40 protein-coding genes, 2 tRNA genes, 2 rRNA genes and 1 pseudogene (1 of these 45 cut by a window edge) are annotated in these 40,789 nt (G+C 43.5%); 13 read left to right on the plus strand and 32 right to left on the minus strand.

The features are described 5' to 3' along the window. The 3 genes from cotA to ACWJJX_RS17820 form a co-directional block, all read left to right on the plus strand. Positions 1-552, plus strand: partial view of an outer spore coat copper-dependent laccase CotA gene (gene cotA, locus ACWJJX_RS17810; RefSeq protein ID WP_182069622.1) — the 3' end only. It extends 987 nt beyond the left edge of the window; only the last 552 of its 1,539 coding nucleotides appear in the window; its start codon lies off the left edge, out of view; the stop codon is at positions 550-552. Between the two features lie 207 nt (positions 553-759). After that, entirely contained in the window at positions 760-969 is a 210-nt protein-coding gene (locus tag ACWJJX_RS17815; protein WP_007408879.1) for a cold-shock protein, read from the plus strand. A 98-nt stretch (positions 970-1,067) separates the two neighbouring features. Further along, positions 1,068-1,226 carry a hypothetical protein gene (locus tag ACWJJX_RS17820; protein WP_003155794.1) on the plus strand — a complete coding sequence of 53 codons (159 nt, stop codon included), beginning with the start codon at positions 1,068-1,070 and terminating at the stop codon, positions 1,224-1,226. A 30-nt stretch (positions 1,227-1,256) separates the two neighbouring features. Here the strand turns inward: ACWJJX_RS17820 and ACWJJX_RS17825 are convergent, their stop codons facing one another. Continuing rightward, a complete protein-coding gene (locus ACWJJX_RS17825) occupies positions 1,257-2,303 on the minus strand; it encodes a TolB family protein (RefSeq protein ID WP_101562784.1) in 1,047 nt (348 codons plus the stop codon). Positions 2,304-2,368: 65 nt separating this feature from the next. After that, positions 2,369-2,737: a septal ring lytic transglycosylase RlpA family protein gene (locus tag ACWJJX_RS17830; RefSeq protein WP_003155798.1), complete on the minus strand. Its 369-nt coding sequence runs from the start codon at positions 2,735-2,737 to the stop codon at positions 2,369-2,371. A 359-nt stretch (positions 2,738-3,096) separates the two neighbouring features. On the opposite strand from ACWJJX_RS17830, the gene ACWJJX_RS17835 reads away from it, so the two are divergent. From ACWJJX_RS17835 to ACWJJX_RS17850, 4 genes are all read left to right on the plus strand, one after another. Beyond that, complete coding sequence (locus tag ACWJJX_RS17835) at positions 3,097-4,137, plus strand: 2,3-butanediol dehydrogenase (protein WP_007408876.1); 1,041 nt, start codon at positions 3,097-3,099, stop codon at positions 4,135-4,137. A gap of 188 nt (positions 4,138-4,325) precedes the next feature. Further along, positions 4,326-4,823 carry an RNA polymerase sigma factor gene (locus tag ACWJJX_RS17840; RefSeq protein WP_003155802.1) on the plus strand — a complete coding sequence of 166 codons (498 nt, stop codon included), beginning with the start codon at positions 4,326-4,328 and terminating at the stop codon, positions 4,821-4,823. After that, a complete protein-coding gene (gene rsiV, locus ACWJJX_RS17845; protein ID WP_003155804.1) occupies positions 4,823-5,683 on the plus strand; it encodes an anti-sigma-V factor RsiV in 861 nt (286 codons plus the stop codon). The genes ACWJJX_RS17840 and rsiV overlap by 1 nt, the downstream gene beginning before the upstream one ends. 271 nt (positions 5,684-5,954) lie before the next feature. After that, on the plus strand, positions 5,955-7,886 hold the full coding sequence (locus ACWJJX_RS17850; RefSeq protein WP_454023168.1) for an acyltransferase family protein: 1,932 nt from the start codon (positions 5,955-5,957) through the stop codon (positions 7,884-7,886). Between the two features lie 41 nt (positions 7,887-7,927). On the opposite strand, the gene ACWJJX_RS17855 is transcribed toward ACWJJX_RS17850, so the two are convergent. The 8 genes from ACWJJX_RS17855 to gutB form a co-directional block, all read right to left on the minus strand. Further along, positions 7,928-8,932 (minus strand): SPFH domain-containing protein, encoded by a 1,005-nt coding sequence (locus ACWJJX_RS17855; protein ID WP_095318556.1) that lies wholly within the window; start codon positions 8,930-8,932, stop codon positions 7,928-7,930. Between the two features lie 26 nt (positions 8,933-8,958). Further along, positions 8,959-9,720, minus strand: coding sequence for a TPM domain-containing protein (locus tag ACWJJX_RS17860; RefSeq protein WP_319465362.1), 762 nt, complete (start codon positions 9,718-9,720; stop codon positions 8,959-8,961). Continuing rightward, entirely contained in the window at positions 9,720-10,745 is a 1,026-nt protein-coding gene (locus tag ACWJJX_RS17865; protein WP_003155811.1) for a TFIIB-type zinc ribbon-containing protein, read from the minus strand. Before ACWJJX_RS17865 ends, ACWJJX_RS17860 begins: the two co-directional genes overlap by 1 nt. 50 nt (positions 10,746-10,795) lie before the next feature. Beyond that, positions 10,796-11,482: a PspA/IM30 family protein gene (locus ACWJJX_RS17870; protein WP_007609806.1), complete on the minus strand. Its 687-nt coding sequence runs from the start codon at positions 11,480-11,482 to the stop codon at positions 10,796-10,798. 113 nt (positions 11,483-11,595) lie between these two features. Further along, positions 11,596-11,913 carry a YjdJ family protein gene (locus ACWJJX_RS17875; RefSeq protein ID WP_038463695.1) on the minus strand — a complete coding sequence of 106 codons (318 nt, stop codon included), beginning with the start codon at positions 11,911-11,913 and terminating at the stop codon, positions 11,596-11,598. 233 nt (positions 11,914-12,146) lie between these two features. Beyond that, complete coding sequence (locus tag ACWJJX_RS17880; protein ID WP_454023169.1) at positions 12,147-13,109, minus strand: carbohydrate kinase family protein; 963 nt, start codon at positions 13,107-13,109, stop codon at positions 12,147-12,149. A gap of 101 nt (positions 13,110-13,210) precedes the next feature. Further along, on the minus strand, positions 13,211-14,587 hold the full coding sequence (locus tag ACWJJX_RS17885) for an MFS transporter (RefSeq protein ID WP_046560190.1): 1,377 nt from the start codon (positions 14,585-14,587) through the stop codon (positions 13,211-13,213). A 73-nt stretch (positions 14,588-14,660) separates the two neighbouring features. Beyond that, entirely contained in the window at positions 14,661-15,722 is a 1,062-nt protein-coding gene (gene gutB / locus ACWJJX_RS17890) for a sorbitol dehydrogenase (RefSeq protein ID WP_003155821.1), read from the minus strand. 200 nt (positions 15,723-15,922) lie between these two features. On the opposite strand from gutB, the gene ACWJJX_RS17895 reads away from it, so the two are divergent. Beyond that, positions 15,923-18,412 carry an NB-ARC domain-containing protein gene (locus tag ACWJJX_RS17895; RefSeq protein ID WP_454023170.1) on the plus strand — a complete coding sequence of 830 codons (2,490 nt, stop codon included), beginning with the start codon at positions 15,923-15,925 and terminating at the stop codon, positions 18,410-18,412. A gap of 99 nt (positions 18,413-18,511) precedes the next feature. On the opposite strand, the gene ACWJJX_RS17900 is transcribed toward ACWJJX_RS17895, so the two are convergent. Together ACWJJX_RS17900 and ACWJJX_RS17905 are read right to left on the minus strand one after the other, a co-directional pair. Then, the gene (locus ACWJJX_RS17900) at positions 18,512-19,201 is read right to left on the minus strand and encodes an alpha/beta hydrolase family protein (RefSeq protein WP_161631120.1); all 690 of its coding nucleotides are present in this window, start codon (positions 19,199-19,201) and stop codon (positions 18,512-18,514) included. A gap of 144 nt (positions 19,202-19,345) precedes the next feature. Then, positions 19,346-19,642, minus strand: a pseudogene (locus tag ACWJJX_RS17905) (abhydrolase domain-containing 18); the annotation flags it as partial. Between the two features lie 196 nt (positions 19,643-19,838). Between ACWJJX_RS17905 and ACWJJX_RS17910 the strand changes: the two are divergent. After that, positions 19,839-20,180 (plus strand): tRNA-Val4, encoded by a 342-nt coding sequence (locus ACWJJX_RS17910; RefSeq protein WP_454023171.1) that lies wholly within the window; start codon positions 19,839-19,841, stop codon positions 20,178-20,180. Positions 20,181-20,626: 446 nt separating this feature from the next. On the opposite strand, the gene ACWJJX_RS17915 is transcribed toward ACWJJX_RS17910, so the two are convergent. The 5 genes from ACWJJX_RS17915 to ACWJJX_RS17935 all read right to left on the minus strand — a co-directional run bounded on the left by ACWJJX_RS17915 (position 20,627) and on the right by ACWJJX_RS17935 (position 28,249). Then, positions 20,627-22,123, minus strand: a complete 1,497-nt coding sequence (locus ACWJJX_RS17915) for an N-6 DNA methylase (RefSeq protein ID WP_454023172.1) — start codon at positions 22,121-22,123, stop codon at positions 20,627-20,629. A gap of 2 nt (positions 22,124-22,125) precedes the next feature. Beyond that, positions 22,126-23,625 (minus strand): restriction endonuclease subunit S, encoded by a 1,500-nt coding sequence (locus ACWJJX_RS17920; RefSeq protein WP_454023173.1) that lies wholly within the window; start codon positions 23,623-23,625, stop codon positions 22,126-22,128. Next, positions 23,622-26,417 (minus strand): type I restriction endonuclease subunit R, encoded by a 2,796-nt coding sequence (locus ACWJJX_RS17925; protein ID WP_454023174.1) that lies wholly within the window; start codon positions 26,415-26,417, stop codon positions 23,622-23,624. Before ACWJJX_RS17925 ends, ACWJJX_RS17920 begins: the two co-directional genes overlap by 4 nt. A gap of 38 nt (positions 26,418-26,455) precedes the next feature. After that, the gene (locus ACWJJX_RS17930) at positions 26,456-26,740 is read right to left on the minus strand and encodes a hypothetical protein (RefSeq protein ID WP_454023175.1); all 285 of its coding nucleotides are present in this window, start codon (positions 26,738-26,740) and stop codon (positions 26,456-26,458) included. A gap of 1,182 nt (positions 26,741-27,922) precedes the next feature. Further along, a complete protein-coding gene (locus tag ACWJJX_RS17935) occupies positions 27,923-28,249 on the minus strand; it encodes a hypothetical protein (protein ID WP_454023176.1) in 327 nt (108 codons plus the stop codon). A 61-nt stretch (positions 28,250-28,310) separates the two neighbouring features. Here ACWJJX_RS17935 and ACWJJX_RS17940 point away from each other — a divergent pair, with 61 nt between their 5' ends. After that, positions 28,311-28,817 (plus strand): tyrosine-type recombinase/integrase, encoded by a 507-nt coding sequence (locus tag ACWJJX_RS17940; protein WP_454023177.1) that lies wholly within the window; start codon positions 28,311-28,313, stop codon positions 28,815-28,817. 107 nt (positions 28,818-28,924) lie between these two features. Here the strand turns inward: ACWJJX_RS17940 and groL are convergent, their stop codons facing one another. Beyond that, on the minus strand, positions 28,925-30,559 hold the full coding sequence (groL, locus tag ACWJJX_RS17945; RefSeq protein ID WP_003155941.1) for a chaperonin GroEL: 1,635 nt from the start codon (positions 30,557-30,559) through the stop codon (positions 28,925-28,927). Between the two features lie 41 nt (positions 30,560-30,600). Then, the gene (gene groES / locus ACWJJX_RS17950; RefSeq protein ID WP_003155970.1) at positions 30,601-30,885 is read right to left on the minus strand and encodes a co-chaperone GroES; all 285 of its coding nucleotides are present in this window, start codon (positions 30,883-30,885) and stop codon (positions 30,601-30,603) included. Between the two features lie 236 nt (positions 30,886-31,121). Between groES and ACWJJX_RS17955 the strand changes: the two genes are divergently transcribed. Together ACWJJX_RS17955 and ACWJJX_RS17960 are read left to right on the plus strand one after the other, a co-directional pair. Then, entirely contained in the window at positions 31,122-31,856 is a 735-nt protein-coding gene (locus tag ACWJJX_RS17955; protein WP_015416945.1) for a CPBP family intramembrane glutamic endopeptidase, read from the plus strand. After that, entirely contained in the window at positions 31,853-32,044 is a 192-nt protein-coding gene (locus ACWJJX_RS17960; protein ID WP_003155975.1) for a YdiK family protein, read from the plus strand. The genes ACWJJX_RS17955 and ACWJJX_RS17960 overlap by 4 nt, the downstream gene beginning before the upstream one ends. Positions 32,045-32,084: 40 nt before the next feature. Here the strand turns inward: ACWJJX_RS17960 and tatC are convergent, their stop codons facing one another. The 4 genes from tatC to moaC are packed head-to-tail and all read right to left on the minus strand — an operon-like array spanning position 32,085 to position 34,195. Next, entirely contained in the window at positions 32,085-32,843 is a 759-nt protein-coding gene (tatC, locus tag ACWJJX_RS17965; protein WP_088005343.1) for a twin-arginine translocase subunit TatC, read from the minus strand. A 6-nt stretch (positions 32,844-32,849) separates the two neighbouring features. Beyond that, entirely contained in the window at positions 32,850-33,020 is a 171-nt protein-coding gene (locus ACWJJX_RS17970; RefSeq protein ID WP_003155981.1) for a twin-arginine translocase TatA/TatE family subunit, read from the minus strand. Between the two features lie 18 nt (positions 33,021-33,038). After that, on the minus strand, positions 33,039-33,686 hold the full coding sequence (locus ACWJJX_RS17975) for a redox-sensing transcriptional repressor Rex (RefSeq protein ID WP_013351182.1): 648 nt from the start codon (positions 33,684-33,686) through the stop codon (positions 33,039-33,041). Then, positions 33,683-34,195, minus strand: a complete 513-nt coding sequence (gene moaC, locus ACWJJX_RS17980) for a cyclic pyranopterin monophosphate synthase MoaC (RefSeq protein WP_003155986.1) — start codon at positions 34,193-34,195, stop codon at positions 33,683-33,685. Before moaC ends, ACWJJX_RS17975 begins: the two co-directional genes overlap by 4 nt. A gap of 139 nt (positions 34,196-34,334) precedes the next feature. On the opposite strand from moaC, the gene abc-f reads away from it, so the two are divergent. Next, entirely contained in the window at positions 34,335-36,263 is a 1,929-nt protein-coding gene (abc-f, locus tag ACWJJX_RS17985) for a ribosomal protection-like ABC-F family protein (protein ID WP_454023178.1), read from the plus strand. A gap of 224 nt (positions 36,264-36,487) precedes the next feature. Here abc-f and tsaD read toward each other — a convergent pair whose 3' ends face one another. The 9 genes from tsaD to ACWJJX_RS18030 form a co-directional block, all read right to left on the minus strand. Then, complete coding sequence (gene tsaD / locus ACWJJX_RS17990) at positions 36,488-37,528, minus strand: tRNA (adenosine(37)-N6)-threonylcarbamoyltransferase complex transferase subunit TsaD (RefSeq protein ID WP_014304467.1); 1,041 nt, start codon at positions 37,526-37,528, stop codon at positions 36,488-36,490. Then, positions 37,521-37,976: a ribosomal protein S18-alanine N-acetyltransferase gene (gene rimI, locus ACWJJX_RS17995; RefSeq protein WP_003155993.1), complete on the minus strand. Its 456-nt coding sequence runs from the start codon at positions 37,974-37,976 to the stop codon at positions 37,521-37,523. Before rimI ends, tsaD begins: the two co-directional genes overlap by 8 nt. Positions 37,977-37,986: 10 nt before the next feature. After that, positions 37,987-38,676: a tRNA (adenosine(37)-N6)-threonylcarbamoyltransferase complex dimerization subunit type 1 TsaB gene (gene tsaB, locus ACWJJX_RS18000; protein WP_070081451.1), complete on the minus strand. Its 690-nt coding sequence runs from the start codon at positions 38,674-38,676 to the stop codon at positions 37,987-37,989. Further along, positions 38,657-39,133, minus strand: coding sequence for a tRNA (adenosine(37)-N6)-threonylcarbamoyltransferase complex ATPase subunit type 1 TsaE (tsaE, locus tag ACWJJX_RS18005; protein ID WP_070081450.1), 477 nt, complete (start codon positions 39,131-39,133; stop codon positions 38,657-38,659). Before tsaE ends, tsaB begins: the two co-directional genes overlap by 20 nt. Positions 39,134-39,148: 15 nt before the next feature. After that, positions 39,149-40,126, minus strand: coding sequence for a thiamine-phosphate kinase (gene thiL, locus ACWJJX_RS18010; protein ID WP_077721878.1), 978 nt, complete (start codon positions 40,124-40,126; stop codon positions 39,149-39,151). Positions 40,127-40,308: 182 nt separating this feature from the next. Next, a tRNA-Asp gene (locus ACWJJX_RS18015) sits at positions 40,309-40,385 on the minus strand. Positions 40,386-40,395: 10 nt separating this feature from the next. Beyond that, positions 40,396-40,472 (minus strand) — tRNA-Met (locus ACWJJX_RS18020). Between the two features lie 19 nt (positions 40,473-40,491). Beyond that, positions 40,492-40,607: ribosomal RNA gene (gene rrf, locus ACWJJX_RS18025) — 5S ribosomal RNA — on the minus strand. A gap of 50 nt (positions 40,608-40,657) precedes the next feature. After that, positions 40,658-40,789 (minus strand): 23S ribosomal RNA (locus tag ACWJJX_RS18030); the annotation flags it as partial.

The following is a 40,789-nucleotide window of genomic DNA, read 5'->3' on the forward strand; positions in this document are numbered from 1 at the left end:
ACAGACGCCAATGTGATGCAATTCCGCGTCACAAAACCGCTGAAGGGAGAAGACACAAGCCGGAAGCCTAAATATCTTTCAACAATGCCTAATGTGACATCAAAGAGAATACACAATATCAGGACGCTGAAACTCACAAATACGCAAGACAAATACGGCCGGCCCGTTTTGACGCTGAATAACAAGCGATGGCATGATCCTGTGACAGAAGCGCCGAAGCTTGGCACAACGGAAATCTGGTCGATTATCAATCCGATGGGGGGAACCCATCCGATACACCTGCACCTTGTTTCCTTCCAAATCCTTGACCGGCGTCCCTTTGACTTAGAGCGTTATAACAAATTCGGCGACATTGTGTATACAGGCCCCGCCGTCCCGCCTCCTCCAAGTGAAAAAGGCTGGAAAGACACCGTGCAGGCGCACTCGGGGGAAGTCATCAGAATCGCGGCGACTTTCGCTCCTTACAGCGGACGCTACGTATGGCACTGTCATATTTTAGAGCACGAAGATTACGACATGATGAGACCGATGGACGTCACGGATAAGCAGTAAACAAACATCCCCCCCTTTTTCCAGAAGGGGCTTTTTTTATTTATCCAAAAAGAAAAAATAAGAAGGCGCTTTTTTGCATATACTGTAATAACAGGAAGACGATGCACCCTCATTGGAAATCTGGATAGAAAAAGGAATTAGGAGATTAGGGAAAAGTATGAGACAATGAAGGAGTGCACGAAAATTCATAAGGGAAGAAGTGACTTTATGTCTTACTACAACAAACGTAATCAGGAACCGCTGCCTAAAGAAGATGTCAGTACGTGGGAATGCACAAAAGAGGACTGTATCGGCTGGAGCAGAAAGAATTTTGCCGGCAGTGATACCCCGACTTGCCCCCTTTGCGGCAGTAAAATGATCGACGGCGTCCGTTCGTTGGTAAATCTCCAAAACAATAATCAAACGGCATCAAGTTAGACCTCCCTTTTACGAGTCTCAACATAGAGAAGGCCTCCATGTCTCATGAGAGGCCTTTGCGTTATCATGTCCTTTTACGATGCAAAGGAGCAATGAACATGAAAAACGATCGGCAGCAGAAAGATCTGAAGGAAATGGCAAAACGGCGGAAAATGAACCTTGCCGCACAGTCATTCATCGAAACGCTTCATTTTGCCGTTCCGATTCTCCGTTTTTTCAAATGGCTCGCCTCAGCCGCAGCCAGCTTTGTTCATTAAAAAACACCCAGCGGGCGCTGAGTGTTTTTTTCATGATTGGATGACGGAAAAACTATTGATAATGCCGTTGTCATTTTCCCAGACTTTTTCGCATTTTTTCGTATCCAAATGATAAGCATAAATGGTCCGGACCTTCGCATTCCGCCCCGTTTCATCCTTCAGACGCTTAGCGCCTTTTGCTTCCGCCATGAAATAAATGATGCTGCCGTCTTTAGAAAACTGAGGCTGGGCATCAATCAGCGGAGCGAAATCCTTCCCGTTTGAGATAATCGTTTCATCTTTTTTCGTTTTGACATTCATCAGACGGATGGACGCTTTTTGTTCCGTCCCTTTTTGTGTATAAGATGTAAAGACAAGGTTCTTACCGTCCGGTGACACCGCCACGCCGCTGATAAACTGTTCAAGGTTTGTCAGGTCCTGAAGGTGTTCGCCCGCTCCTGCTGCAAACCGGATATTCGTCGGTTCAGGGTCAATCCCCTTCTCATTTGCCTCATCCGTTTTTTGATAATCCTCTTTTACGGAATAATGCAGAAGCGCAAAATCGTTTTGGCTGCGGTTATAAAAGAAGCTGCTTACACTGTCGTCTTTCTCATCGGCGGCAGGATACAGATTTTCATAACGTTTCGTTTTCAAATCAAAAGATGCGAGACGGAAAATATCTTCATCCGCTTTTCCGAGACGGAAATAAATGTGCGTCAGATCCTTTGATAAAAACAGACTGTCAGCGCTTGCCGTTCCTTTATAAAGCACCGTCTTCTTTTTCGTCTTCAGATCAAGCTTATACAGACGCATCTCATTTTGGTCATTATTCCCGACAAAATAGAGCACCTGATGGGCGTCATCGAGTGCAAACGCCGGATATGCCGAAAGCTTTTCCTCGTACAGCACGCGGCCGTCCTCGTAATATTTCGTCATCAGATCTTTGTCTGTAATGGAAACTAGCAGCTTGTCATGGCCGCCGGAGACAACAGCTTTTCCGCCGCCGTCGCTTTTTCCTTTAATCAGTAAAACGGACGCGATGACCGCCGCCGCCAAAACGGCGGCCAGCAACATCCAGATCCATCGTTTCTTCTTCATTATCAATCTCTCCGTCAATCAGAAAAAGCAAGAATCAGAGTCCTTGCTTTTTAAGATGGTCTATTTTAATAGCTGTAGTGTCCGGATACTCTTCCTTTGCTTAACGGATATCCGAGCGCTTTGAACGCTTTCGGGCTGACATCCAATACGGCATTCGGCAGACGGCCTACATCATTTTTGTATACTGTGATAACCTTTTTCGGTTTTGCTTTCGCATAAGCTCTGATTTTCGTTCCGTTTCTCGGAACGTCAAATCCTAATTTTGTCGCGCAATCCCAGTGTCCCAGTTTTTTACCGGAAGATCCTTTTTTACCGACTCCATTATACCATGTAATATTTCCGTTCACTTTTTTAGCACTTGCATCAGAAGAGAAACTGATCGCTCCCAGCGTGCTTCCTGCTAAAATCAATAAGGCTAAGAATAACTTCTTCAAGCTTTCGTCCTCCTGATTCTTTATTCTAGGCAAAATTATACACCAAGAAGACGATTATAATATTTCAATCACTTTACATGTTCATTACAACGTGATGAGACATGCACATAACGACGGCACAATTACCTGTTCTATATAATTCCATGGTAAATTATACTACAAAATTTAATTCATTAGCGTTATAATATTCATAGAGTATTTCTGCATTCAATATGGACTTTTTATAAGGCCTATTGATAGTTGCATAATATGATATATTTTGAGAAATCAGGCTTTAGGAAGCACTTTATTCCTTTTAACCGTGGTTCATATTGATCATGTACCTATACTCGTTTCAATCAGACTAGGAGTGATAATCAATGAAAGCGGCAAGATGGCACAATCAAAAAGACATTCGAATCGAAAACATTGATGAACCTAAAGCAGAACCGGGTAAAGTCAAAATTAAAGTCAAATGGTGCGGGATTTGCGGAAGCGACCTTCATGAATATTTGGGAGGCCCGATCTTTATTCCGGTCGGCAAACCTCATCCGTTAACAAACGAAATGGCGCCCGTCACGATGGGTCACGAATTCTCAGGAGAAGTCGTTGAAGTGGGCGAAGGCGTCAAAAATTACAGCGTCGGCGACCGTGTCGTCGTGGAACCGATTTTTGCCACACACGGACATCAGGGAGCCTATAACCTTGATGAACAAATGGGATTCTTAGGCTTAGCCGGAGGCGGCGGCGGATTTTCTGAATATGTATCCGTTGACGAAGAATTGCTGTTTAAGCTTCCTGAAGAGCTTTCTTACGAACAAGGCGCGCTTGTTGAGCCGTCAGCGGTAGCACTTTACGCGGTCCGCCAAAGCAAATTAAAAGCGGGCGACAAGGCGGCAGTTTTTGGCTGCGGACCGATCGGGCTGCTTGTGATTGAAGCCCTGAAAGCGGCCGGCGCCACAGATATTTACGCGGTTGAACTTTCACCGGAACGTCAGGAAAAAGCGAAAGAACTCGGCGCTATCATCATTGATCCGTCAAAAACGGACGATGTCGTTGAAGAAATCGCTAAACGCACAAACGGCGGCGTTGATGTTTCTTATGAAGTAACAGGCGTTCCTGTCGTTCTCCGCCAGGCGATCCAGTCAACAAACATTGCCGGTGAAACGGTTATCGTCAGCATCTGGGAAAAAGGAGCGGAAATTCATCCGAACGATATCGTCATCAAAGAACGGACCGTAAAAGGCATTATCGGATACCGTGACATCTTCCCTTCCGTTCTTGCACTGATGAAAGAGGGCTACTTCTCAGCAGATAAGCTCGTCACGAAAAAAATCGTGCTCGACGATCTGATTGAAGAAGGCTTCGGCGCTTTAATCAAAGAGAAAAACCAAGTAAAAATCTTAGTCAAACCGAACTAAACCGTTCAGCTGAATATCAGACACATCCAAAAAAGAGCCGTTCCGGCTCTTTTTTTCATCTCATCGTCTTTCCTTCCTTTTCCTTTTAAAAATGATCCCCTCTGCGCAAACTATTTTTCACCCTGTCCCGTCTATCCTTAGGCAGCAGCCTATGATACGTATTTTTTAAAAAGGAGCCCTTTGAAGCAATGAAGAACGAAACAGCCAAAGCGTCGCTTGTGACGTGCATAACTGAGCGCAAGGAAGACTTTTACCGGCTTGCGTACAGTTACGTAAAGAACAAGGATGACGCGTTAGATATTGTTCAGGAATCAATTCAAAAAGCGCTGACATCGGTCGAATCCGTCAAAAACCCCGATGTGATCAAAAGCTGGTTTTATAAAATTTTAGTGCGCACGGCCATTGATTTTCTCCGCAAACAGAAAAAACTGAAAGTGATGGACGATGAAACGATCGAGTTTTTAAGCCGCGGAAAGGAAGATCACTACAAAGACACAGACCTTCACGAAGCGCTTGATGACCTGCCGCATCAATATAAAACCATTATCATTCTGCGTTTCTTTGAAGACCTGAAATTAGAAGAAATCGCGGACATCACGGGGGAAAACATCAACACCGTCAAAACACGCCTTTACAGGGGGCTGAAGCTCATGCGCATTCAGCTGACGAAGGAGGATCTTTCTTAATGGAAAAGAGATTAGAACAATTAAGAGAAGAGTATAAAAGTGTGCCCATTCCTAAGGAACTGGACAGCATTGTCGAAAAAGCCCTTCAGCAAAAACCGAAGAAAAAACGAATCGTGATGTGGCCGACATCCGCGGCAGTCGCTGCGGCCGTCTTATTTACCGCCGTTGTCAATATCAACCCGGATGCCGCACAAGCCATGTCTAAAATCCCCGTCATCGGCAAAGTCGTCCAAGCCATCACATTCGTGGAGATGAAGGAAGAAAAGAACCAATCAAGCATTGATGTGAAAACGCCCGCTCTGTCCGGACTTTCCGATCATAAACTCGAAGACAGCATCAACCGGCATTATATGAAAGAAAGCAAAGAGCTGTATCAGGAATTTATGAAGGCGACCTCAAAAAGCAAAAAAGGCCACCTCAGTATTTACAGCGATTATGAAACCGTTACTGACACAGCGGATCTGATCTCAATCCGCCGTGATATCGAAAAAACGCAAGCTTCATCTTATACGCAAAGCCGTTACATCACGATTGATAAAAAGAATGAGGCCGTGCTTACGTTAAAGAGTTTATTTAAAGATGACCGTTATATTAAAGTCATCAGCGAAAATATTAAAGAACAAATGAAAAAACAGATGAAAGAAGATCCGAATAAAATATACTGGGTCGAAGAAGATGATATGACGGAGCCTTTTAAAGCCATCCGCGCCGACCAAAATTTTTATATTACAGATAAGCACAAACTTGTTATTTCATTTGATGAATACGAAGCGGCACCCGGATATATGGGCGTTACAGAGTTTACAATACCGACCTCCGTCATCTCCAAGCTGCTTGTCGGAGACCGCTACATCAGATAAAGAAAGAAAAAAATCCATGATATCCGCAGATCATGGATTTTTTCTTTCGTCCCGCAACAGCCAAGATGCATAAGGGACCCTTTTCATATAACAGACGCCGGACGGGGACTGAAAAGTTTAAGAAAATCACAGCATTTCATTCATTTTTTCTGAAACAAAATCCCCTTCCGAATGCGTCTAATTAACGGAACAAATGGAAGACTGTACAGAAATCAGCTATAGCTATCCGCAAAACAGCGAGAATTTCCGCACACTTTATTGGAGGAATACCATGTCAGACAAGTCACTGCATCACCGCTATATTCCCGGACTGGATGGACTTCGCGCCTTTGCCGTCCTCGCAGTTATCGCATATCATCTGAATTTTAACTGGGCCGACGGCGGTTTCATTGGTGTTGATATCTTTTTTGTTTTATCGGGGTATTTAATTACATCTATTATATTGCCTGCCCAGGGCAATGACATCACCCTTGATTTGCGTAATTTTTGGGTGCGCCGGATCAGACGGCTTCTGCCGGCGGCTTATCTCATGATTATCACGACGGTCATTTGGGTCGTATTGTTTAACAGCGAGCTCCTGCATACCGTACGCGGAGATGCGGTCTCCTCACTTTTTTACATAAGCAATTGGTGGTTTATCTTTCATCAACTTTCTTATTTCGACAGCTTCGGCTCCCCTTCGCCATTAAAAAACCTTTGGTCGCTGGCGATTGAAGAACAGTTTTATATCATATGGCCCTTCCTGCTGCTTGCGGGAATGTACATATGTAAAACACGGGCCCGGCTTGCGGCCGCGGTCATGTTTATCGCGTTATGTTCGGCAGTCGTAATGAGTATGATGTATGTGCCCGGCGGAGATCCGAGCCGCGTCTATTACGGGACGGATACCCGGTCATTTGAATTGCTGATCGGCTGCGCTTTAGCTTTAGTGTGGCCGATGAAACGATTATCTTCCAAACGGCTGCCGAGCAGCATGAAACACCTGCTTCACGGGACGGAGCTTGCCGCTTTTGCCGCGCTGCTGCTTTGCGTCTTTTACACGGATGAATATGAACCCTTCCTGTACAAGGGCGGCATGCTTTTGATCAGCATCACCGCAGCGGTTCTTGTCGCATGTTTATGCCATCCGAGCAGCTTTTTGGGACATGTTCTTTCATGGAAGCCGCTTCGCTGGATCGGAACGAGATCATACGGAATCTACCTTTGGCATTACCCGGTTTTCGTACTGAGCACACCCGTGCAGGAAATCGGAAATCCGGTTTATTGGCACTGCGCCGTCAGAATCGGCGCCACTTTCATTCTTGCCGAGCTATCTTACCATTTCATTGAACAGCCGATCCGTACTGCGGGCTTCCGGCCATTTTTACGCCGCGTGTTTCTGAACCGCTTTCTGGAATGGAAGTCGTCCTCTGTCATCAGCAGAATGTCGCTCGGCCTCATTCTTGCCGCCATTCTCGTATTTGCGGGCGGGCTGTCAGGGATAGCCGAAGAGAAAAAACAGCCGCAATGGACGTACGCGCAGAATGATCAGCAAGAAACCGCCGCCTCTTCGCACAAAACGGCCGATCACGATCAGCCTGCAAAAGAAGAAGACAGCAAGAAAAAACACGGCGGCGAAAAAACGGATACCGCGTCAGACAAAAACAAGAAAGAACCAGCAGACAAATCAGAAACGAAGAAAACCGACGAGAAAAAGGAACGGTCATCTCAAAAAAAGGCTGATTCAAAACAAACACAGCCTCAGCAAGACGTGCTGGCCATCGGTGACTCGGTGATGCTGGACATTGCGTCATACCTGCGGCAGTCCCTCCCTCATGTCACCATCGACGGAAAGGTAGGAAGACAAGTCTCTCAAGCACTCCAGCTCACTTCGGAATATGCGTCATTTAATCAGCCGAACAAAGCGGTCATCATCGAGTTAGGGACGAATGGCTATTTCACAAACAGCCAAATTGAATCACTGATCAGCTCCTTTTCAAAAGCCGATATCTATCTTGTCAACACGCGTGTACCGCGGCAGTGGGAAAGCAAAGTAAACGAATCATTGCGCCGGCAGGCCGAGTCACGCAAAAATGTGACCCTTGTCGATTGGCACGCAAAAGCATTGCAGCACCCTGAATACTTCACACCGGACGGCGTCCATCTCATACCTGAGGGATCAAAAGCGCTGACATCCCTTATCGTTCAAACAATGAAATCATGACAAAAAAAGAGGCCCAAACAAGGCCTCTTTTTCGTATATCGTCAGGCAAGCTTCTGTCCGCAATTCGGGCAAAAATTCGCGCCTTCCGTTTTCGTTCCGCAGTTCGGACAGAATTTCGGCTTAGCCGCTCCTTCCGATTCGTTTGCCGGTGCCGTCCCCTGATCCTGCTGACTTTGATTTTGCTGCGGCTGGTTCTGCTGATTTTGATTCATTTGGTTCATCATTTGATTTGCCACATTCATTCCCATCATCATGCCCGCCATGTCTGAGGCGGCGCCGCTTCCGCTCATTTTGCCGGATGACATGCCGTCCGTCATGGAAATCTGCTGATAGCGGTTCACATCCCCCACCATGCCGTAAGAAGCGTTTTTCGTAATCATATCCTGAACTTCCTGCGGATAGTTAAAGCTCATAATATTGAATCCCGTAATCGACATGCCGTCTCCGATCAGCTGCATATCAAGATCTTCTTGAATCCCTTTTCCGATTTCAAATGAATTCGACTGCAGATTGAACATGTCTTTTCCTTCTCTGGTGATCCATTTCATCAAAAGCTGATCGAGAATAGACGTAATCCGGATTTTAATGTCCTCCACTAAATAGCTGTCTTTGACACCCGCAATCTTATCAATCAATCCGATGTAGTCAATGACCTTGAAGTTAAATGTGCCGTTTGCGCGGATCGGCATACCGCCCGGCATACCTGCCGCCGGAATGTTGATAGCGTTTTTTGTGCCCCACTTCACGGTGAACTCCTTCGTATTCACAAACAGCACTTCAGCCCGCATGCCGCTGTTAAAGCCAAACTTAAACCCTTTTAGTGTCGATAGAAACGGAATGATTTCTGATTCGATATCATAATCGCCGTCATCACGGAAAATCCCTTCAATTTTCCCGTTGTATAAAAAGATGGCATCCTGTCCCGGCCGGATGATCAGACGGCTGCCTTTTTTAATTTCACGGTTGTTCCATTTATAGAAAACCATGTCGTCTCTGAATTCTTCCCATTCCACCACATTTGCTAACTGATTTCTGAAAAAACCCATGTATGCTCAAATCCTTTACATATAATTTAAAAACTTCCCTTGCTTCCGCTGTAACTCGTGCCGCCCCTCGTGACTCCGCCGTCATTGTCATTATCTTTATCAGGCTTTTTTTCTCTTGTAACGTCGGTTCGGATATATGTGTCGTGCTGGCTCAGCACTTCAGACGTATCGTGATCCATATACGTGCTGCCGGTGACGGTGACCTTGCCGCCGGAATTGTACACCATCACAGTGACGGCGATTCCGGCCGCGGCTGCGGCAATAATGAGCTGAAACCACCATGTAAGCAGCAAATTGTCAGACTTGTCGTCCGGGCTTTTCCCCATATCTTTATAAGCCATCTTGATGTAGGTCTGAAATGCCTTTTCATAATGGCCTGCGGAAATATCTGACGAGATCGTATTTCTGATCGTATTCAGCCGGCTGTTATTCAAATACGTCTCCGCCTTTTTATATCCGGAGATAAATACTTCCCGATTTTTCATATCAATGGTCAAAATCGCCGTGCTTCCGCTAAAATGACTGTCATAAAAATCACCGGCGTACTGCTCGATGTCCTTACCGCCCGTTCCGTTTGCGGTCAGAATGATAAAATCGGTATGGCGCTTTGCCCCGAGCTTCCCGGCCAATTCCTCAAGTTTCTTCGTTTCATCCTTCGTTAATAAATGAGCATTGTCATAAACATATTGCTTCTGTTCCGCGGCAGACGCCGATGTATGTAAACCAAAAGACAGCATCAGAAAAAGGACGAAGCAGAAGAGACACGCTTTTTTTATCGATACTTTCATCAAAAACCGCCTCCTATCATAAGTGAGACGAGTCTTAATGCTAAAAACGCACCGGCGGTTATGCCGCCGAACCACGCGGCCACTTTTCCGGCACTGATGGGCGGTTTGCCGACAACCTTGCCCGTCTGCCCGTTCATCGCAAAAATGTGTTCAGCCCGCTCATAGTCGTAGCTGACCATCCAGACCGGAAGCAGTACGTAAAAGCTGCTGATTTTATCGGTCTGAATCTGCTCATCCGTAATGTCAGCCGTCGTATATCCGGAGAAGGTGGATCTGATATAAGAATCAATATAATGGCTGATTTTATCCTTCGCCCGCGGAAAGAGATCGTCATCGGTATAATTGTACTTTTCCGCTATATATCCCGCTAAATAGGCCGTATTAAACTCCTTCAGCTCACTGTATGAGTAAGGCTCCAATTTGTCCATTAATTCATCATTCATTTTTTCTGAAGCGTCGACCGGAATTTTGAGATAATCAAGATTGATATCGCGGTACGCGTTGTAATACTCGGTCTCCGTCACCCGGTATTCTCCATCATCATAGTGATGCACTCTCGTACAAACGGCATTGACCTGAACCTTGCTGTTTAAGTCAAACATCCAAAACGGCACGTACATGCCCGTTATGCTCTTCACCCGATCGGCAGACATAAATCCTTTCGGTGTCAGACGGCCGTTTCGGCACCACTTTTTAAAAGCGCTCATGGCCTCTTCTTTACTGATCGTAAAAGGAATCACCATCGAAGGCGCGAGATTTCCCGATAATCGGTCGGCGAGAACGGCGGCTCCTCCGCAAAACCCGCACGTCGTGGCCGTCGTTTCCGCCTCAGTCATTAATACTGCGCCGCAATTCTCACACCGGTACTCGTTCGCCTCATTTTCAGAAAATCTCGTCGTTATATACTCTTTTGGCAGGCTCTCAATCTGATCCTGCCGCCCGCAGCTGTGACATGTCAGCATGCCGGATGAACTGTCAAAGACCATATCATCGCCGCAGTTCGGGCATTTATAAGAAATGATCATTCTGTTTCTCTCACTTTCTCTTTATATCGGACAAAACTGCAGCCCGCTGTCTATTGATCTTTACTGAAAAGCATTTTCTGCTTAAGCGCCGCCAATTCATCATCGACACTGCTTTGATTGCTGTCATATTTAGCCGTCAGATCGTCAATATCGTCTTTCGGAGACGCGTTCAGCTCAGCCATCGCATTGGCATGATCAAGCGCTTGGTTGACCTTGTCTTCCATTCTGCCGAAAGCTGTCATCGATTGGCCCGCATTTGACACAGAGGACCCCAATTTGTTCATTCTCTCCTGCGTTTTTGCCACAGACCACTTCGCTTTGATGGCATTTCGGCGCGACTCAAGCTCTCCGATATCAGCGACAAGCTTGTCATGCATTTTGCGCATTTGAGACGCGTTGGAAGAAGCGAGCTGATAAGCCGTCTGCAGCTCAGTCAGTCTTGATTCAACAGCCGCTTTCCTTTCCAAAAATGTCCGCGCATCGGCTTCATTGCCGGCCTGCAACGCTTTCATCGCATAACTTTCCATCTTTTCGGCATCAGCCTGGCATTCTGTTAACGCTCTTTTCGCCCGCTGTTCCTCAGCCATGACAGAAGCCGTCTCCGCTTTCACTTTTCCTAAATCATTGTTCAGATTCCGCAAATATTGATCAACCATTTTTTCAGGGTTTTCAGCTTTATCCAGCAGCGCATTGATATTGCTTGACATGATGTCTTTAAATCTTCCTAAAATACTCATTTTTCATTTTCCTCCCAAAATTAAATAGTAACAAGTTCATAGTTATATATACTGTTTTTTTCAAAAAAAGTTTCATTTTCTCATGAATTTATGTATTTTATATGAAAATAGTCTCATTCAGCCCATTTGTGCCGGCGGAAATTCTTTATGACCAGATACAGTGAGAACAAAAAATAAATAAAAAGCCCGATCATCAACCCGCTCACTAACGGGTAATGCTTCGCCGCATACACAAAGAAATCCAGCTGCGAAATCTGTTCCGGACTTGTAATCGTATCCGTCCCATTCAAAAGCTTTGAGAATTTAGCCGTATAATTCCAATCAAACGAATCAGAAACAAGCTCACTCCCCTGATACCAATTGACAGCGGCGAGACAAAGAAAACAAAAAACAGAAAACGCGCATTGCACAATAAGAAAAACATGTTTCATGAAAAACATTCCTCCGCGGTTCAATATCACAGGCCGTCACACTATACATGACGGCAGCAGCAGAAACTTGGTTTTACTCAGAACTGATAAAAAAGTTATTGTATGTACTTCACAGCGGTTCAATTTACTGGATGCCTTTCTAAAGTATACCGTATATCGAAAAGGGTTTCAGACCTAAATAAAAGAGGATGCTTCCCGAAGTCCGATGACTTTCAAGAAGCATCCTCGATATTTTACAGTGATACTTCAACCTCTTTTAAACTCGGCAAAGCATCGATCGCACCGATTTTGGTGCACACGAGCGCCCCCGCTTTATTGGCAAATGAGACAATATCACGCAGCTTCGCAAAATCATCGGCTGCCGTCTGAATCTCATCAGTGCGCGCCAACTGATACAACGCCGCGCCGACAAACGCATCGCCCGCTCCCGTTGAGTCTATTGATGTCACCGGAATGCTCGGAATGATGTCAATATCCTTCCCATTTGAAAGAAGGGTCCCGCTTTTCCCGAGTGTCACCGCCACAATACCGGCCCCGAGCTCATGAAGAACCGCAACACCTTCTTTATGATCCTTCGCACCGCTGATGATCTCAAGCTCTTCGTCACTGACTTTCACAAAATCACTTATGGCAACGGCTTTTTTTGCGGTGTTTATAAACTCTGAAACTCTTCCTTTCCATAAATCCTCACGGTAGTTAGGATCGAAGGAAATAAACTGTCCATTGTCTTTCGCAATCGACATCAGCCGTAAATAGGCTGAGCAAAACGGATCAGATAACAATGCCGTCGCTGATCCGAAATGAAGGATTTTGGCATCGTTTACCTTTTCCAGATCAATATCATCCAGCGTAAACAAAGCGTCCGCTCCTCTGTTAAACACAAAATCGCGCTCCCCGTTTTGTTTTAATGAAACAAACGCAAGCGTTGTAGGCGCTTTCTCATCCATGACGAGCATAGAGGTATCGACATGTACGGCGTCCAATGTCTGCTTCAGAAAATACCCGAACGGATCTTTGCCTGTTTTTCCGCTGAAAGCCGCGTCTCCGCCCAGCTTAGCAATCGCTGCCGACACATTCGCCGGTGCGCCGCCGGCACTTTTTAAGAAATTACGCCCTTCCGTCAAATCAACATCCACATCGGTACAAAAGAAATCAATTAACAATTCTCCAATACAAATAACAGATTGGCTTCCCACATTATCACACTCATTTATCAATTCTCGATTATAGTTTCAGTATAGTGCTTTCTGTCATAAATACAACCGTTTACATATAATATTTTAAATTTTACGTATACTTATCTGGCAGCCCTTTGCTCCAGATCAGACATCATCTGCTGATATTTTTTTTCAGTTAAAGGATAAAAAGAAATAAGAATAATAGACAGCAGAATGAACAATCCCGGAATGAGCGCATTCATATTTTTAATCGCATTCAATGACGAGGCCGTCTGATCGGTATTCGCGGCATATCCGGCGATTCCGAGATAAACCGCCGAAAATGACCCCGCTAACGCAACACCGAGCTTATTGATGAAACTCATGCTCGAAATCACCACGCCATCAGCCCGGACTCCGGTTTTCCATTCCGCATAATCGACACAATCGGCAACCATTCCCCAAGCAAGCGTATTTAAAGGCGTCGTGAAAAATCCCGAAACGAAAAGCCAAAAGAAAATAAGGGGAATCGAGGAATACGATGTAAACTGAAGGCCCGCATAAGAAATCAGCGATAACGCCGCCGTGATGATCATGACCTGCTTCCGGCCCCGCTTCTTAGAAAAGAAAGGAATAAACAGATTGCTGATCAGCGCTGCGCCGAAAAACAGCACGGTTCCTAAAAACACAAATTCCTTATGGCTGACGTTATACGTAAAATAGTACACCATCGTGCTGAGCTTAATGTTAAACCCGATCGCAAAAGCTAAAAATGAAGAAACCAAAATGAGCAAAGGCTTGTTTCGGAACAAAACAGACAACGTCTTTTTCATTCCTTGTTTTTTTCTTTTTTCAGGCTGAATCCGTTCCCGCACGGTAAAGAAGCTGAACAGATTCAATGCGATGCTCACCGCCGCATAGATAAGCGCCGTCATCTGGAATCCGAACGCCTGATCTTTCCCGCCGATGGCGTCCGCAAGCGGTGTCGCACAGGAAATCGACAACAGAATTCCGATATAAACCAAAATCATCCGGGTCGTCGTCAGAACCGTCCGTTCCTCCACGGAATTCGTCATTCGCCCCGTTAAGCTGTTGACCGGAATCGTCTGCATGCTGAAGGACATCCCAAGCAGAATATAAGTGATGTACGCATAAACCATGTTCCCCGTCTCGCCGAAATGAGGAGTCGTAAAGCATAAGAACGTAAATAACGCAAAAGGAAACGCCACCCACAAAAGATACGGCCTTGCCTTTCCCCATCTTGTATTCGTCTTGTCTAGAATCACGCCCATAATCGGATCAAAAATAGCGTCCAGCACCCTTACGATAAGAAACAAAGCTGCGATGACCGCAGGCTTAATGCCGCCGACATCTGTATAGTAGAATAATAAGTATGCGTTTACAAACTGAAAGATAATATTGTACGACATATCGCCGAATCCGTAGCCGATCCGTTCCATCCAGGATAGGCCGCGATGTTTCGTCTTTACTGCCGCTGCTTTTTCTGTTTCAATCATCATTTCCCACCCCAAGAATCCGTTTTCATTTTCGATAAGCAAGAGGGAGAATGCAAAGATCCTCCCCGTTCACTCAGCGATTTGGATACACCATCACTTTTAAGCATTCATTTTTGTATTGAAAGGCGCGTTCCATCGCCTCTTGCGTCTTCTCCAGCGGATATTGGTCCGTTACAAGATGCTTCGTGTCCACTATGCCGGAAGCGAGAAATTCAATTCCCTTCGGATACGTATTCGCATAACGGAAGATTCCGTATATATCAATCTCGTTATCTGCAATAAACGGCACATTGAGCGGAATCTCGTTCTGAGAAGGCAAACCGACAATCGCCAGTTTTCCGCCCCGGCGCACGGAAGCCAGTGCGGATTGCAATGCTGCCGGATTCCCCGCTGTTTCCCAGGCAGCATCAACGCCTCTGCCATTCGTGATCGTTTTGATTTCTTCACCGGCATCCTGTTCCCGGACATTGATGACATGCGTCGCGCCCATTTTTTTCGCGGCATCTAACCGCAGCGGCTCCAAGTCGGTCACAATGATTGTGCCTGCCCCGTATGCTTTCGCTGCCGCAACGGCCATCAGCCCCACAGGACCCATGCCCATGATCGCAACCGTGGAACCGGGCTGAAGCTTCGTTCTCGCGGCCGCATGAATGCCGACAGAAAACGGTTCGATCAAAGCCGCATCTTCATAGGAAAGTGAATCCGGAATCGAAAAAACAAAGTCCTGGCGCATTTTGATATATTGGACAAACGCGCCGTCAACCGGCGGTGTCGCCAAAAACTGTACATCCGGGCAAAGATTATAACGCCCTTCTTTGCACGCTTCACAGCGCCCGCATGTGACACCGGGTTCGACGGCGACCCGGTCTCCTATTTTAAATTGATCGACAGACGATCCGACGTCGGCAATTTCTCCCGCGCATTCATGACCGAGGATAAATGGTTTTTCCACTACATAATTGCCTATTCTGCCATTTGTATAGTAATGCAGATCAGATCCGCAAATTCCGACAGCCATCACCTTAATCAACACTTCATCATGATTGATGTCAGGCACGGGCAATGTTTCGATTTTGATTTCTCTCGTGCTGTGCATAACCGCTGCTTTCATGTTTTGAGGCACTGTGTGAGTCATTTGGCAAAATCCTTTCTCTGCTCTGAAATGTAAGTGCATACATTTTTGTTTTCTCTATTACTTCCCCTATTTTATCTGCTTTTCCATACGTTCAACAGCCTTTCCTGCTGTATAAAAGGACAGCCGCACTGTACTTTTTATTTTTTCATATACAAAAAACACTGAATTGATAAAATAGTACTAATAGGAGGTGCAGGCTAATGGCTGAACTAGAAAACCGGACACAATTTGCAGAACTGCTGGCACCTGCCGTCAAATCGCTGAAACTTCATCCTGATTATAAAGTCAGAAGGAAAAAGAACGAAAAAACAGGACAGTCTTATATCGATCAAATCGCACTCCGATTAGGCGTTTCCTCTAACACGATCAAAAGCTGGATCGGACAGATGGGCGCAAACTACATTCCCGGACGAATTGACGACGGAAAGCTGTTCGGCATGATCTGGATCATTATCGAAAAGACTGACATGGATACTGAATGGCTGACCGGCCTTCTGGAAACCACCACCATTCCCGTCATCAAACCCGCATTGCCCGTTTGGACGGCGTCTTGTCTAAAAAAAGCAAAAATACGCCGGAAAGACGGATCATTCGGAGCGCCGAGTGATGAAGATGTTGAAAAAGCAGTAAAGCGGCTGTTTCATGACAGACCAAGCCATGAAACGAATGCGCTTACAGAACAGCCCGTCACGCATAACTTACCGTCACGCCGGACCGGGAACTTTATCGGACGCGGCTTTGATATAGAGGCGATCCGGCAATGGATGCTGTCTCCGTCACCGGTCTGTTTAATCACAGGCTGGGCCGGCATGGGAAAAACAACAATCGCTCTTGAAGCAGCCTACCTTTGTGCCGGCGGTTCACCAGATTGGCCTGCATTCAACAGCATCATCTGGATCAGCACGGACTGGAAAGGATTGAGCTTCAGCGATTTTTTAAACACGATCGCCTATCAGCTCGGACGCGCAGAACAAATCGACAAATCAATCAACGAAAAACGGTTCGTCGTCCGCAATGCATTAGCCGCTCATTCAAACGAAAAACCCGTGCTGCTGATCGTTGACAGCATTGATACAGCTGAACGTGACATTCACGAATTTATCATCGGTCTTCCGGAAGGCGTAAAAGTCCTCCTTACGGCACGGGAAAACGTAAAACAGACATACCGGGACGGCCTCGGGGAACTGGCGGCCATCCAGCTGAGCGGCCTTGAACAAACGGATGCCCTTGAATTTTTTCAGCAAGAAGTGCACCGCTGTCTGCAAACATGCAACCTCCCGCAAAAACGGGAAAAGCTTGAGCTGCTGCTGCGGCTATCGCCTGACCTTAAGAATGAATTCATCTCGGCAGCCGCCGGCAACCCGAAGGCCATGGCACTGAGCATTGCATACATGTCAGACGACGACATCCCCGCTCCCCAGCTCATACAAGAGCTTAAACAAGCGGGTTACTCATTATTGGAATTGTTTGAAGTTCTCTTTGGCCGCACATGGGACAGATGTCATGAAGACACACGGAAACTATGGCAGACGCTTTGCTTTTTCGCTAAGCCCCCTGATGAAAAAAGCTTGGCTCAAGCGGCCGGATTAGACGTCCGGCGGTTTCATTACGCGATTGAGCAAATGAGGTCATATGCTTTAATACAGCCGGAACGAAGCGAAGGAAGAATTCAATACGCAGCCCATCAAACCGTTGTCGCTTACGGAGAACAGCACTTATCCGAAAATCACGAATTTGAAAAAGGAGCCCGCAGCCGCTGGGCGCATTATTATATCGATTATGCGGAAACCCATATAAAGCGGGAACAGCCGAATTCTGTCTATTGGAGCTACTTGCTGGGACGGAATTTAGAGCAAATGAAAAAGGAATGGCCGAACATCCTAAAGGTCATCGAATGGTCGAGTGAAACCGGACAACATGACATCCTGATCAAACTCATCATCCGCATCAGCCATTTTCTAAGCAGAATCAACCTGCCCCTGCGAATCGAATACGGATTAAAAGCCGCCGATGCCGCCCGTCAATCAGGCGAACACACACGGGAAGCCTACTTCAGGATCGACACGGCAGGCTGGGCGCTGATGGAAGTCAACGATTCAGACGGAGCTCTCAGGCAAATAGAAGCCGGCCTGAAGATACTCGAACAATCAGGCGCGCCGGATCACGACGACTTGAAAGTATGGGGAAGCGCCCTGCAATCGAGGCTGCTGTTAAAAACTGGAGAACCGAACAAAGCGGCAGCAATGCTGAACGGCATCAAAGATCAGCCCGTCTCCCCCATTATCCGGCACAGGGTTCTACTGGTCCGCGGCGACCTGAGTTTCGCCCGCTCTCACTACGAAGAAGCCATCACATTATACGAAGCGGCAAACACAACCAGCGCCGCATACGGCGGCGAAAAAACGATAGAAGCCTATTTCAACCTAGGCATGGCTTACGTCAAGTGTGATCAACTCGAAAAAGCGAAAAAAGCCTTTGAGCAGATGCTCTATGACAAACATAACGCCAATCAGGTTGAACTGATCTACTATCATTACGGAATGGCACAGCTGTTGTACCGAAAAGGAGAGAAAACGAAAGCGATGGAATCGAATCAGAAAGCCATTCGTCTGATTGATTCGTGGGAGCCTGGGATTGGGATTCGGGGTGAGGTTGAGAGATTGGAAAAGGTGATTAAAGAAAACGACTAGTACGCATAGTCGTTCTGTCAGCAATCTCACTCAGTTTCTTCATTATAAATAGGAAAGGCCAATTGAAGTCGCAGTTGGCCTTTCGTTTCTTATTAAGGTCTACAAATGTATTGAACCAGGTTTTCCCGTATGTATTCTTTCTCGTATAAAGGAAAGCGTATCATTTGCCAGCTTATTACGACAAAGAACAATGCCTGAATGACCACAATTGTAGACGTATCTTGTGGGTTTCCCCCAACTTTCCCATAAATAATCTGCATCTTTTAAGTCAATATATTGATCATGTTTAGCAGAAATCAACAGAATGTTGTCTTTTTTTACTTTCGGCAAGGTTTGACTAGGATCTGTGATATTCCAATATTTTATTAAATCTTCATAGGTCACACCATTTTGTTCTAATTCTTCTCTTATGTATTTACCTGGGATCGTGTTCCATATCGAATAAGAAAGGCGATTGGCATAAAAGATGGATACGACTACATCAATTTGAGATTCTAGGGTAGCAATTAGATTAGTTACCCATCCCCCTAGGCTGACTCCCACTATGATAACAGGGCCTTTTTTATTTGCTTTTATCCAGTGAATTAACGCCCGTAAATCTACAATGGCCTGTCTTGTCGACTCAATTGTACGATTAATATTTGCACTAATCATCAACTCGCCACTATACAGTGAATTTTCCGGTTCTCTTTCAAAATGGTATGGAAGAGAATAATAATACATGTTCCATCCTAAATCGTTCATTATACGATTATGAAATATTTTTTTGATCCTATTGTACGAATCCATGCGCCAGCCGTGTACAAAGATGACATTGGGTGGCTCTATATCATTTTCATTTAAAAAAATCTCCCCTTTTAAAGTATCATTAACAGGATTCCCAGATTGAATTAAGGATTCATAACTAAATGTTCCAACTCTATAAAATTTTTTAGATTCATTCAAATCAATTGAAACATCAGCTAGATTTGCACTGTAAAATTCCTCTCTATCATCTGCATCGGCTGTAATAGCAGCAGAAAATTGTTTATCTTTGCTTCTTTTTCTATGTAAATCATATAAAGCCAAGCGATCTATCATTTTTGAGAAATGCACTATTAAGTCCTCCTTGATAATCATAAAAAACTAATATCAGAGTTGATAATTGGGTTGTCTGTCTCATATAGTTGGGACGGATTTCATCAAGAATCTAACTCCTTCAACAGTGAATTTTCGGGGATCGGATATCATTATTCTGTTGCTTTAACATAAAAGACTAGTATGAGAGTATACCAATATGGTCTTTTGTCTCCAATAGAGAGAAGTAACAAAGGTTTGGACGAATAATTTTTAAACCCTATTTAACGAGTTATTAGATAAGCTCTACAAAGAGTAATGAACAGAGAAAGTAAACTAAGAATAAATAAAAAGGATAGACTGATTTATCATGGTCTGTTCATTTGAATTTAAAAGAGACCCTTTAGGCTACTTAAGAATAGTTCTTCCAACAGAACTAGAATACTTTTCCGATTTCTTTGAAGATATTGTTTCAGTAGAGGAAGCTGATGAATACTTAAATTTTGTTCAAGAAGTACTGAATGATTCTTCTGAAGAATATGAGATTCAATTAAACACTACAATTGCATATATAAAAAAAGATAAAACAGTCGTAGAACACCTTTATACAGAAAGTGAAAACGATATAAATTCCGTGGAGACAGAAAAATTCAATGAACTTATGCTTGTTTGGAGAGACAAAATCCCACAAAGGTATAAGAGTGATGATTGAAACCTTTGTAGGTTCCTTGAATTTCAAGGGACCTTTTTATTACTTCAATAATGCTTCTAAATGCCATGTGAGCCCGTACATACTACACAGGTTTATTTACACATCACAAAAAGCAGAAAAAAAGAAGCTTCTCAAAAGTTCCGTGAACTCATGGGAAGCCTCGAAAATGTACAAATGGCATCAAAAGGGCATCAAAAATGACGTCCGTTGCCGACAAACCCTTGTAAATCAAGGTTGTTTTGTCGGTTTTACATCATTACGCCCATATTTCCCCTGTTTTGTAACATGTTTAACGCAAGTTAATAAACTTGCATTATTAATAGGTTGTTTTTATTAATAAGAGTAACATCTTTAATGAAAATTAATGGAGTAACATAGGGTTACGTTAACCTTTTGTTACTCCTTTTTATATTGCCAATGTAATTATTCTTTGGACTTATTTGCTCTTAGTCTTCATCTTCTGCTTGAGCATTTATCGTTACCATTATCTCTCTGAAATTCTCTAATCCAGCTTCAATGTTTTCAATAATCTCATTTGCCAGAAGATCCGGATCAGGGAGGTTATCCAAATCGGCCAAGCTCTTATCCTTAAGCCAAAAGATATCAAGACTTGTCTTGTCTCTTGCTATGATTTCTTCATAAGTAAACTTGCGCCATCTGCCTTCAGGATTACTTTCTGACCAGGTTTCAGTTCGCTCATGACGATTAGACGGATTATAGCATCGCATGAAATCCCCCAGATCATCAAATTTCATCGGACTTTTCTTCAATGTATGATGAACATTGGTTCTATAATCGTAAAACCAAATCTCCTTCGTCCAAGCATCTTTTGCACCAGGTCTGTTATCAAAAAAAAGAACATTTGCCTTTACACCAGGTTTATAAAATATCCCGGTAGGTAAACGCAATATAGTGTGTAACTCAGTTGATTGAAGCAATTCTTTCCTAACAGTTTCCCCTGCACCACCTTCGAACAGAACATTGTCTGGAAGAACGACAGCGGCCTTTCCGGTTTCTTTTAAAAGTGTTCTAATATGTTGTAAAAAGTTTAACTGCTTATTAGAGGTTGATACCCAGAAATCTTGCCGATTGTACACCAAATCCTCTTTTTCTTGTTCCCCTTCTTCATTAGTAAAAGTCATGCTGGACTTTTTACCAAAGGGTGGATTTGCAAACACATAATCAAACCGTTTTCCACTATCTGCTACTAAAGCATCCGCAGAAGAGATAAAAGTTTCCCCGTCAATCTCACCAATGTTGTGGAGAAACATGTTCATTAGACACAGTCTTCGTGTATTGGCGACTATCTCGTTTCCGTAAAAAGTTTTTGCCTTTAAAAACTCCTTCTCTTCACGATTTAAATCGTGGTGTCCAATAATATGGTCATAAGCAGCCAGGAAGAATCCACCTGTACCACAAGCTGGATCTACAATTGTTTTCATTGGTTCTGGCTGCATACAAGCTACAATTGCTTTAATAAGAGATCTTGGTGTAAAGTACTGTCCTGCCCCACTTTTTGTATCTTCGGCATTTTTTTCCAAAAGCCCTTCATATATCTTCCCTTTAAGGTCGGCTCCCATCATACTCCATTTTTCTTTGTCTACCATATCAATAATTTTATAAAGCTTTGATGGATCTTGAATCTTGTTTTGTGATTTTGTAAAGATTTGCCCTAAAATCCCTTTAGTAATGGATAGTTCTTTTAAAATATTGGAATAATGGCTTTCTAAGTCCGCTCCTCTTTTACTTTTCAAACTTTCCCAATCACAATCTTTGGGAATTTTAATGTTACGATTATATGGAGGTTTAGCAAATTCATCAACCATTTTTAGAAATAACAAGTAAGTAAGTTGTTCCAAATAATCTCCATAACCTACCCCGTCATCCCTAAGAATGTGTGCGAAACTCCATACTTTTGACACTATACTTGTTTCATTACTCATGCTTAAACTTCCTCATTCCTATTTTTAAAAATTCTGTCCAAAATCCTGTCTGCAGGTTCCCAATTTGGCTCCTTTCGACAATCTCTCAATTCATCTTCACTTAATAGCCTACCTTCAAATGCTTTTTTCAAGATGCTTTGACGTAAAGCCTCAGCTTTTTTAAGACCTTCATCTATGTTAGATAGAATATTATCACAAACGGAAAGGCGAGTTTCGATTTCTTTAATAATTTGTTGTTGTTCTTGGAGTGATGGAATTGGAATTGGAATTTCTTTCAACTCAGTCATACCAACCATGTTTGGCATGGCGGTTCCTAGCGATTTCGTAAAAATCAAACGCTGAAAAGTTTCAGACCTGAAAAGTAAAATAAAAAACTTTTTTAACATTATATTCTCATCTAAGTCAATTTTTAAAAGTGCTTGATTTATTACTCCCAAATCTGCATCTTCAGGTAATAGGCAAATACGGCCCAATGTAACTCCCGAACAGCTTATAATCATATCGCCACCTTTCACTTCAAAAGCTTTTAATTCTTCAAATTTCTCTTGTGTAATAAAATACCGATGCCTATAAGGATCATTATTTATGGCATGACCTTGTTCGTAAACCACAATTCCATTATCAACAAAATACTCTTTTTTCAATGCGCTACCAAAAGGACCTCTTTTCATAGCATATTTATTATTTTTCGTTATTGTTTTCCAAGGGAGAGTGATCCAGTTACTTGGCGTTTTATAAGTCAACTCCTCTTCTTTAAATTCCGGGAAATAATTCGATTTTGATATTAATTTAGACTTTATTGCATTTTCTTTTTCTTTTTTTAAATTAGACAAAAAATCGTCCATCTTGTATTGTTTCTTTTCCCGCCAATCTTTCGTCAAATCTCCTTCAAATGCTTTTTTGAGCACAGCTTGTCGATAGATTTCCAGCTTCTCTTTAGCTATGTTGAGATTGGTAATACCATTATCAATCTTACTAAAAAGGTCTTCTATTTTGTTCACTATGGCACGTTGTTCAGGAAGGGGGGCAAGGGGGAAGCTAATTTTAGCAAGATTTTTTCTTGATATTCTTTTTCTAGTAGTACCACTTTGCAATTCTTGAATTTTCTGCCTTGAATTTGGAGAGTTAATATTATACAAGAAAAATTTGCTGATAATATCTGAGTTTTCAAATCTAATAATTGCAACATCAACAACTGTAACGAATCTTTCATCCCCTTTTAATGGGAATATTGTGGCCCTACCTAAAGGGTGAGGCATTCTTGCAACAAGTATGTCTCCTTCTTTCAAAAAAGTACAATTTAACTCATTTGCTTTTTGAGTAGTTAAAAACCTATTTGATTTATCAACGAATTTGCCATCACCGATATCTGCTAATTGAATTAATCTTACATCTCCCTTTGGATCTTGGTCTTTACTTTCAATCCAATCCCCGTCTGAAAAAACGCCCTCTTCGGAGACAATATCATTTATTTTAATTTCAATCCAATCTTCTCTCATCATGCCACTAATACCTCATTTAACTCATTAATAATTTCATTCATCTTATCTCCAAAGAGTTGATACATTTTACCTCTGCCACCTTGAGCGTCAAAAGGTGTATAGTCTAAATCATCTACATCAACATGAAAGCTGGTTCCTATATGGTCTTTAATCATCCTTAGCCAGTTCATCTGTTCTTCGTTAAATTTTAATGCCCCTGCCTGTTTACCAAATACCCATTCCTGAAAATTCCTGTCCACTGTTTTATTATATGGAGTAAGTTGCTGGTCAACGCCGGTAACTCTACGAATCAATGATACTAATGCTACCAACTCATTTTTAGGTCTGCCTCCTTTTACTTCTTCCAATTGGGCATAAGCATCCCAAACATAATGTGGAGCAAGTAGAGGCTTTTCCAGTTTCATTTTTTCAAATAATTTCTTAATCATGCTAAAAGTAAGTTCCCTCCTACGGTAGGGCTGGTCGTAAAAAATACTTAATGCGGTAATCTCGTCTTTGTTGGCTTCAATGTACTCTTTAAAACTTTTAACAACATATTCAGCCTGATCTTTAGTAAAACTGTCCCATTCTGCACGCAATATCTTATCTAGATTGACCGTATCAATAATTTGCTCATGAACTTTCCGGACATTCTCAATGTATTCGTTAAGTTCCCCGGTAAATGTTTTAGCTGCATTAGTGGCAAGTTCATCTTGAATCTGTTTTTTACACTCTTCTTCTTTGGCAGGAAACCATTCTTGTTCAGGAGTTTCATTGACCAATGCTTCAAATTTTTGTTCAATGATATCTGGGTCATAAGCATCGAGTAGATCTTTTACAACCGTACTCATATTCTTACCACCGCTTATTTCTATGAATTTACCCTTCTCATCTTCTGAAAGCTGTTTTTGCAATCGAGCTAATCGATTTGCTAAGGATGTAAACAAATCTTCATCTTGTGCTCCCATGGCCACCGCAGCCAAAAGGTCCTTTAGTGGTGTATTTGGCTTTCTTTCAAGCGGTCTGCTGTCTGTTTTTTTAGATTTAGTAGCACCAATAGCATCAACAATTACAAAATGGGTTTTGGTATGTCTTGCAGTACGGGTTACCCGTTTAAGATCATCAAAACTTATAGTTCGCGTTCCACGACCTTTCATCTGCTCAAAATAATTGATGCTTTTCACATCCCGCATAAAGAGCAAAATTTCCAAAGGTTTTACATCTGTTCCTGTTGCAATCATATCTACCGTCACAGCAATCCTAGGCGCCCATGAATTTCTAAAGCGGTTTAACACCGATTTTGGATTTTCATCAATTTTATAAGTAACCTTTTTGCAGAAATCGTTGCTTTCATCGAACTCTTCTCGAATTATCTGGATAATATCGTCTGCATGACTGTCCGTTTTGGCAAAAACTAAAGTTTTAGGTACCTCAAACTCATCATTGTCATCAAAGCGATCAGGAAAAATAGTTGGTAGTGCCTCTTTGAAAGCTTTTACAACCTGTCTAATTTGACTCGGATTTACAACATCTTTATCAAGTTTTGCAGCCGTATATTTGTAATCTTCGTCCAGTCTTTCCCATCTTTTTTTACGAGTTAGTTTTTCTCTTTTATCAACATATTCTTTTGCCTGAATTTTCGCTCCGGCTTTTGTAATTTCAGTTTCTATAGTAAACACATCATAAGGAACATTTACACCGTCTGCTATTGATTCTTCATAAGTATATTCGCTTACAACATTTTCATTAAAGAAACCAAATGTTCGTTTATCTGGTGTTGCTGTAAGGCCAATTAAAAAGGCATCATAGTACTCAAGAACTTGCTTCCATAAGTTATAAATGGATCGGTGACATTCGTCAATAATTATAAAGTCAAACTGTTCAATAGGGTTCTTTGCTGAATATTCTACAGGTATTGGTTCTTTTTTTTGCCATTCCCAACCTTTTTCATTAGGGTTTCCTTCTTCTGCTGACTCTTCTAGTTCTTCCCCTTTTAAAATTGAGTAAAGCCTTTGAATGGTAGAAATACAAACCTGACTATCGGAAGCAATGTAACTAGAGCTTAAGCGCTGCACATTATATAATTCGGTAAATCTCCTGTTATCATCTGTTGGCTGATATTTTAAAAATTCTTGTTCTGCCTGCTCTCCAAGGTTTTTAGTATCAACAACAAATAGAATCCGCTTGGCATCTGCATGTTTTAACAATCTATAAATAAAGGTACATGCTGTAAATGTTTTACCTGCACCTGTGGCCATCTGAATCAATGCTTTTGGTCGATTATTTTTGAAAGACGTTTCAAGATTTTCAATGGCCTTGATTTGTGCCGGTCGCAACCCGTCTTTGTCTAATTCGGGAAGATCTCGTAAGCGACTTCGAAGAGTTTTATGTTCATCAAACCATTCTAACAGTGTTGAAGGTTGATGAAAATGAAATATAGGCCTTGAACGAGGTTTTGGATCTCTATAATCAGTAAATCTAGTCAATACTCCAGTGCTTTCATACACAAAAGGCAGAGGCGTTTTATTTAGATTGTATTTTAATGTAGCTTTTGCATAACCAGAGGACTGGTCTTCAACAATGGTTAGCCTTTGGCCTTCTTCTTCTTTTTTTGCTTCAATAACACCAACAGGCTTTCTTTCTACAAACAATACATAATCAGCTGGTCCTATATCTGTTTGATATTCGCGAACTGCAACACCTTTTGCTGCAGATAAATTTACCTTATTTTTGGACTGCACAACCCATCCAGCTCGATTTAACATTAAGTCGATTTTATCTCTAGCTACTTGTTCTGGATTCTGATTATTCATTCTTCCACCCCTTTTCTTTGGTCAATAATAATTCATCACTACTGAGTTTCAGCAATACCCTTTCTTAAAACCTCTTTAGCTTCAACAGATATAAGGGTACTATTATATAGCTTTACGATAGTTTTCATCATATCAATTTCACCAAAAGCTGGAGCGTTATTAACTGTGTTCCCATTTTTTGTGTATCTCATTAAAAGTTGTTTTTCCTTTTGAGATACGCCATTAATAATTGGGATGCACTTATCAAAAACAATCTCATACTCACTGTTAATATTATGAGAAATGCGATCATGAATTTTATACTGCACTTTGGGTTTACTCACTTGCTTTCTCCTCCCGGATATAAATCTAACAACACGCTCGTAATTAAATATAATCTGTATCTATAAATCTATATTACAACAAAAGAGATTGATCTTCCTTATTATTATAAATATCAATATACTGCTTTAATAGTAATTACATTCTCTCGTTAATATTTTTCGGACTTGCCCACATAATTCTCTTCCATACATTTGTCACAACGATTTATAACTTCATTCCATCTAAGTTTTGATCCTTGCTTCCCAGGTATTAAAAAACCTTTTCCAAACCTTTTGCAATTCAGTATCTTGATCGATTTGATAAAAATCTATGAATTGCTTGATTTTTTCTATTGTTTTAATGTACCTCTCATCGAAAACCATACCAAGCTTGAATCATATCCTTCGACTCAACTCCTACGTATTTCTAGCAGAAAGTCCCAAATGCAAGCAAGAAAGCCTGAACTTCATCTACAAATTTCATATCAGAATCGTGTTCTCGTTTCTTATAATTAAATCCTTTGATTATCTTCATAATGGAGATTGTTTTGTCGTATTCTAAAAGTTGTATTATAAAGACAGTGTTAATGTCTCTGGAAGCCTCTATTCTTTCTGTGTAGGCGTGATCCGATTCAAAGTAGGTAACTGTGGGCAAGATTTTACAAGCTTTTCACGCTGCACATTATCACCCATTAGCAAAGGTTTTAATAACCATTTTAAAACGTTCATCAGCTCTTAATTTTGGGTGCATTTTATCGTTCATTTTTTTCAATGCATTTATGCTGGCTTTAACACTCATTTATTTCCCGCTTCCTTCAGCCTTTGTACTACTTCCTTGTTTCAGTTCTCTTTGAATGGTAACCTAAAACCTGCTCGTTTTACTTGGTTATCCCTTTCGAGAATGGCTAATATCTCCCGCTTAGGATCTCCTATACTCGAATAATTGAAGCGAGGAGATATTTTCCTTTTTTGATACGGATATGATCACCATCAGATAAAAGCTCAGCACCCAATTGATCAACTGACTGGATAATGCTTATACACTCCATCATATAATCAGGTCCTTATCATCCTCATTTTCTAATCCTTGATTTCCACCCACATTACCCACATTTTGTTTAATCTCTTGTAGCTCTTGGTCTTGAAACGTGGGCGTTCCTGATGCACGTTGATACACAATAACCACATTTGATTTCTCCCGGCTTAAATTGTGTGTATTGTGTACGGGTGTGTACTCAGATCCCCACGTTGTTTTTTCTTCTCTGACAGGGTTTGTGGATCATTGTGGGTGCTTTCCTGGATATCTAAAAGGTATGGGTTCACTTCTAATAGATGCTTCCGTCCGTCTTTTATTTGATGGATAAATCCCCGCTCCTCAGATTCCAACAATGTTGCTTTTAGATGCGTGGCTTTTTTAAACCTTTTTCTTGTAAGGTTTTGGATTTCCCTATACTTAATAACAGGATTATTTTTCTGCTTAATCACTTCCAGTAGATACTTTGCATCTTGTGTACCTTGATCAGCTCCCATGCAGCCATATGCGGCCTTGGCATTGTTCAATAAAGTATCTAGTTAGCTGTTGAGCTGAATTATGCGCTTTAAAGTGGCGGGACATTGCATTTCAAAAACTTATTACAATCCCACTAACAATAAAAAGCAATATAAACTGTTACCTCCAAAAACTGAAACGGCTATACGGGTAGTTGATGTTGATGACACAGTAATTAATGAACTAAGAAAACACCAGTCATTTCAGAAAAAAGTAATATTGAGGTATCGCGATGTTTACCATGATCATGACGTCGTTTTTGCTAGCATTGATGATTTATCTCCTAGCTATCCGCTCTATATTAAAAAAGTGGAAAATCGCATGAGAAGATTGTTAAAGTTAGCCAAACTCAGTACTGAACTTACGCCTCACTCATTGCGTCATACTCATACGTCGCTCTTAGCTCAGGCAGTAGTGAGTCTGCCCCAAATCATGGAACGGTTAGGCCATAAAAATGAAGCAACAACAAAGAATGTTTATTTACACGTCACAAAAGAAATGAAAAAAGAGGCTTCCCAAAAGTTCAAAGAACTTATGGAAAACCTCTAACTTAGACCCTTGTTGTAGAAAATGTTACTCTTTCGTTATCCTTTGGTTACTTTCAGAGTAAATAAAGGTCTATAAACCCCACTTTTAATGGAATTCAGGGAGCATGTTTACATCATTCCGCCCATACCGCCCATGCCGCCCATGTCAGGCATTCCTGCGCCGCCGGCGTTTTCTTCCGGTTTGTCAGCGACAACGGCTTCAGTTGTTAAGAGCATTGCTGCTACAGAAGCTGCGTTTTGCAGAGCAGAACGTGTCACTTTTGTCGGGTCAACGATACCTTTTTCGATCATGTTTACCCATTCGCCGGTTGCAGCGTTGAAGCCTACACCGATTTTTTCGTTTTTCAGGCGCTCAACGATGACAGAACCTTCAAGGCCTGCATTGTGTGCGATTTGACGGATCGGCTCTTCAAGCGCGCGAAGCACGATGTTGATACCTGTTTGCGCATCGCCTTCAGCTTCCACTGCAGCGACTTTGTTGTATACATTGACAAGCGCTGTACCACCGCCAGATACGATTCCTTCTTCAACAGCTGCGCGAGTTGAGTTGAGGGCGTCTTCGATGCGAAGTTTACGCTCTTTCAGCTCAGTTTCAGTCGCAGCGCCGACTTTGATGACAGCTACGCCGCCGGCAAGTTTCGCAAGACGCTCTTGTAATTTTTCTCTGTCGAATTCAGAAGTTGTTTCTTCCACTTGAGCGCGGATTTGGTTGACGCGTGCAGCGATTTTTTCAGTGTCGCCGGCGCCTTCTACGATTGTTGTGTTTTCTTTCGTTACCACAACTTTAGAAGCGCGTCCCAATTGTCCGATTTCAGTAGATTTCAGGTCAAGGCCTAAGTCTTCTGTGATTACTTCTCCGCCTGTAAGAACAGAGATGTCTTCAAGCATTGCTTTACGGCGGTCACCGAAGCCAGGAGCTTTAACGGCAACAGCGTTGAATGTGCCGCGAAGTTTGTTGACAACGAGTGTAGCAAGAGCTTCACCTTCAACATCTTCAGCGATCAGAAGCAACGGTTTGCCTTGCTGTACAACTTGCTCAAGCACAGGAAGGATTTCTTGAATGTTTGTGATTTTTTTGTCTGTGATTAAGATGTAAGGATTGTCAAGAACCGCTTCCATCTTATCAGAGTCAGTTACCATGTAAGGAGACGCATATCCGCGGTCGAATTGCATACCTTCCACAACTTCAAGCTCAGTTGTGAAGCCTTTAGACTCTTCGATTGTGATGACGCCGTCGTTTCCTACGCGCTCCATTGCTTCAGCGATAAGGCTTCCGACTTCCTCATCAGCAGCAGAGATCGCAGCAACCTGAGCGATAGACTCTTTGCCTTCGATCGGCTTAGAAATTTCTTTTAAGTTTTCGATTGCAACAGTTACGGCTTGTTCCATACCTTTACGTACGCCGACAGGGTTAGCCCCCGCAGTTACGTTTTTCAGGCCTTCACGGATCATAGCCTGCGCAAGAACTGTTGCAGTTGTTGTACCGTCACCGGCAACGTCGTTTGTTTTGCTGGCTACTTCAGCTACAAGCTTCGCACCCATGTTTTCAAACGCGTCTTCAAGTTCAATTTCTTTTGCGATTGTCACACCGTCATTAGTAATTAACGGAGAACCGAATTTTTTCTCCAGAACCACGTTGCGTCCTTTTGGCCCTAAAGTTACTTTTACAGCGTCAGCAAGCGCATCGACACCGCGAAGCATAGCGCGGCGTGCTTCTTCACTAAACTTAATATCTTTTGCCATGTTAACGAAACCTCCTCGAATTTTTAAAAATATTTATTTGCTTAGCCGATTACAGCTAAAATGTCGCTTTCACGTAAGATTAAGTATTCAGTACCTTCGTATTTCACTTCAGTACCGGCGTATTTTGAGAAGATAATGCGGTCGCCCTCTTTTACTTCTAAAGCAACGCGCTCTCCGCTTTCCAACACGCGACCTGAACCGGCTGCCACGATTTTGCCTTCTTGCGGCTTTTCTTTTGCAGAATCCGGTAATACGATTCCGCTGGCAGTTTTTTCTTCAGATTCTACGAGTTCAATGACAACGCGATCACCTAATGGCTTTAACAATGTAATAACCTCCTCAATAGTATGAATATGTAATTTTAGCACTCAGCTCTAAAGAGTGCTAACACAGTTATTATAATAAAGAATCTCACTTCCAATTTCAAGTCATAAGAATAAAAAATTTTCACGCTTACATGATTCTCTCTCGCACTGATTTTCTCCTTTTTTCACGTCAAGTTCACTTGTGTTACAATAAGAACAAATAAGTTGATTTTATAGGATAAAGGAGTACATATCATTTGAGAAAACAGTATTGGTATATCATTTTGACATATGTTATCATGCAGCTTTCCGCCTTGATCGGCATTCCTTTAATGTACAAATTCGGCTATGCGGGCGGGCACCCTACGAATGCGAATCTCACCATGGCTCAGGGGATTTATTCCGTCGTAAGCTTTTTTATCTGCCTGATTATCGTTCTCTTGATATTGAGAACCGCGCCGAAGCAGACATTAAGAAACGGGAAGAAAGCATCCGCCGGAATGTCCGTTCTCTGGGCGGTCGCGGGAATATGGCTCGCTTTATTTTCTCAGGGAATCGCCGGGATGATTGAGCAGTATGTCTTTCACGTGGACAGCGGTTCCGAAAACACGAAAGCCATTCTCAACATTATTAAAGCCATGCCGCTCATGATTATCGTTTCTTCTATCGTCGGGCCGATTCTTGAAGAAATCATTTTCCGGAAGATCATCTTCGGTGTATTATATGAAAAAACGAATTTCTTTATCGCCGGACTGATCAGTTCCGTCATTTTCGGCATTGTGCATCAAGACCTCACGCACCTGCTGCTGTATACGGCCATGGGCTTTACCTTTGCGTTCTTGTATGTGCAGACGAAACGGATTATTGTGCCGATATTCGCCCATGTCATGATGAATACCATTGTCGTGGTCATGCAGCTCGGCCCCGCCCAAAAATATATTGAACAGCATAGTGAGCAAATGCAATTAATTATTGGAGGATTGTTTGTATGAGGAACCCAATGACTTGGGGCTTGATTTATTTCGCAGTCGGCTGTATCTTTACGTATTTGGCCGCAAGCTCTCCGGGAAGCATGTGGTCTTTTTATTCCATACTGCTGATGGTTTTCGCCGCTTATAATATCAGCATCTCGTTTAAAATGTTCGCCTTCTCATTTAAAGTGAAGAAAAATCAAAAATAATAAAAGAAAAGCCATTTCTCATCATTGAGAAATGGCTTTTTTATGCTGATACGTCCTGGTCAGATTCACTGCCGGTCTGCCTTTTCCGATACGCCGCTTTTGAAATCAGGATACTGATTTCGTATAAAATGCAAAGCGGAATGGTAATCATCAAGTGAGACAGCAGCTCAGGCGGCGCAATCATCGCGGCGATCACGAGCAGCACAAAATATGCGTACTTCCTGATCTTCGATAAAAACATCGGCGTGATAACACCGAGTCTCGTTAAAAACATGATCAGCACCGGCATCTGAAACAGCAGCCCGAACGGAATCGTCAGCTGCAGCAGAAAATGAAAGTATTCGGTGATCCCGATCACCTGGTTGACATCCAGGTCATTCGAGACCCGCTTCATAAAATCAACGACCAGCGGAAATAAAATATAATAAGAAAACGACACACCGCCGACAAACAGCACGATCGAAATCGGAATATAGCTGAGTGTTACTTTGCGCTCCTTCTCATACAGACCCGGGCTGACAAACGCCCAAATCTGATAGAGAATAATCGGCGAAGTCAAAATGATGCCGATGATAAACGCGAACTGCAAAAAGATAAACAGCGGATCCGTCAGGTTAAAAGCATTAAGGGTGAGCTCTTTTACTTCATCGGCTTTTTGAAGATACACAATGATAGGTTTTGCCAGAAAAAAGCCGGCAATAAAGAAAACCGTAAAGGATAACGCCACAATCAGCAATCGTTTCCGAAGTTCGGCAATATGCTCCACAAGCGTCATTTGATTCACTCTCATACGCGTCATCCTATCTTACTGTTCTTCTTTCTTTTTTTCCTCTTCTTCACCGGCTAATCCCTTAGTAGCGTTCTTAAATTCACGAAGCGTGTCCCCCGCCGCTTTTCCTAATTCGGGAAGCTTCTTCGGACCGAAAATAATTACCGCCACCACACCGATAACCGCCAGGCTTCCAGGACCGATCATGTGCAGCTCCTCCTTTCGCTATTCAATTTCTTCCAAAACAGAATAATGCTTCAAGAAATAAACCAATGATTGAAGCTCTACAGCTAAATCTATATGATGAATTCGAATGTGATCCGGCACATTCAAACGGGCCGGCGTAAAGTTAAGGATTCCCTTGATTCCGAGCGCCACGAGCCGGTCGGTGATTGACTGGGCGGCAACCGCCGGAACGGTAAGAATCGCCACGGGTTCATCCTTTATGTGAAGCTCTAAATCATCAAGATCAAAGACAGGCACACCGCCTACCTCAGTTCCTATTTTACTCTGATTTACATCAAAAGCCATAGATATTTTTGTGTTATTATTTTTTGTGAAATTATAGTGAAGAAACGCCGTCCCTAAATTCCCGACACCGATCAAAATGACGTTCGTCGTTTCATCCTGATCCAGTGTTTTTCTGAAAAATGACAGCAGGTAATCCACATTATAGCCGTATCCTTTTTTGCCGAGCGCCCCGAAATAGGAAAAATCCCGGCGGATCGTGGCCGAATCGACTTTTACCGCGTCGCTCAGTTCAGCTGATGAAACGCGCTGCTTTCCTGAGGCGTGTAAATTCTTTAAAAAGCGATAATAAAGCGGCAGCCTTTTTGCCGTCGCCTGTGGAATTTTTGATTGATCCTTGTTCATGATTGGTCCTCCACTTTATACTCAGATGCATCTCTTTTAAAATCACCGTTTTTGCCTCCTGTTTTTTCCATGAGGCAGGTCGGGCCGATGACCATTCCTTTATCCAGCGCCTTGCACATGTCATACACGGTCAAAGCGCAGACTGAAGCGGAAGTTAGCGCTTCCATTTCCACACCTGTACTCCCTTTCGTTTTTACGCTTGCCTGTATATGAAGAACGGCTTCGGAATCCTTTTCCTCCCAGCCGAATGAAATGTCGACGCTGCTTAAAGAAAGCGGGTGGCACATCGGAATAATCGCTGACGTCTGCTTTGCGGCCATAATTCCTGCCACCTGTGCGACAGCCAGCACGTCTCCTTTTCCGATCTCGCGGTTTTTGATTCTGCTGTACACGTCATGCTTCATGTGTACGCTGGATATCGCAGCGGCAGTACGGACTGTTGAAGATTTATCGCTTATATCCACCATGCGGGCACGGCCTTCTTCATTAAAATGAGAAAATCCATTCATATTTAAACTCTCCTTACTTCTGATCATACACTATTTTCTCCCTGATGTCTTATCCTATAATGTTCCAATTCTGATGTATTGTTTGCTGACAGCAGGTTGATAAGCTACACTTAACTTATTATAACAGAGGTGAAATAATATGATGATCTTACAAATTAATCAGCTATCCAAATCTTTTGGCGCTGATCCTATTTTAAACAATATAAAGCTTGAAGTCAGATCTCGGGATCGCATCGCCATAGTAGGCAGAAACGGAGCCGGCAAATCAACTCTCCTTAAAATTATCGCAGGTCACCTTTCATATGAAAAGGGTGAATTAATCAAACCGAAAGAATTAACGATGGGATATCTTGTCCAGCACACTGGCTTGGAATCCCAGCTTACCATAAAAGAAGAACTGCTGAGCGTTTTTGATTTCCTGAAAGCAATGGAAAAAGAGATGCGCTCTATTGAAGAAAAGATGGCCACGGCCGCCCCGGCGGAGCTTGAGACGCTGATGAAAACCTATGACAGGCTTCAGCAGGATTTCAAGGATAAAGGCGGCTATCAATATGAAGCGGACGTCCGATCTATCCTTCACGGACTCGGCTTCGGAAAATTTGACGATTCCGTGAAAGTGCAAAGCCTGAGCGGCGGTCAGAAAACAAGGCTTGCGCTCGGAAAACTGCTGCTGACCCAGCCTGATCTGCTTATTCTGGATGAACCGACGAACCATCTCGACATCGATACGCTTACATGGCTTGAGCATTATTTACAGGGATATTCAGGCGCAATCCTGATCGTTTCCCACGACAGATACTTTCTTGATAAAGTCGTCAGCCAAGTGTACGAGGTCTCCCGGACAGAAAGCAAAAAATACCTCGGCAACTACAGCGCCTATTTAGAACAAAAAGCCGAGCAGTATGAGAAAGACCTGAAGCTGTATGAAAAACAGCAGGACGAAATCGCCAAGCTTCAAGATTTTGTCGACCGCAATCTGGCCAGAGCTTCTACAACGAAAAGAGCCCAAAGCAGACGAAAACAGCTTGAACGGATGGACGTCATGGCCAAGCCGCTCGGGGATGAGAAATCCGCCGCCTTCCGTTTTGACATTACAAAACAGAGCGGAAACGACGTCCTGCGCGTACAGGATGTTTCCATCAGCTATGACGGCCAGCCGCCGCTCTTGAAAAACCTGACCTTCGGCATTACAAGAGGCGAAAGCGCCGCCCTCGTCGGACCGAACGGAATCGGCAAATCAACCTTGCTGAAAACGATTATGAACACGATCAGTCCGGAATCCGGGTCGATCACGTACGGTTCCAATGTCACAATCGGCTATTACGATCAGGAGCAGGCTGAACTGACATCGTCCAAACGCGTGCTGGACGAGCTGTGGGATGAATATCCGGACATGCCGGAAAAAGAAATCAGAACATGCCTCGGCAACTTTCTGTTCAGCGGAGACGATGTCCTGAAACCGGTCCGTTCGTTAAGCGGCGGGGAGAAAGCAAGAGTCGCGCTTGCCAAGCTGATGCTTCAAAAAGCAAACTTTCTCATCCTTGATGAGCCGACAAACCACCTTGACCTGGACAGTAAAGAGGTGCTGGAAAACGCCCTGATCGACTACCCGGGAACACTGTTATTTGTATCGCATGACCGCTACTTTATTAACAGGATCGCCACAAGAGTGCTGGAGCTGTCACCTGATCATGCAGAAGAATATTTGGGAGACTATGACTATTACACCGAGAAAAAAGCACAGCAGCTGGAACTGGAAGAAATGAAGCGGCAGGAAAAGGAGCAGGCTCAGCCTGCCGGCAAGGTCAAACAGGATACGAAAAGAACTTACGAGGAAGAAAAAGAATGGAAGAAGAAAGAACGGCAGCGCCTGAGACGCATTGAAGAAATCGAAGCGGCCGTCTCATCCGCCGAAGAGAAAATCAGTGCCAATGAGGAGCTGCTGTGCGACCCTGACGTGTATCAGGATCATGAAAAAGTACAGACCATTCACGCGGAGAATGAAGCCCTGAATCAAGAGCTCGAAAACTTATTAGCAGAATGGGAGGAACTCTCCTCAGAAGAATAGAAAAAGTCAAGCACCTCTTTAAGGGGTGCTTTTTTATCCACAGCTATCCTCCTTGTCAGCCATTTAAGTAAGCGCTTTATACACACTATCCACAAAATTTTCTGACTTTATCCACTTTACTAACAACTTACAGTCCCTTATCCAGACTGGATTTCTGAATATATTCACAATCCTGTGGATATGTTAGAATTATCTGTTAATAAGTAAAAAAAAAGCCTCACGTTTTACAACGTGAGACGATCAAAGGATGTTAATTCCAAACCGGGCTGTCCGTTCATATCGTACGAGCCCCGGATCCCCTTTTCAAAAGCAACGGTTCCGGCAGCCGCAATCATCGCTGCATTGTCCGTGCATAAAGAAAGCGGCGGGATGACAAGCTCGGGATCTCCTGAATGGCTGAATTCCCGCTGCAGTGCGGCTCTCAGCCCTTTGTTAGCGGCTACGCCCCCTGCAAGCAGCACTTGTTTAACCCCGTATTCTTTCGCGGCCTTAGAGGTTTTTGCCGTCAGTACATCAATGACACTCTGCTGAAAGCTTGCGGCAAGATCCTCCGGAGGAATCACCTCATTTTTTTGCGAGGCGTTATGAAGCGTGTTAATCACGGCTGATTTCAGGCCGCTGAAGCTGAAATTGTAAGACCCTTCTTCCAGCCACGCACGCGGAAGCGGAATGGAATCCGTTCCCGCAGCAGCTAGCTTATCAATCTGCGGCCCTCCCGGATAGGGAAGCCCCATCGTTCTTGCCACTTTGTCGTAAGCTTCGCCTGCGGCATCATCCAGCGTTTCACCGATAACCTCGAATGAACCGTGCTCTTTCATATAAACCAATTCCGTATGTCCGCCTGACACAACCAAAGCAAGCGCCGGGAACTGAAGCTCTCCTATCAGCCTGTTTGCATAGATATGGCCCGCAATGTGATGGACGCCGACTAACGGTATTTGATGGGCAAAGCTTAACGCCTTTGCCGCATTGACCCCGATTAACAGGGCTCCGACAAGTCCGGGTCCTTCCGTTACGGCAATCGCATCAAGATCATCAAAGCCCATCTCCGCCTTTGAAAGAGCTTCCTCAATCACAAGGGTAATCTGCTCCACATGATGTCTGGACGCTATTTCAGGCACGACTCCGCCGAAACGTTTATGACTTTCAATTTGAGAAGCGACAACGTTTGAAATGATGTCTTTTCCGTTTTTCACGACTGAGGCCGCAGTTTCATCACAGCTTGTTTCGATTCCTAATACATAAATATCTTGTTTTTCACTCATGTAATGTCACCCACATTAATAACGCGTCTTCCCCGTTATCTGTATAGTATTGTTTTCTGATTCCTCCGGCCTGAAGACCGAATTTCTTATATAAGGATTGGGCGGGATGATTTGAGACCCTGACTTCGAGAGAGAGCCTTCTTGCCTTTTTTTCTCTGCACAATTCTATCGCAGAGCGAAACAGCGCTTCTCCCAACGATTGGCCCCGATATTCCGGCTTAATGGCTATGTTCGTAATCTGCGCGTCATCTATAATAATCCAGATTCCGCAATACCCCGCCAGACAGCCGTCCTTTTCAATGACAAGGTAGTGGGCATACGGATTTTCCAAAAGCTCATGATAAAATGAATCCTTCGTCCATGGAGAAGTAAAGGATGCTGTTTCAATTTCATAAATTTGATCAATATCTTCCGGCCGCATGCTTCGAATCGCCGTTTTCGTTTTCATCCCTATCACCCTATTTTTGAGATTCCATCCATTTCGCTTCAGCCTCTGCCAGACGCAAATAATCCGGAACAAGGCTGTGGACATCCGTTTCTTCTTTTTCCAAGCCTAAAAACGCCAGCTCTGACGGCCGCGGATTATGCTGTGCAGCCGTTCCTATCACTGCTTGAGATGTCATTTCATGCAGAATGGTTTCTTCATGAATGGCTGTATCGTGCCCTAAAAATAAAACCGGAGACGCTTTTTCTTTCAGCATGCCGAGCCAATCAGTCAAAAGGACATTCTGATCAGGAAGAACGGATTGTAATCGGCCGTCCTGATATTCATAAAGTCCCGTATATACCTGTCCGCGCCGGGCATCAAATAACGGGCAGATCAGTCCTTGAAAGTGCCGTCCGTTAGCCGCCAGCACCTCCAGGCTCGAGACAGCGGAAACCGGAAGCTTCAGCGACCATGCCAATGTTTTTGCCAGCGTCACACCGATTCTGACACCTGTGTACGATCCCGGTCCTTTCGCCACCGCTATTTTCGTAAGGTCCTGCGGTGTCAGGCCGCAATCCTTCAGCAATGAATTGACAGCAGGCATCGCCCGCACGGAATGATTCTTTTTTAAATATGTAATATACTCCGCCATCACCGTTTTCTCTCGAACGAGCGCGGCACCCAGCGTGTAATTTGACGTATCAATTGCCAGTATTGTCATGTTTATTTATCTCCTCACAAAGCGTTTCATACCGTGTTCCGAAAGCCGTAAAGGTAATGTCCCTTGCCTCATCACCGGCTCTCTTGATGACGATCTGCAGCCGTTCAGCAGGCAGCTGATCCTGAATTAAATGAGCCCATTCAATTAAACAGACGCCTTGTCCCTCAAAATATTCTTCAAGCCCTAAGTCTTCGCTTTCATCCTCCATACGATACACATCCATATGATATAGAGGAATCGAACCGTCATGGTATTCTTTTATAATTGTAAAAGTCGGGCTGTTTACCACTCTCGTGATTCCCAGTCCTTCGGCAAAACCCTTTGTAAAAGTCGTTTTTCCCGCGCCTAAGTCGCCTTCCAGTGTCAAAATGTCTCCCGGCTTTGCCAAAGAAGCGGCAAGCTTGGCTACGGCTTTCGTTTCTTCGGGGTTTTTCGTTCTCCATTGTAATGTCTTCAAAGTGAGTCACCCGTCTTATTTAAAATGATTGTATCCTTTTTTCTCAAGGACGATTTGTCTCTGATCATTGGCTGTCAAAAGAACACATGCTTCCTTCCGTTCAGACACCGCCCCTATCTTCGCTATCGGAATGTCTGACTGAGAGCAGTAATCAAGCAGAGAGGTCCACTCTTGCTGAGAAACCGTTCCAACCAATTCAAAATCTTCACCGCCGAATAACACCCATTTCTTCCATTCAGAATCTGCCTCAGGCAAATCCCGATGCACCGGCAGAAGTTGTTCTTCAATTTCTATCGTAACTGAACTTGCCGCAGCTATTTCATGCAGCTCACTGGCCAATCCGTCACTGATATCATTCAGAGCCGCGCGCTGAAGCTGAGAGCAGAAGCGGCCGACTTGAACTCTCGGAACGGGCCGTTTATGTTTTCGGATAAAATAATCACTCGTGTGAAAAGCAGAAGGAAGTGTTTCTCCCAACAAAAGAGACAGTCCTGCTGCGGACGAGCCGATATCCCCCGTAACAAACACAACATCTCCGGGTCTTGCCGAGCTTCGCAGACAAGCGCAATCCTTCTCAACTTCACCGATGACAGTAACGGTAATTACGGCTTGACCGGAAGCGGAGACGGTATCTCCCCCGATCAAATCCATTTGATATAGTTTCGCCAGTTCCGCCATCCCTTCATACATTGCCTGGACGTCAGCTTTCTGCCAGCAAGAAGGAACCGCTAGAGACACCAAATAAAACTTCGGAATGCCTCCCATCGCCGCAACGTCACTAATGTTAACAGCAAGCGCCTTATAACCGATATCATGAGGAGAGGAATACTCTAATTTAAAATGGACATTCTCCACCATTGTATCAAGGCAGACAATTTGCTGCATATGGGGTGACGCTGTATAAACCGCACCATCATCACCAATCCCTACATCGACGGAAGGATGATAATGCGAATGCGGCGTAATACTGTGAATCAACTCAAACTCATCCATATATCTCCCGTCTCCCTTTCTGACGCTCTTGTGAAATACAGCTCTTTCTAGTGTATCGGATTATGTTTCAATATCCAAGACTTTAACGATATAAAAGAAAGCTTGGTTAGATACCAAGCTGCCAGCATTTAAAAGAAAACACAAAAAAAACGAAAACATGATCGTTTCGTTTACAATAAAAATGGCGGTCCGGACGGGACTCGAACCCGCGACCTCCTGCGTGACAGGCAGGCATTCTAACCAACTGAACTACCGGACCATTTAATTTTTGGTTGCGGGGGCAGGATTTGAACCTGCGACCTTCGGGTTATGAGCCCGACGAGCTACCGAACTGCTCCACCCCGCGATGATAAAATTTTAGAAAAGCTTGGCGGCGTCCTACTCTCACAGGGGGAAACCCCCGACTACCATCGGCGCTGAAGAGCTTAACTTCCGTGTTCGGCATGGGAACGGGTGTGACCTCTTCGCTATCGCCACCAAACCATTGAGAGTGTTCTCTCAAAACTAGATAACAGTAAGCATACATTCAAATTGGTTAAGTCCTCGATCGATTAGTATCTGTCAGCTCCATGTGTCGCCACACTTCCACCTCAGACCTATCAACCTGATCATCTTTCAGGGATCTTACTTCCTTGCGGAATGGGAAATCTCATCTTGAGGGGG

This window comes from Bacillus sp. YH3-2-B2 (assembly GCF_053663335.1).

Bases quoted from the DNA above. Each gene is read 5' to 3' on its own strand.
- ACWJJX_RS17875 (WP_038463695.1), bottom strand. From the start codon at position 11,913: ATGAAACATGTTTTTCTTATTGTGCAATGCGCGTTTTCTGTTTTTTGT.
- ACWJJX_RS17815 (WP_007408879.1), top strand. From the start codon at position 760: ATGTCTTACTACAACAAACGTAATCAGGAACCGCTGCCTAAAGAAGAT.
- tatC (WP_088005343.1), bottom strand. From the start codon at position 32,843: ATGACGCGTATGAGAGTGAATCAAATGACGCTTGTGGAGCATATTGCC.
- ACWJJX_RS17855 (WP_095318556.1), bottom strand. From the start codon at position 8,932: ATGGGTTTTTTCAGAAATCAGTTAGCAAATGTGGTGGAATGGGAAGAA.
- ACWJJX_RS17820 (WP_003155794.1), top strand. From the start codon at position 1,068: ATGAAAAACGATCGGCAGCAGAAAGATCTGAAGGAAATGGCAAAACGG.
- ACWJJX_RS17835 (WP_007408876.1), top strand. From the start codon at position 3,097: ATGAAAGCGGCAAGATGGCACAATCAAAAAGACATTCGAATCGAAAAC.
- ACWJJX_RS17850 (WP_454023168.1), top strand. From the start codon at position 5,955: ATGTCAGACAAGTCACTGCATCACCGCTATATTCCCGGACTGGATGGA.
- ACWJJX_RS17885 (WP_046560190.1), bottom strand. From the start codon at position 14,587: ATGATTGAAACAGAAAAAGCAGCGGCAGTAAAGACGAAACATCGCGGC.
- ACWJJX_RS17960 (WP_003155975.1), top strand. From the start codon at position 31,853: ATGAGGAACCCAATGACTTGGGGCTTGATTTATTTCGCAGTCGGCTGT.
- ACWJJX_RS17865 (WP_003155811.1), bottom strand. From the start codon at position 10,745: ATGATCATTTCTTATAAATGCCCGAACTGCGGCGATGATATGGTCTTT.
- tsaD (WP_014304467.1), bottom strand. From the start codon at position 37,528: ATGAGTGAAAAACAAGATATTTATGTATTAGGAATCGAAACAAGCTGT.
- tsaB (WP_070081451.1), bottom strand. From the start codon at position 38,676: ATGACAATACTGGCAATTGATACGTCAAATTACACGCTGGGTGCCGCG.
- ACWJJX_RS17940 (WP_454023177.1), top strand. From the start codon at position 28,311: ATGCGCTTTAAAGTGGCGGGACATTGCATTTCAAAAACTTATTACAAT.
- gutB (WP_003155821.1), bottom strand. From the start codon at position 15,722: ATGACTCACACAGTGCCTCAAAACATGAAAGCAGCGGTTATGCACAGC.
- ACWJJX_RS17870 (WP_007609806.1), bottom strand. From the start codon at position 11,482: ATGAGTATTTTAGGAAGATTTAAAGACATCATGTCAAGCAATATCAAT.
- ACWJJX_RS17825 (WP_101562784.1), bottom strand. From the start codon at position 2,303: ATGAAGAAGAAACGATGGATCTGGATGTTGCTGGCCGCCGTTTTGGCG.
- ACWJJX_RS17900 (WP_161631120.1), bottom strand. From the start codon at position 19,201: ATGGATTCGTACAATAGGATCAAAAAAATATTTCATAATCGTATAATG.
- ACWJJX_RS17970 (WP_003155981.1), bottom strand. From the start codon at position 33,020: ATGATCGGTCCTGGAAGCCTGGCGGTTATCGGTGTGGTGGCGGTAATT.
- ACWJJX_RS17975 (WP_013351182.1), bottom strand. From the start codon at position 33,686: ATGAACAAGGATCAATCAAAAATTCCACAGGCGACGGCAAAAAGGCTG.
- ACWJJX_RS17895 (WP_454023170.1), top strand. From the start codon at position 15,923: ATGGCTGAACTAGAAAACCGGACACAATTTGCAGAACTGCTGGCACCT.
- abc-f (WP_454023178.1), top strand. From the start codon at position 34,335: ATGATGATCTTACAAATTAATCAGCTATCCAAATCTTTTGGCGCTGAT.
- thiL (WP_077721878.1), bottom strand. From the start codon at position 40,126: ATGGATGAGTTTGAGTTGATTCACAGTATTACGCCGCATTCGCATTAT.
- ACWJJX_RS17915 (WP_454023172.1), bottom strand. From the start codon at position 22,123: ATGAGTAATGAAACAAGTATAGTGTCAAAAGTATGGAGTTTCGCACAC.
- ACWJJX_RS17925 (WP_454023174.1), bottom strand. From the start codon at position 26,417: ATGAATAATCAGAATCCAGAACAAGTAGCTAGAGATAAAATCGACTTA.
- ACWJJX_RS17860 (WP_319465362.1), bottom strand. From the start codon at position 9,720: ATGAAAGTATCGATAAAAAAAGCGTGTCTCTTCTGCTTCGTCCTTTTT.
- ACWJJX_RS17920 (WP_454023173.1), bottom strand. From the start codon at position 23,625: ATGATGAGAGAAGATTGGATTGAAATTAAAATAAATGATATTGTCTCC.
- ACWJJX_RS17910 (WP_454023171.1), top strand. From the start codon at position 19,839: ATGGTCTGTTCATTTGAATTTAAAAGAGACCCTTTAGGCTACTTAAGA.
- ACWJJX_RS17935 (WP_454023176.1), bottom strand. From the start codon at position 28,249: ATGGGAGCTGATCAAGGTACACAAGATGCAAAGTATCTACTGGAAGTG.
- ACWJJX_RS17840 (WP_003155802.1), top strand. From the start codon at position 4,326: ATGAAGAACGAAACAGCCAAAGCGTCGCTTGTGACGTGCATAACTGAG.
- groL (WP_003155941.1), bottom strand. From the start codon at position 30,559: ATGGCAAAAGATATTAAGTTTAGTGAAGAAGCACGCCGCGCTATGCTT.
- rimI (WP_003155993.1), bottom strand. From the start codon at position 37,976: ATGAAAACGAAAACGGCGATTCGAAGCATGCGGCCGGAAGATATTGAT.
- moaC (WP_003155986.1), bottom strand. From the start codon at position 34,195: ATGAATGGATTTTCTCATTTTAATGAAGAAGGCCGTGCCCGCATGGTG.
- rsiV (WP_003155804.1), top strand. From the start codon at position 4,823: ATGGAAAAGAGATTAGAACAATTAAGAGAAGAGTATAAAAGTGTGCCC.